Source organism: Spirosoma utsteinense, assembly GCF_014282275.1.
GTDB classification, from domain to species: domain Bacteria; phylum Bacteroidota; class Bacteroidia; order Cytophagales; family Spirosomataceae; genus Spirosoma; species Spirosoma utsteinense.
In genome coordinates, this window is sequence record NZ_VFIA01000040.1 from 1 (window position 1) to 46,495 (window position 46,495).

Consider the following 46,495-nt stretch of genomic DNA (forward strand, 5'->3'; position numbering starts at 1 on the left):
TTGGTGCTGAGCCCTTTGCGCCGAACGGCATCTTGGTTGCCACAGTAGCGGCATGAGACGACGAGTGTTACCATGCAATAAAGACGAAGAGTCCACGGTTACGTCACGACCGTTTTTTGTTTCGTTGACTAGGACAAAGGTCTGGCGAAAAACCAACGGTTTATAAAGACAATCAAACCGAAACGTATAATAATCAAATCAAGCCTAAATCATCGACCTAAGATTTGGGATACCATCAGGTTCACATTTTTTATACTACTAGCTTTGATTCTATTAACTTTGCGACATGAATGAAAAGGTAGCTGAATTGGCAGCCTATCCAATTGGTGATTTACAACTGAAGGGCTTTAAAGCCTACGAGGTAGAAACCCGGGTACATCCGATCCCCATCTATGGCCGCCGGGATTTTTACAAGGTTTGTCTGAGCAGCGGGCATACGTTGCTCCAGTATGCCGACCGCAGTATTGATATAGATGGCACGTTTCTATATTTTGGCAATCCCCATATTCCTTATTCTTCTCATATCCAATCGGAGGTTATGAGCGGGTATGCCTGCCTGTTTTCAGAAGAGTTTTTAAATCTCAGTGACCGTCCGGGCAGCCATCATGAATCCCCCTTGTTCAAACTGGCCAATTCGCCGGTGGTGGCGGTTAATGAGCAACAATCCGCGTTTTTGATCATGATCTTCCAAAAGATCATTGCCGAACAGGAATCAGACTATGCCCATAAGAACGATCTGGTTCGCAGTTATTTACATCTCCTTATTCAGGAGGCACTTAAAATGAACCCGCAGGATCATTTAGTGACCTACAAAAACGCGGCATCCCGAGTGGCCTTCCTGTTTCTGGAATTATTGGAACGGCAGTTCCCGGTTGAAAACATCAACGAACCGCTCAAAATCAGGACTGCCCAGGAATTTGCGCAGCAGTTAAATGTTCATGTCAACTACCTGAACAAATCCGTTAAAGAAGTTACCGGAAAACCCACTACCGTTCATATTGCCGAACGCATCACAACGGAAGCTAAGGCCTTGCTGCAACACACGGAATGGAGTATCGCTGAAATTGCGTACGCCCTTGGATTTCAATATCCGACCTACTTTAATAACCATTTTAAAAAGATGACTGGCGCCATTCCCAAGTCGTTCAGGGCCAAAGAAGGCCAAACGGTATAGTTTGATTCGTATACGTTTCGATTTGATTCCATTAAAAACCATGATTAATGGTGATCTACATTTTTGGTGGTAAACAGACACCTTAAAAAGCAGATTAGAACGAATCAAATGGAAACGCAAGTATTAACAGGATAAGTAGCCCTGGTTACGGGGGGATGTTACCGATCCTAAAGGACGGCAGCTCCATTAGTCTGAATACCTCCATCACGGCTTATATGGGGCTTGAAGGCTTTGGAATGTATGCGGCCACGAAGGGCGCTGTCCGTTCCTTTGCCAGAAGCTGGACCACGGATTTAAAAGACCGTAAAACTCAGGTGAATGCCCTGAGCCCCGGGGTAGTTCCTACCGAAGGGTACCGGACCGAGCAGGGAATGTCCGAGCGGCAGGTACAGGATTATGTTGATCGGGTGACCACCGAGATACCGGTTGGCCGTGTCGGTACGGCCGAAGACATGGGAAACGCGGTTGCCTTCCTCGCTACCGAAGCCAGCCGCTTTATCACGGGAATTGAATTGACCGTCGACGGTGGCCAAATAATGGTATACGCCGGTAAAAAATCAAGAACGTGTTTGGAAATTGTTAAGGCCGAGCGTCAAGTCATTTTTGCATCGACCGCTCCAGCGGCCTGGCAAGATGCAAAGCAATGACCAAACAGGGAAAGCCACTGACGACACCGGCCTTTGCAAAAAGTCTATGGTGATTAATCGTACAATGGCTTCTTCGCCCAAGAATTGGCTAAATGGAGTATTGAACGCTCCGGCCGCCCCGGTTTGAAAAAGCGTCTCGTCCTGAATCAACTCTGGGATGTGTCCCAGTGGCAAAGTAGTAGCAGCACCATAATGTCACATGAAGAAAGGTTTTGGGCGCTGTTAACTAACTTGGCTAAGGGAGACTATTATATAGGCAATGCAAGTTCTTTGCTTGTCTTTCGAGGTGTCTGTTCTGAACTAGGTTGTCAGATTTTCGCCAGAAATCGACAACCTAGTTCAGGATAGACACCTTCCCGCGAAAATCACTCGTTTGCAAAACAGGCTTGCGTAGGGTAGTATTACAGTTACAAACCGACAAGTCTGATCGGTTGACTGTAGTGTAGGTATAAAGCTGTACGATTAGCAGTCAAAATCGCCATTTAAATCGCTGGGGCTTTTAGTTTACGAACTGAAGAATGTAAGTTTGTTATAGTAGGTTGCCCCCGGTTTTGCGTCAGTCAACGAAACCTTTAACCAATAATTTTTACGCCTGATGCCTACTTTATCTCTCGTAAAACGCTCTCCGGTAATTCTTTATGGGCTTGTAGCTGGTCTGCTACTGGGCGCATTGGGCATTGCTGGTAATGTTGACAGTAGTTATTTCCAGCAGTATTATATACTAGTTCAGGTGCTGGCATTAGGCATGGGCTGCCTGCACCTCTGGCTTGGCAACCGATTTGCTCCTGATCTGTTCACTTCGTTTGGCCGGAGCGTACTGGCTACCTGCCTGATCCTGCTGTTAGCTGTAGTGGTTGTGTTAGTCATCTGCTGGCAAACCGGCTACCTGGCCGACCGATGGCCCTTCGCAACCAGCCTGATCCCGTTCGTGATACCACTCCTGGTCCAGCAGGCTTACCAATACTACCTGAACATTCCACCGGCCGATTACCGGAAATGGTACTACCCCGTCAATGGCGATATGCCCGACCTCGATTTGCTCGATCTGACTAAGATTCTGGTTATCCAGTTTGAGTTTCTGAAAACCCCTACCGATACCAACTTTACGAATTTTAAGGCGAAAGCACCAATTTCTATGACATTGGGCGACCTGTTCCTGATCTTCATCAACGACTACAACGAACGGACACCCGCCAGCCCTATTCAGTATACCGATGCCGCAGGCCGCCCGTTTGGCTGGGTGTTTTCCAGAAAAACCACCTGGTGGCAACGCCCCGTTTACTGCGACCCGGCGCTGGACTTTACCCTAAACCGGTTGAGCGATAACGATACGATCGTTGCCCGCCGAACCTAGCTGAAAGGGCCGGGTTCAGGGGCTCTCGCCACCCAGCCCAGCCCAGTCTACGCATGCTTGTACCTGCTTACCAAACGCTTTCGTGCGTGGCACTGCCCACCGTAATTTTTCGGGCGGAGATATTCAGACTCAGTGTCATAACACTGCTGTTGGTCGAGTTGAAACTCTCCGAATAGCCTACACAATACCCATCCTCGAATTGCACTTCCTTAAACGTCGAATCCTGGTCGATCCGTTTGAAGATGATTGTCCCGTTGGTTTTCTTGTAGGGGTCCACCATCCAGCCTAGCAATGAATCCTGATCGTTAGCGGCAATCTGCACAAAAATATTGCCGCCCTGCACGTTTGAGGCAGGCCGTCCTTTATCGTCGGTAGATTGACCAAAGGAATAGTTACAGCTCATTACATCGTACTCCTGATCATCAACTTTTAATGTGGCACCAAATGAAGACATGGCTTATTAAGTTTAAAGTGTGACATTAGATTTATAAGGGTGTTCGGTGTTAATTCAGCTTGATCAGCGCAGCCTGTACCTCCACCATTGCATCGCCGTTGAGCGACACCATAGCTCCTTTCAGCTTTAGTGATGCCGTCGATTTTAACTCCGCATCCACATCGGCGTTGATCTTTACCTCAGGGGCGTCTACTTCTACACTCGTGCCGCCTTTGAGGGTGGTTTTGGTCCTGGCTTTCAGCACTAATTCATTTCCAGCTTCCAGCGTTAGGTCACCCTGGGCTTTCAGGTGAATGGTGTCGCCTTCCACCTCGACCTTACCGGGTGTTTTCAGCGTGATCGTACCGTTGCCGGAAAAGTCCAGTATCATCACTGTATCAGCGTGATTGACGTTGGTGATCAGAATCTGCTCACTGCCGCCGTCTTCCATAAACAGGAGCTGATTGCCGCCCTTGGTCTGGATCATCTTCCGGTTATTGTTCTTATAGGTGTGGTCGACACCCGACAGGTTCGGGTACAGGCTACCGATCACGTAGGGGCTTTCGGGCCGGGTGGCTTCGTAGCCCACCATTACGTGGGCATCACGCTCGGGTACGAACAGACTACCCTCCCCGGCCCCCGTGTAGACCGAACTGACCCGCATCCAATCCGACTCTTTTTCGGAGCCCGCCCACATAAACTCTACCTTCACCCGTCCCAGCTTGTCTGGGTCATCATTATCGCAGACTTTGCCCAGTTCGGGTTGGGCAACCGGCGGGCGGTAGTTCGGATTGGGGGGCGGGTAGGTAGCCGATTCGGGCACGGCCCGAAACTGATTCTGGTAGTTACCGCTCCCGTCGACCTCGTGGCTGATGTCGACAATACGATACTTACCGAAACTTTCTTTCGAGGGCTTGTCGCGTTTCACCACCATGCCCTGCACGTCGATCACTGTGCCCACCAGCAGGTTAGGTACCTCGCCACTTCCGCTAAAGGTGAGCAGGCCCGTTGCACTGACCGATTTCTTTGTTTTGGCTACTTCATCCAGCTCGCTTTGCCCATAGAGGGGCCACGGCGACACCCGCTCACTCGCCTGAGCGTAGACCTCTTCCGACTTTTGCAGGGCGAAACTGGCCAGCTGTCCTAACCCACTCACCGACTGGCCCGATGACTGACTGATGTACTGAGTCGGTTGCCGGTAGTCATGAGCCGTCAGGGTCTGTTGCGTGGGTTGCAGGCCAATGGACAGGGAAAAAAGCTGAATGCCATCCACCGGAAAATCGACCGCGCTGCCCGAGTCAGGTGGACCCAGTCGCAACTCGCGCCCATCGTAATAAAACCACTCTCCGTGTTCGGCCGTCAGACGGTTGAGAAACTCGAAGTTCGTTTCATCGTACTGAACCGTGTAGCGGATGTCGGCCGAGCTGCGGGGCTTGAGTTGTCGGCGCAGCAGGTTGCTCGGATACGGATCAAGCACCGCTTCGGCGATTCGCTGCACTGATTTTTGCAGAAACGTTCGCCGTACCCGGCTGTCTTCCAATATAATGGTAGGGCTGTAGCCCTTTAGCCGGAATCCGTTCGACAGGTCGGACGTGTTCATAAGTGTAATTTCCGTGACGATACCTTTGAAGGCATAATCGAATGAATCATTATCATTGGCCGGGCTAAACGACAGCATGATCGTTTTGCCGCAAACGTCCTGGTGGGCCTGGTGAAAAAAGTGTTCCGACGCATCTTCCAGCACCGAGAATGGCACCCCTATTTCAAAGGAATGGTGCGTATTGAGGTGCTGATCGATCCGTAGATACGTGTAGTGTTTCAGTTCCCTGCCACCTTCGAGTTCGATCTGAACGGTTATCTGTCGTGCCATAATCGGTCTTTTTTACCGCCACTGGTTATCATGCTTCGTTTCCCCGATCTTAAGCACCGCCGGACTAATACCAATCTCAATGATGAAGGAGCCGGGCAGTACCTGACTGGTGGTGTCGGCAGGATCTACCCGCTCGGTATATTCCACGCAGTAAGCCTGCTCAAACGACAGTTCCTTGAATTTCGATTGCTCATCGATTCGGAAAAAGGTAATTTTTCCATCGAGTCGTTTCTGAGCGTCCACGGCCCAGCTGGTCAGTGTTTCGTCGTCACTGCCCGATAACCGCAGCTTGATCAGATACGTCCGTACCCCCGAACTGGGCTTGCCTGTGTCGTCGGTTATCTGATACAGGCCGTAGGAGACCGTCAGCACAGGGAATAGCTTTCCATCAATACTCAACTCCGCACTGAACGACGCCATCTTTTTGGTTTGCTAGTCGGCTACATTTTTCTCAGCCGGTGTCGGCTCACGGCCAGTTGTTTTCGATGGAAGCCTCACCGATCTTCAGTTTCCGGGCCGAAATCGTTAGGGTGGTGGTCATGGGCTGCGCCGACTGCGTGCCGTCGAACTGCTCGATGTATTCGACACAGTAGGCGTCCTCGAACTTGAGTTCTTTCAGCGTCGCGTCTCCGTCGGTACGATAATACCGGACACTTCCTCCCAGCGTTTTATGCGGGTCGGCCATCCACTCACTGAGCGTATCGTCTTCCACCACATCCAGTTCGAGCCTGATTTTGCCACCCCGCGTTGCCGAGGCTGGCCGCCCTACGGCATCGATGGCCTGGGTAATATCCAGCCACAGTTGCCGCACCGGGTAGGTGTTGCCATCGACAGTAAGTTCGGAACGAAACGAGGCCATTTACCAGGGTTGTAAATTGGTTGTGGCCGCAAAGCCCCAGGTGCCGGAAATGGTCTGTCCGCCAACGCCCCCGCCCGGTCCAAAACCAAGTCCCCCAATATTTTGGGAGTAGAAGTAGGCCTCCGACGATCCCCAGGGTGGTATGGCTGTGATATAGGTAACCCCATATGACACGCCAAAGCCCCCAACGCCCAGCGAGCTTATCCGGCCCATAGCGCCATTCAGATCGTTACCGCTGAAGGCACGCACACCACAGACGAGAAACGTGTCTGTCAGGGCGGTCCAGGGTGATGATACCGCCCCGTAATCGGCAGGATTTATAACGCCTGAAGCGTTTCCGCCAATGCCCGCGCCAATGCCGCTAAACAGATATAATCCTGACACGCTGGCCGTTGCACTGTAAAAGCAGCACAAATACGTGCCGGCAGCATAGCCTGCGCCATAGCCAACCTGTCCCAGTCCGCACACCTGCCAGTCGGTTGTTCTCGTGTTCCAGCCCATTTGGAATAGAAAATTAAAATGAGGTCAACGTATCACTTACTGCTGGGCGTAATCCGATTTCCACTCCGCCGAATCCGGATCGTCACCTTTCTGTCCGTCGAGCTTGATCAGGAACGACTTCGCCGGGAAGTAGGGCACCATATGGATGTCCAGGAAAATGCGGTCTTTCTGCTTGGGGTCCTGCTCGAAACGTAGAATCTTGAACTTCTCGATAAGCTTGCCCGGCCCCGTGATGTTGTCCAGAAAGCGCACAATCTGCTTCTGAATATCCATGCGCGTGTTGACGTTGAAGTTCTCGAACGCCCGACGGTTGAGGAAGTCGATCAGCACCTTGGTAATGTAGTCGAACACCCGAACGACGGAGTACGTTTGCAGGCCGATGTTGTCACCGTTGAAGAGCGTCTTGGCCGAAAAGGGCATCACCTTTCCGTATTCGGCTACCATCGGAATCAGCCCCAGTTTCTCCAGACTGGCTATCTCGCTTTTCTTAAGCGGGAACGCTACCCCGTCGACGTCGTTGAGCGCACCGTACTTCCGGCCCGCTGTCACCTGCGACATCAGCGTACTGTAGACCTTGCCCGCCAGCGCAGTGGACGCGGGTACGTGCAGGTCCTCTTCTTCGCCTACATCCTGGTATTTACCCCGCCCAACGAGCCAGTTGCAGGCCATCATCACGTTGGACAGATACGGGTCACTGCCGGTCATGTTGGCAGCCTCGAACAGGTCGAGTACATCGTCGGGCGCATCCAGGTGCTGGAAATCGGTCAGCATCATCACCTTATGCTTGTAGGCTACGCGCGCCCATTTGTCCACTACTTTGCGCGAGCCCAGGTAGCCCGGCAATACCAGAATCGAGTAGTTGTCCCGCAGGTCGAGCCGGTCGTAGTTGCTGGCAAACTCTTCGTTTACAGCATCCAGAAACAGCGTGTTGTCGAGATCGCTCAACTGGTCGGCGTCGGCATTCATGATGCTGATGTTGCGAATCTTGTCCTGACCGGTGTTCGCAAAAAAGTTGTTTACCGAGCGGTACGAACGTTCCAGATCACGGGTAGCCTCGAAGGTGCGCCGGAGGTTTTCGCTCAAGAGGGTCTGGGCACTTTCGGCCTTCGTCTGCGCCTGCTGCACCAGGTCGGCCACAGTATCGGTCCCTCTAATGAGGTCAAGGATCAGTTGCAGCCGTTTCTGTAGCTGATCGCGTTCGGCCTGCCGGGCTGTTTCGGTCAGAAAAATCTTTTTCCGGGCTTTCTTCTCCGGGTTAAGGTTCTGGGCACCTTCCAGCGTTGTTTCAACGATACCGAAGCCGCCGTAGCGGGCCAGTTTCGCGCTACTGGTTTCAAGCGAGAGGGGATGATTGATTTCGGCGGCTTTCTCAGCGGCTACCGCGGGTTTATCCTGTGTTTCCATGATTGATTCTGTTAATAGATGTCAAACTAGCTTTTGGCTGCTTCCAGCTCCTGCATCATGGCTTCGATAGACGCCACATAAGCCGCTTTTGCGTCCGGATTTTCGAGCACCGTTTTCAGGATTTTATTCGACTTCAATTGCTTGACATAGCGCTGAAGATCTTCGTAAGTCATGTCCAGTTCCTGGAGATAGGTACTCTGGGCGATGATGCCTTTCCGCCCAAAATCGCTCAACGCCCGAAAGCGTAGCGTTTCGCTGACTGAAGACCCCTCTTCGGTGTCAAACTCTACCTCCTGCTGCGGCTGGAAGTGCTCGAAGACGTCGCTAACCGTCTTCAGACCACCCACAATGTCGGGGCGCAGGGCGGGGTCGGCCGTTAGTTTTTCAACGAGTAGTGTTTTGTTCTGGGGGATATCAACGATGCTCTCGTTGACATCGAGCTTGCGCTCCTGCCCACCGATTCCGTAGTCGAACATAGTTTTGGTTGATTAAATAAAGGTTTGTAAATCAATAAATTAGGCGTGCTTGTGCTTATCCGATCAGTACCGTTGGGCAACCAGCCACAATGCTGCCACCGTGGGCGGTCATATCGCCCATACGGGCTGCCGGTTTACCGCCGATCAGCACCGTAACCGACCCCTGCGCAATCATGTCGGGCGGCCCTACGCACACGCACATATCCCCCACGGTTGCGGCCGGCTGGCCACCAATAAGTACGTTGGGCATACCCGGCCCCATGATTGGCCCGCCCACGTGTGGAATGGGTACAATGGCGGGTGTTTGCATTGGGCAAACGTGCATATCCATCAATCGGGCGGCTGGTTGCGGCATGGGTACAAAAATTTACAGGTAGGGTTTTCGCTACTTTTAGGACCGTGGCTGACTATCTACCATCTCCGATCTTATCGCCGGTAGTAGGCAATCATCCTTGTACCACCTATTTTGGCGATGGCCGTTGTCACAGCCGAGGTTGGTACGGGCCAGTCTTTGTTGCCCCATGGGTTATTTATCCAGCAGGTTCCGCTGTTGATTGCACTATCGATTCCCGCAATGACAATCGCATGGACGGCCTTCGGATCATTGGGTGGAACCCAGCCAGGTCCGTAAGGAAACCCCTGACACTAGTGGGTCAGGATGAAAGGGCCGTATTCCCTCAAAACATCCTCTACATCGCCGGCAACAGCATTTATCCTGATCGATGTGAATCCGCATTGATCGAGCCGGTTATAAAAATCACCCATGCCGTGAGCCGGGTTAGGAATACTCGAATTACTGGGGTCATATCCGTTAGTAAAATGACCCACGCCCAGTGAATAGCCTAACCGTTCGCTGGACACCATCGCCATGCACGGCACCCAGCAAATCGGATTATTGCCCTGAGTGACCAGAGGTACGTCATACGTAACGCGTCCCATATTTATAAGTCGTTATAGATGAGTTGATTAGTATGTTGTTGCGCTTCGTGATAAATCAGAGCCGTATCCTCGTTACCACTGACTATAAGTCCGGTTAAGTCGCTCCGTCAGGATATCCGTAAAGCCCGTTCGGTAAGCTTCAGGGGGCCAGGGAATGCTGGTTTTACCCGTCTGCTCGTATAAGCTATAATTCAGCCAGTCGATATGAATGTGGGTCCGGTGCAGGTCGCTCTCCGTATAAGGACTTCGGTTGCCATGGCGGTCGTACTGAAAATTCATATAGATGACACTGTACCACTGCATCTCCGGGCGACACTCCAGAAAAGCTTCGATGATTTCATTGGCCAGTTGCTGTTCACTAGCCCTGTCGGCAAACAGAATCAGGTCCAGAGCCAGCCCCGCATCGTGCCGATTGAGTGTGCCATCTTTTTTCCACTGGAGCCGGGGCAGTGGTTTCCCGTTCACCTCCACATACGTTTCAGTCAGCAGCGAGACGTTGTCAAGCAGTACCTGCGTCAGTGTCCGTACCGCCGGGCAGGGCTTGTTTCCTTCAACTGTCTGCAACCCTTTGCAGACCCCTAAACCTGTGCAGGCTCCCATAGTAATTCAGATTTGTTACGCTTCGAGTCGTTCGGTGATTGTGCCGCCAGGAGCGAGGATCAAGCCACGGGCGTCGCCCCACAAATGCACGACGTGGCCATTGAAGGGGCTGGAAAACCCCGCTGACGTCCAGGCCGTTACCTGACCGCCATTCAATTTCAGGAAGGCGCTGCCAAACGCTTCCAGGAATCGCCAGCCGTCGGGACCTTCCCCCACATTGCAGCCGTTAAACACAATGCGGGCACCACTCGGAAACAGTCGCTCGTAGCCCCGATTGCCGAACCAGGTATCTACCATGGTATAGTTGATAGCCTGGCAACCAATCCCAATTGTCCCAGGTGAGCCGTGGGTTTCGATCAATAGCCGATCGACCGACGTATTGGCCGCGAGCAGGTCGTCGAGGGCATGGCGCATCTCGCTGAACGTCTTCACGGGCTTCCTGATGCGGTCTTCGCTGCGGGCATCAGCCCCGTTAGCTACCGAATTATCGATGCCTAACCTGGTCGACGAATTACCGTCGTAGATGTGTACCATTGCCATAGCTATAGGACGTCTACGGGTTGCAGGCCGGCCTCCTGATGCTGATACTCCCACGTTAACTGCTGACCGTCAGGCGAATCCACCGATACCACCGACCCTTTGCTTACCTCGCCAGCTACGATCATCCGCGAGATGGGTCGCCGGAGCTGATTGCGGATGACACCCTTGAGCTGGCGGGCACCGTACTGGGGTGTAAAGCCAGACAGGGCCAGATGCCGCCGGGCCGCCGGGCTAAGTTCCAGGGAGATACCCTGTTTCTGAAGCTGGTCGGTCAGGCCGCGCAGGTGCAACTCGAAGATGCGCACGGCGTTTTCCTGCGAGATGGGCGCAAAGGGGACAATCTCGGTCAGACGGGCCAGAAACTCGGGCCTAAAGTGGCGGCTCATGGATTCCATCAGCTCCGCCGTAGTCGGGATCTGGCCTTCGCCAAAACGTTCGATCACCAGCTGACTACCGATGTTGGAGGTGAACAGCACCACCGCGTCCGAGAAGTCACCCTCCTTGCCCAGCCGGTCGTGCAGGCGGCCTTCGTCGAGAATTTGCAGGAAGATGTCGAACACGGAGGGGTGCGCTTTTTCGATCTCGTCGAAGAGCACTACTGAGTACGGCTTCTCGCGAATTTTATTCACCAGCAATCCGCCCTCTTCGTAGCCCACGTAGCCGGGAGGGGCACCATAAAGCAGGGCCGCCGAGTGTTCTTCCTTGAATTCCGACATATCGAACCTGATCAGAAATGACTCGTCGTTGAAGAGGAAGTCGGCCAGCGACTTGGCCAGTTCGGTTTTTCCGGTGCCGGTGGGACCGAGCAGAAAGAATGAACCGATGGGCTGACCGGCTTTGGTCAGGCCGGAGCGGGCCTCCAGAATGGCGTCGGCTACGGCTTTCACGGCATGGTCCTGACCAATGACGCGCTGCTTCAGTACATCCATGATGTTCAGTAATTTGTCGCGCTCCTGACGCTGGATCTTACCCAGCGGAATACCCGTTTTGTGGGAGATCACGGCAGCCACATCGTGGCGGTCTACGCCCGTTTTTTCGGTCGCATTCAGGTTGGTCAGGCGATTGAGCGTTTGACGAATGTGATCGGCCAGCGCGGGTGCCGAAGCAAAGGGGTCGGTTACCGGCTCCTCATCGGGCACTGAATCGGCCGCCAGACTGGCCAGCAGAATCGGACTAATCTTGTTCTCCAGTTCCTGATGCAGATACCGCAAATCGCGCAGCGTATCAGCCCGGTGGGTGTTGACGGTTAGCTGATCCAGTTGTTCCGACAGTTGGGCGACTTCGGCGGGTGTGCGTTCGCTGATCATGCGCACCGCCGACAGCGTCCGGTCAAGCAGGTCGATGGCCGCATCGGGTAGTCGGCGGTTGCGACTGTACCGTTTGGCCAGCCCTACGGCTTCTGCTACCGCATCGGCCCCCACGCTGAGCTGGTGGTGTTTTTCATAGAAAGGCACCAGCCGCTGAACCATTCGGATGGCCGTTTCCACGTCGGGTTCTTCGACGCGCAACACATCGAACCGGCGGCTGAACGCTTCGTCGGTCTCAATGTATTTGCGGTATTCGTCCAGGGTCGTGGCCCCGATCACGGTCAGATTCCCTTTGGCCAGTTCGGGTTTAAGCAGATTGGCGACGCCCGTGCCGAGTGGGCCCCGGCTGTCGAGCAGTTGGTGGATCTCGTCGATAAACAGGATGATTTTCGCGTCCTGCTTCAGCTCTTTTAGGATACTTTTCAGCCGGTCTTCCACCTCACCTTTATAGGAAGCCCCCGCCACCAATGCGCCTAAGTCCAGTTCGAGTAGCCGGGCATTTTGCAGGTGATTGGGCACCTGCCCGGCCACGATATTTAAGGCAAATCCATCGGCCAGGGCTGTTTTGCCAACGCCGGGTTCCCCCACCAGAATAACGTTGGGTTTGGTGCGCCGGCCCAGCGTTTCGGTCATCATCCGTACCTCGCGGTCGCGGCCCAGAATGGGATCCAGCCGTCCCTCGGCCGCCATAGCCGTTTTGTCTACACAATAGCGCAGCAGCGCCTGCCCGGCTACGCCCGCCTGACTGGCTGCTGGCTGACCAGCTGCTTTGCTATCGGGCGAAATGGCCGTTTCCACGTCGCTGTCGGCCAGGGCGGCATGCATGAGGTCAACCTGCGTCAGGGGTAGGCTCCGCAGTTGTTCGGCGCTGAATGCCACGCCGGGTTTAAGCAGGGCGATCAGCACACAAACGGGATCAGTCTGTGTTTTATTCAATTGCATAGCCACCAGATCGGCCAGTTCCATCGCCGATTTTACCTGCTCATCGCCCGGCGGGTTGGGCGACAGCCGACTGGCTTTGGGACTAGCTTCGAGCCGTACTTCGGCCCACTCGCGCAGGTAGGGCACATCCTGCCCGATCATAGCTAGCCACGAGCCCAGGCCGACCTCGTTGTGCAGCAGACCCATGAGCAGGTGCGCTGGGGTAAACAGCTCATTTTGGTATTCTTTGGAGAGCGCCTGAGCAATCTGGATCGCTCGTTTAACGGCTTCGGTGTAGGCCATTCGTTTTATGGGTTTACGGATCAGTCGGAACCTAACCGGCGCAGTTTATCATTGATGGTGGCAATACGCTGTCTGGCGTCGGGTCGTGTGTTTTTTTCGAGTGTTTCCATCGCAAATTCGTAGAGCGGACGTCGCCAGAGGGGCGGCCGGTTGGTGGCGTCGGCTTTCTTCTCGCAGCGGTCAACTACATCCATTTCCACATCGGCACGCGACACGCCAGCCGTCGCTGGCACCGATGCCGATGTGGCCGGGACGCTACCAGCCGCCTTAAGCTGATCCTGGAGTTGCGTAATACGGGTTTGGGCAGTCGTTAACTTCCCTGTACACTCCTGAAACTGGGCCAGGTAATTGGGTCCACCCCCAGTGGCCGGGGTAACAGTCGGTGCTGTCCCCGATCTGGCTGCGGCTCCGGCTGCCATAATCTTCAGCATTTCGTTCTCCTGCCGGGTCTGGACAAGAGCCGCCGTTAATTTGTCAACCTGACTGGCATCGATCCCTTTTTTGTCCAGCAGTTCACGCAGGTAGCTGATGCTGTTGCGGTACGTAAGCACGGCATCGTAGGCCCCAATAATGTCGTGCGATAGATTTTTGTTGAGCGGCTGTAGCTGGGCGGTATCTGCTTTAAGTCCATTTACCTGTCGTTGCAGACCACTTTCGAGACTTGAAAGCTGCGTTTTCAGGCTTCCTTTTTCAATGTCCGTCGCTTTCAGGTAAGCCTGGTCGGTGGTTTGGAGCGTGATAAGGTCGGACGTTACCCCGTCCATGGGCTTTTTCAGTTTCTGGGTCTGTTCGGCGAGCGTTTCGGTAAGCCGGGCGTTTTCCTGTTTCAGCACGTAATTAGGCGCGCTGAACAGCAGGTAAACCGCCAGCAAGGGGATGCTCAGCGAGAGGCAGTAGACGCCCATGAATCGGCCAATAGCCCGTTTTCGTTCGGGTTGGTTCAGCGGTTCCATTTCTTACAGGAAAAGGTTAAAACAAATAGTCATTGATTGCCACACGTTCGCCATTCGATCGTTCACTACTCATACTTATCCCAGCGGGCTCCAGCGCGAACGGGGCTTTTCGGGTGGGGTTTCCTTTACTTCGTGTTCGATGATAAATACGTTCTGTCCTTTGCGCTTGCCGATAAAATCCAGTTGCGCCAGTTTATAAAATACGTTCGACAGGGTACGGTAAAACGTGTCCAGTTCGGTGAGCAACAGGGTCAGTTCGGTATGTTGGTAAGGCAGTTGGAGCGTGGCATTCAGTTGGGCTTCCAGCGCACCCGGCGTCAGGTCGGCCCACTCGCTTATGTAGCCAATGAACTCTTCGCGCTCGCGGCCACTGAGCATGGTCATCACCACCCGAACAGCCTGTATAGGACGCAACAGCAGTTCGGCCATCTGAACGGGCGGCTCGTAGGGAATGATCCAGCTAAAGCGGGTGCTTACATCGCCCAGGATAAAGGCTATCCGTTCGGCCATCAGCAGGGTGCTGCTCTGGAGCGCATTCTTAGGGTCCCGTTCCCTGGTGCGCTGCATAATTTTATAGGCATTTGTTTCCAGCGATTCAAGGTGTTTGCCGAATTGCTGATGCCATTGCCGGAGCCGGGGCAGACTGTATACCGATGTGCAGGCAGGCAGGTAGTCGGCGTCGGCCTGCACCTCGCCGTTACCGTATTTAACCCGCCCAACGATCAACTGATAGCTGAGTTCACCGGGGCGTATCTGGGCCGATGGCACCACATCGAGCCGGTACTCGGCCCGGGTGCTGGGATGACGTGGTGGCGTTTCGGTCAGGATTGGTTCGCCAGTTGGTATCCGGGTAAACGGATCAACGGTCAACACCACGTCGAAGGTTTGGGGTTTGCCGGTTTGCAGCCCGTAGGTCTCAGCCAGCGCAGAAAACGAGGTGGTGCAGGTGAGCGAATCGGTGGTAGACGTATACTCGATCCGGGCACCGTGGGGGCTGATGGCCCGGCAACTCCGAAGCTGCACCCGGATCTGCTGGTTAAAGTCGCACTGAATCTGCACGTCGAGGGCATTGTCGGCAGGTAAGATGCCGTATCGATACCGCGATAAACCCAGCGCATTGCTATCGCGCAGCTGGTCGTGCATAAAGTTTTCCCACTCGGTAAAATGCCGACGGGCGATCTTCATGCCGTCGATCCAGTTGACGGGCTGGTAGGTGAGTTGAGGTAGGGTCATCGCAGTGAGGGCATCTGTCATAAACACGTTGTATAATCCAGTCGCCCAAAGGCGACGTCGGTAGTCAATAAGAATGTATTGTCCAGGGCCGATGTATCCAGGTCCAGGCGAATGCCAGCATCCAGGGGGATCAGATACCTCGCCAGCCATGTTATCAGTTGCTGCCCGTTGCCACCCGGCAGGTACTCCGTTAGTCGGTCGGCACGGTCGATGTACACAACGACCCTCAGCACCGGCTCCCCGTCGTACAGCCAGCCATCGAACACCGAATCGTCGCCCAGTTCCCACTGTCCCAGTCCTGGGGTATTGGTTTGAACATAGTCGCCCGTCGGCCCGTCGTCGTGTAGTGCTACGCGCTCATCGATCAGTTGTCCAAAGCAGGCTTCCATCGCCGTCGGGTTGCCGGCCATCTGGTGAATTACCGGCAGCAGATAAAGCAGGCGTTTGATCTGAGTCCGGGTCAGAAAATCGGGCAGGTTCCAGAACCAGTCCAACAGATTGTTGGGCTGGCCCGAATCTACCCCGAACAGAAAGGCACGCTGCTCCCGCTCAATCTGGATGCGCTGCCTGAAAAACTCCTGCTCGAAAGGCAGAAAAAACCGTCGCGCAGTCCCTTCGCGTTCGTGCTGAATAGCCATTTCGCGCAGCGTATCCTCTTTATCGGCCAACGCTTCATTCGTTGTTGGCTGATGAAAGACACCCTCCGGTAGCAGGTCATACAGGCCCGCGCGGTTGAGGTCGATCCGCAGCCACTGCTGCGACTTATGGGTGGCCTCTATCCAATCGACCCGGCTGATGTCGCGCCCGAAGGCCCGTTTGAAAGCCCCCACCGGATTCAGAATCAGGTCGTCGGGCAACAGACCATCGTCGAGCATATCAGCCACTACTACCTCGGCCCGCAGGTCGACCGGCAGGTGGTTCAGGCGTTCGATATAGCTGGCTAACTGGTTCAAAACTCTTCACTCAAGACTATCTCAAAAGGCAACGCGGCTACCGACTGAGCTTCGAGATTGATTTGCAGCAATCGGGCTTGTTGTTGCCAGTCGGCGGGGGTGTAGCTACTGGTTGGCGATGGCTGCAAACTCACCCGGATGCACCGCTGAAACCCATTGGTTGGTAGCGAGTCTACCCGAAACGTCCGTTCGACAAGCACCGACCGTAGGTGTCTTCCCAGTTCTGCCTCACACACGGCCCGCACATCTTCCAGGGTGACGATCCGGTTGCGGGTCAGCAATGCCCGTTTATACTGCGTTATCTTCTCCGACTCTTTTGGCCGTTCGCGGCCGCCGGTGGTGGTCATCATCAGAAAACCAGAGTCCTTGCGGAGCGTGTTATCGGAATAAGGACTAAGCCGGCCCCCAGCCGGTATTCGGTTAGCGGCTTCGCCATCGCATGTCCAGTACTCGATAAAAACCGTATCGCCTGGTTGTTTAGGCTTGATGATCAGGTAAGGAATGGTATCCCGCTTCCGGGTCTTTTGATCAACCTTCGCTTCGAGCCGTGCCAGCGCCTGGTTCAGTTCCCGAATTACTGATGTCAGAAAATCTTCGCCCAGGGCCGCAAACGAAGCGCTCTCGTCGCGCACCAGGTCCTGTAAATTGATGAGTGTCTGCCGGGCATCGCGGTCATCGAAACGGCTGACTCCGTATTGTACAGTATACGTGTCGGCACCCAGATCGGAAAGGTTCCCGAGCGGAATGGCTGTCAATTGGCGATTCTGACTTGTTCTTACGTCTCGCATGGCCAGAAAACAGCGTTCAGTTTCGAGTGGAATGATATTCAGGTTTTGCTGAAGCCGGTACGTGATCCGGTGCAGCCGCCGGTTTATGACTGGAAAACAGTTGATGTTTACGCTTACGCCTGCCAGCGCCTGCGCACTGACCGTGTGTGGCAAGTGCAGCTCGATCCACCATAGTGGCTCTTTCAGGGCACGCAGATCCCGTTCGTTGAACCACTGTCCTGCCGGGGCCGGGTATGGTTGCCGTTGCAGGCCGGGCGACTGGAAAGCGGGTGCCGTTTGAACTGTAACGAAATGCCGCTCATAGGCCATTAACGCCTGTTTTTCTACCTTGTTCATTACATTGAACGCACTATCCAACGGCGATTCGGCCCGGGTAGGTCTCGCTCCAGGGAACAAGCCTGACCGAACCTGTAGGGCCTGACCACCCAGCCACCAGGCGCTACGGGCGGGCAACAACTGATAATCAACCCGAACCACTTCGGCTGGCCAGTCGAAAAAGAACGATACCCCTTCCAGCGACGGCAGATCTTCGGCCAGTTCCAGACCCAGCCAAAGCGACTGATAGGGCTCAACCGCCGGGCCTCCCTGACGCTGCGCAATGGGTGTTTTCTGGGTAGCATCGTCGACCCGGTACAGCGTATCGGTGGTAGCAATATACCGGACGGCTCCGTCAACAACCGGATAGGCGTCGATGGGCGAAAAATACGTTTCTACGGTGCCCGCCTGGTCCGTACGGATGCTAACGGTCCTCTTATACGTTAGCTGTGTGGTGTCGGGTAGGGTAGCGAGCGTTTCTATGGGCCGCACCTGTGCAACACCAAAAGCCGGTCGGGCCACATCGGGTTCAGGATGCAACACCTGTGCCAGCCGGTCGAGTAGCCGGGCCTGGGTGTTGCCAATTTCAACCGACACCCGCTCGAACTCCACGGAGCAGGCTTCGATCAGCAGCGACACCAGCGGATCGAAGCTGTCCAGGTCGGCTTCGGCATAGCCCCACAGGTCGGCTGCCCGGCGCAGCATCCGGGTTTTGACGCGCTCGCGGGCGAAACCGTCCGAAACAAGATCAGGAGTAGCCATGGTTTATTCCGTTGATAGGGGAGCCAGAAACAGACTGCGCTGAAACGAAAACGGTTCGTTGGTACGCATCAATAAGCCATCGATCCAGACGCTCAATCGCCGTTTCACCCGTCTGTTGGTGCGGCTGAGCTGTATTTCCTGATCGACCAGATCGACGCGTACCCGCACCTGAACCAGTCGTTTTTCGTGGGCAGCAACCGAGGTTTCAATTGACTGCCGGATGTCTTCTTTCCAGCGGCTATTAGTCTGGTTGGAGAAATCCTCGTCCCACAAACTGCAGCCGAACGAGGCATCGAACCGCGACTCGGCGAAGTGCGTCGTCAGCATCAGGTACAAATTCTGGGCAATGGACTGGGGCAGTGAGCACGTTGGATGCTGACGATGCTGGAGCACTTCATCCAGGCGAAGTGGCAGGGCGTAGTAGGGGTGGGGCATAGCAGGCAGGGTTTAAAACCGGAATGATAAACCAACGCCCACCCCCACACTATTCATCGCTACGTTAAAACGCTGCAGTTGCCCCGTTTGGGTGCTGGTAGCGCTCACATTGCTACCCTGATCCGTAAGCTCTATGGTCGCGAAATTTGTCGTTATATCTTCTCCAAATGTGTTGGTGCTACTAACTTCAAGTCTTTTTGGTTTAAAGGATTGATTATAAGCCACTACTTCTGCAAAGCCCCGCAGACGTTGGCTCAACCGAAACTGAATTCCCAAAGCCGCCTGATAACCAAGCGCCAATGTGTTTTTTGTATAGTTAGTCGTGGCCATATCCGTTGCCGTTAAGCCAAAATCATACAACCCCAGTCCATTGTTGATGATCTTATAATCCAGTACGATTCCTCCCACCAGCCCCAGTCGATTATAAATGTAGTAGGCGGGTCGCGACAAGGCTTTAAAGGTGATGTTCGGTATGATTGAGAGGACTTTCAGCGTAGTGGTTGTGGAGTTGGTATAGGTATAAGAGTCACTTCCATAGTTATCGTCAACCTCTAGGGCTGTTCCAAAAAGGACGTCGGCATCGATACCCAGGTTAATAAAGTCACTGACGATGAAGCCAAGTCCGGCACCCGCCCGTGGACCAGCTCCTATACCTTTGTTGGCCGTTTTAAAAATAAACACGGTGCCATCCGGGCTTTGTAACTCGCTGTGGCTAATCTGCACCCCTGGTGTGAGCAAGCCATAAAGTCCATATAGCTTTATGTAGACTGGAGACTCAGTAGCTTTTGGCTGGCGCGGAGCGGTTTCCGACATTACGGGTCCGGTTGTCGACTGGCTGGCTGTGTTTACAGAGGTGGCTGGCTGAGCCAGAGCCACAACCTGTACCAGCAGGTTAATCAGTAGAATGAGGGATTGCTTCATAACAGGTTCATTGATTTATGGGAGTTAGCCATAAGTTGATTTTTTATAACCCGGGCCTGGGATTCGGAAGCCCATAACCTTACTGGGCAGTGGTTAAAACCGGAATGCCAGACCCGCTCCTACGCCTATACTATTGATGGCTACATTGAAACTTGGCTGTTCGTACGGATCAGATTTATTGAAGTCACCCTGCTCTTTGTACAAGGTGACTGAACGCTGCGTTGTAGCATCACCGCTCTTTGTGGTGGTATAGGTGCTTTTGATTTCCTGTGGTTTAAAGGATTGATTATAAGCCACTACTTCTGCAAAGCCCCGCAGACGTTGGCTCAACCGAAACTGAATACCGAAGGCTACCTGATAGCCCAATGCCAGGGAGTTTTTGGTATACTTATCATTGGAGACGGTCGTATTGACGGCTCCTCTGGCGGGAGTTTCCAACTCGTTTCCTGTTATCTCATAATCCAGTATAACACCTCCTACCAGCCCTAATCGGTTATAGAGGTAGTAAGCTGGCCGTGAAAGGGCTTTAAAGGTGATGTTAGGCGTTATCGACAGGACTTTTAGCGTAGTGGTTCTAGACGTGGTATATCTACTATTGCCGGAAAAAAAAGTATTGTCAATCGTCAGGGGTGTTCCAAAGAGAATGTCGGCATCGATACCCAGATTAATAAAGTCGCTGACGATGAAGCCAAGCCCGACACCCGCCCGTGGACCAGCACCCAGACTTTTGTCCGTTGCTTTATAGATAGTGGGTGTCGTGGATTGCGTTTGTGAATAGCTGTAGTTTAAATCTCCCCCCGGTGTCAGTAAGCTGTAGAATCCGTAAGCTTTGAAATAAACAGGCGATTGAGTGGCTTTTGGCTTGGATGGAGCGGCCTCCGTTGGTACTGGCCCGGCAGGGTTCTGTGTACTATTTACCGCAACAGCCGGTTGAGCTTGGCCTGTCGAAGCGCCCAGTAGTAGACTCAGGAGCAGAAGATGATACTGATTCATGGTGGTCCAGTTTGATAGTTGGGTAGGGGGCTAGTCGCGTTTATAGACAACCGTGTGCCGAACCGTTGTCTGCTTACTGGTTTCGTTAAAACCCCACTGCATTTCAGTGCCGCTCAGTTGCAGGTCGTATTCCCGGCGTTGGCCTTTTCCATCCTGCAGCACGATTTTGCCGGCGGTAGCTTCCCACGATGATTTGCCCGATGGCATGAATTTGGAAGCCATTTTCATGATTAAGTTGCCCAATGGGTTCTGGCAACCCTTTACAGGGGTCATTTTCAGCGACCCATCTGCGTTGAGTAGTAGGCCCATATCGTCACTGCACCCGCCATACAGGTCTTTGAAATGGGTATAGATATCCGTAATACCATCTTGTGCGGGCGCTACCCGGTGGGCAACCATACGCCAGGACCCTACGACATCGGTCGGGCCGGCCGGGGCCAGACTAAGGCTGAACAGGGCCAGCAGGCTGAATAGCAGGTGCGCGTATCGGTTGTTATTTTTCATCACGATGTTAACCGGTTAATTCGTTTACTGTTGCTGTTATACTATTGATGGTCAGATAATTAGCTTGTGAGTTGATGTATCAACGTCTATCTATAAATTCACCTGAGTTATACGTATGGGTGCTGATTTGACACCTCAAAGTTCTTCACACGCTGGATCTATGTCCATAACCCTTTTCACCCATTGAGCAACCGGTAACCGAATGAAGGGCCTCTATTTGCACACCCGATTGTTGACCAGAAAAGGTGCCCGGACTGCCGTTTTTTGAATGCTGGCTGCGTTGGTCAGGGCCACGTCCTTACCCCAGCCTTTGAGGGTGTTTAGCTTACTATTGGTAGTCATGTCCATCACAACACAGAGTGAATCGCCCCCGCCCACGTTGCCCGGTCCCCACTCCCAGGCCAGCCAGCCAATGTCGAGTCGCTGGGCTTCAGAAACGATGGTCTGGTAATCGACCCGGCCTTGGTCGCTGCACATACTGGCGCCACCAGCATAGGCTCCGTATCCCGCGAACTCGCCTATAATGAAAGGTAAACCGGTATTCACGGCCTTACTGAACTGGTCTTTTATAAACTCAGGAGTGGCTCCGTATTCAATTGGCCAATAGGTATGTACCGAAAAAAGCAGGTTCTTATCCGGGTCAGCTTGCATCAGGCCCGGTCCCACCCGCACCAGTTGTTCCAGGTTCTTGCCATAATCGGTGCCATCGATAACCAGGGGTGTATGGATACCCGCCTGTCGCAACTGCTGCACGGCATCGCTGTAGCCATCCGTAAACTGAAGGTCGGTCACCTGGTCGTCGCCACACTCGTTGGCAATATTGAGGAGCAGGTATTTTTGGTGCTTTTTAATGACGGTTACAATGTCGGCCCGTTTCCAGAAGTTAACCATCTGGCCCAGCATACTCCAGTTGCCGGTGGCATCGTGGGCTTCGACCATTGGAATCATTTGCTGGGCGACACAAGCCGTAATCAGGGCGTCAAGGTCAGCGGCTTTGGTTGGCTGACCATTATCTTCCAGTGCTTTCCAGACAATACGGACGCAGTTGGCCCCGGTTTGGGCAATCTCAGGAAACGAACTACCCGTTCGGTCGGTCCAGATGTTCATCTTGTTGACACCCCGTAAGGTGACTTTATTATTACAGGGATCATATAAAAACCGCCCTTTTACACAAAACCCTACCGCAGACTCTACCGTAGTACTGGGCGTAGGGGTGGTACTGGCCGAAGCATCGGTTTTATTCCGGCAGTTTTGCTGGGCAATGCCGATCATAAGAAGGAAGCCCGTTAACAGCGTTTTCATGATAAATAAAAGGTTGGTTTCTAGTGTCAGAACCGGGGTGTTTGAGGCCAGCGAAGCCATCGTCCTTCGCTAAATGATCTGTCAAAAGTCATAATTGACGGTCTTCGATACAATAACCCTTTTCACCCATATATAAAGTGGTAATAAAGAGTAGTGAGCATTACTGAAAACGCTTAACTTTCTAACGGCCAACCTCTGTGGTTGAGGTTGACATGCTCATGAACAAAAAAATACGAATTAACAGGCTCCGCTGGTTTATCCTGTTTTCCGTGTTACCCGTCGGACTTTACGCACAGCCGCCTACTATGATCTTCGACCACCTGTCGGTTAAAGACGGTCTGCCTGGTAGTGCGGTCTACAGTATTGCCAAAGACAAGCAGGGGTTTATGTGGTTTGGTACGCGCCGGTGTCCAACCCGTTACGACGGCTTTACATTCCGCTCGTTCCTATTCCCGGAAACGTACCTGATCACTGGTATGACCACCGACTCGGCGAACCGGATGTGGGTAGCAAGCGACCGGCAGGGAATCTGCCGTATTGACCCCAAAACCCTTCAATTGGCACCCGTTCCGAATACGCCCCAAACGACGGGCTATCTGTATGCCGACTCCCGGGGAAATGGCTGGTTCAGTACTCTGAATGGTATCGGGAAAATTGACTTGCACACGGGTGCTGTTCAGCTTTATCCGCTCCCACGAACTACGTTCCTGGGGGTTAAGACGCACGGATTTCTGGAAGATAAACAGCATACGATCTGGGCGTTTGGGAGTGATAACGGGTTACTTCGCCTTGATCCCCGCACTAACCGATTCGTTTGTGTGCTGGGCCGGGACTGTCCCGACCCTGAGCGCCGTTTTCAACTCTACCTGAGCCGGGGGTGTCTGGATTCTGACGGGGTTTTATGGATCGGTACCTATGGTAAAGGTCTTCTGCGCGTTGACCCCCAAACTGGTCAGTTCAAGTTCTTCAAAACACCCGAGGCACAAAACTGGGTTACCTGTGTTCAGGAGGGCCAGGATGAAAACGGTCGGCGACTGTTTTGGATCGGCGACGAGCGGGGTTTACTTGTGTTTCGCCCCGAGCAGCAACGATTTTTCCGGCTGACGGGGAGTAAGCCCGACCCGTTTTATGTTCATGTCCTGTACCGGGATGCCGGTAGTGGGTTGGTGTGGGTCGGCACATCGGACGGCCTGTTGAAATATAACCCGCAGGATAACCTGATCCGGACCGTGAGTTTGCCCCCTGGTTTAGTTCACCAGCCGGTTCAGGTCAATGTCATCACCGCCGACCGGCAGGATACGACCGGGCAAACCTTCTGGCTGGGGTTGTCTCATACGGGGCTGGTGCGCTGGCACCGCCCCACCAATCAGTTCACGCTGATTCGCTACCCGAGCAACAGGCCGGAGACCATGTGGATTGAGCAACCGGGCGACGGGCAGCTCTGGATTGGCCTTCGGCGGTGGGATTATAAAGGTGACGGGGTGTTCGTGTATAACACCCGGCGCAATCGATTCGTAACAAACCCTGGTGCTAAACGGGCCGGTACGCTGTTTTCAGTCCCCTTTGTCGACCACGGCTTGATCGACAAACAACACCGGCTTTGGGTGGGCAACAACGACGAAGGCCTGCGGGTACTGGATATCCGTACGGGGAAGAATATTACCTATTGGTCTGATCCGGTTATCAGGAAACTGCATCAGAATAACAACTTTCTGACGGATTTGAAAATGGATCGGAACGGCCGTATCTACGTAGGTACTTACAAGGGCCCTTACTACATCCACGAATCAACGCATGAGTTTATCCGGATGAACGACCCGATTCAACCAAACAAATTTCCCGATGACCTGGCCACAAATAGCTTACTCATCAGCCGAAACGGGCACCTATGGGCAGCCCGGTGGGGGAGTGTTACCGAGAGCCGTCCCGACGGTAAACTCCTTACCCTGCTGACCGCCCGCAACGGCCTGTTCGACCGGGAGAACCGTCGCCTGGCCGAGGACAAAAACGGGACGATCTGGATTGGTAACTTCGAGGGACTTCATGCCTATAAGCCAGCTTCGGATCGACTTCTACGCCTAACCACCAGTGATGGACTGAGTCAGAACAATACGACGTATTCGCTCTACATTCATCGGGGTACAGACTTATTTATTGGTCAGCAAAACGGGCTGAACTACGTGAATGTACAGGCTTTGAACCATCGTTTCCCGGTGCCTAAAGTAGTTGTCAGTTCGTTTCAGGTCCATGAACAGGAACGAACTGTCGATCTGACACGCCCTATCCAACTGCTTCGCTCCGACAACGCCTTTAGTGTCGACTTTGCTGCGCTGACATACAGCCATCTGCCCAATGTTCGGTACGCCTACTTTCTGGACGGGTTAGACAGCCGCTGGAATTACAGTGGCCTGAACCACCGGGCTTATTATACCAATCTGGGTCCCGGTAGCTATACGCTCAACCTGAAAGCAGCTGATTCTTTTGGCAACTGGAGCCAGCAGCCGCTTCGGCTGTCCATCAGCGTATTACCGGCTTATTATGAAACCTGGTGGTTCCGGGTGTTCGTTTCTTTGCTGACCGTCGGTTTGCTTTACGGGTTATACCGCTACCGGGTCAATCAACTGCTGGGTGTTCAGCGGATTCGTAACCGGATCTCGGCAGATCTGCATGATGAAATTGGCTCATCGCTGAGCGGCATTGGTATTCTGGGTACGATGATTAAGCAAAACCTCCCGCTCGACCATCCCTCCGGATCGATGGTCGAGCGTATCGTGACCGAAGCCCGCCAGGTGAGCAGTTCCCTGGACGACATCGTATGGAGCATAAATCCGCACAACGATGAACTGAGCAGCCTGATTGCCCGCATGAATCGCTACACGGCTGAGTTATTCGAAGCGTCGGGAATTGCCTATGAAATTACGATTCCCGACGGCATTGAACGGCTGACGCTACCCATGGAAAAGCGGCAGGATTTTTACCTTATTGCTAAAGAAGCCGTCAACAACCTGGTGAAGCACGCCCATGCTACCCAGGCGCAGGTAACCATTAGCCGCGATCACCAGTGTCTGCACTTAGTCGTAGAGGACAATGGCATTGGTTTTGATCCTGCCGCCGAAACGTCCCGGAATGGGGTGCGTAACATGCAAAGCCGGGCAACAAAACTGCGTGGAGAACTAACGATTGACTCCATACCGGGGCAGGGCACCAGGCTCCGACTTTCGTTTCCGCTATCGTCCTGACCTGAAAGGGTTATTGACAATCGAAAACCAAAGAGATTCCTTTGTTACCACATAAGTCGTGTATCAATCATTCATCCCCCGGCGGATTATGACAACGGTCTCTATCTACGAAGACAATGACGAGCTTCGTTCTCTGCTTCAGTTGCTCATAGGCGGGGCGGAGGGCTTCTCGGTAGTAGGGGCCTACGGTAACGGACAGCAGGTAGAAGAGCAGGTTCGCCGTGACCATCCCGACGTGGTGCTGATGGACATTGATATGCCGGGCCGGGATGGTATCGAATGCGTTCGCTTATTGAAAGAAGCGAATGTGGACATCCGGGTACTGATGCACACCGTCTTCGACGACGACGACCGCCTGTTTAACTGCCTTAGCAACGGAGCTAATGGGTATCTGCTCAAAAAAGACACGTCTGTCCGCCTGCTGAGTGCGTTGAGTGAAGTGGCAGAAGGGGGTGGGCCGATGTCGCCCGGGATTGCTCGGCGCGTTCTGAAAACATTCATGCAGGCCCCTCCTTCCAAACGGGAAACCTACGGCATCACCGACCGGGAACGTCAAATTCTGCAACTACTGACACAAGGATATACCTACCGAATGATTGGGCTTCGGTGTACTATTTCGGTAGAAACCGTTCGTCGACACCTGAAAAATATATACCAAAAACTGCATGTGCAATGCGGTACCGAGGCCGTTGCCAAGGCACTCCGGGAGCGGATTATTTGATGAAGCAGTTACAAATCGGATGATTTTACCGGCCCAGTAGCCGAGACGAAAAACGCTTGTATAGGCGCATCTGGTGAGGCTTTTCAGTGGTATGTTTCTTTCGGACCGTGGGCGCGATGAGTCGGCTGGTCGAAGCCGGTAAGGTTCGCTACATCGGTTTGTCGGAGGTGTCGGCTGATGTGTTGCGCCGGGCGCATGGGGTGCATCCATTTACGGCCTTGGAAACGGAATATTCGCTCTTCGACCGGCGGGCCGAAGAAGAAGATATCCTCCAGACGACACGGGAATTGGGCATCGGTTTTGTGGCTTACTCGCCCTTGGGGCGGGGATTTTTGTCGGGCGACATCAAAAGGCAGAGATCCAGCCGTTTAATGCCAGAGAGTTTTTCCTTAGAGTAAATCAACAACTCAGCCTGTATGGAATAACTACGTTGGCGATTTCCTCAAATTCATATGTATTAGTAGAGAAATTTACTTTAACTTTGAATTACAAAGTACTTTTAACTTAAAGGGTTTTTACAGCTTACAAATGATGAGTATCTCTTCCAGCCTTGATCGAGTGCATTTGCAGGTGAAGAACAACCGTTGGCTTCGGTATTTTGCCATTTTTAATCGAGTAGCTCTGGCAGCCGGATTTTTGCCTGCGGGCTTGGTCAAAATTATGGGCGAGCGGTTTGCCAGCGGTTTAACGGTGAATCATCCAATGGGCCATTATCTGGAGGCTCTACACCATACAAGTTACTATTATACATCGATTGGGGTTGCGCAAGTCATAGCCGCCGTGCTCCTGCTACTACCTGGCACGGTAACATTGGGTGCCTTTCTTTATTTTCCTATTATTCTCAATATTTGCGTTCTGACCTATGCGACGCGTTTTGATGGTTCGCTTTTTACGGCGCCTTTAATGGTGCTGGCCAATTTATATTTGCTTGGCTGGAATTACGATAAGTGGAAATACATTCTTCCCTTTAATCAGCCGACCCTTGCCGATAGCTCAACCGGGACCAAAACGCTTAGTAACAAATTTCCGATCTCGTTTTTTGCCGGTGTGCTTGCTGCTGTTGTCGTTTGTGTAGTGGGCATTCCAAGCCTTTACAGCATCAAACCCCGAAACACATTAGCACAGTGTAAAAAGCAATTCGGTGGGAGTAACCGAACCCAGGCCGGTTACGACTTCTGTGATTGTATACATGTACAGGGTCAACCACTCGATAACTGCTTGAACGCCTACAATCAAGCTCCGGACGATGCTGCCCGGCCACCGGCCGGCAGTCATTAATTGGCTTAGAACCGGTTTAGGCTTACTGGCAGGACGTAGTGGGTTGTAGCCTGGACGGCCACGTCCGGGTAAGCGTATTCGCATGTCACACCCGTTGCGGGTGTATCACTTATAACTCCGTCACTAACGTCCGGGTAAGCGTATTCCCAGTTAACTCCCGGACGTAGCCGTCCAGGCTATAACCGACCGCCTGGCTGAAACACGGGCCAAGGTGAAATCCTAAACAGGTTCTTAACCTGGACCAGGCTGAACGGACTCTTACGCCAACACGGAAACCGAGAAAAGGTCTTTGTTGCTTTGTAGCGGAGGGCAAAGCCCTTCTTTTAATCAATAGTAGTAGTAGACAACAAGCTTTTCCACTTGTCGTCTACTACTACTATTCGTTACTTCTTACCGTGATCCTGTCGCACTAAACGCCCCATTTTAGAAGTACATCCATGATCTTTCGTCTTATAAAGAAGCGTTTTCATGAAACCCTGGTTTAGTTGCATCGAGGGAGCTCTCTAAGGTTGGGATAACTTGGTAAGCCTATCCAGGTCAGGCCTTTACACGCATCAGGCCATAAAAAAGCTACTTCGGCAAGAAAACGTATCACTGGACTGATAGCCGCCAGCACGATACAAAAAAGCCTTTGCCCATATACTGATTGCCAAAGGCTTTTGTACAATGGCTATCCCCATGGGGGCTTACCGGCGGACTATACCTGGGGGCGATCCCAGAAAGCAGGCGGTTCTACGCCCAGGGTGCGTAGGTAGACATACGCCTGACCCCGGTGATGAATTTCATTATCGATCAGGTAGAAAAGAAACCAGTAGATAGGCCCTTCATACAAACCAAAAGCCTTGTCGACCTCCTGGAAACGAGCGAGTGGAATCTGCCGCCAATAGGCATCAATTTTTTCGGTCACCCGATCCCACTGTACCAGTACCTGCTCCTTTGTCGTCGCTTTGGGTGGTGCGGAGGCATCATCGCCAAATGAAGGCCACTCGCCCGAAATAACGCCCTGCATGCTTTGGTCGGCCATCTGCAGTACTTCATCAATCAGCGCCGAACAAGGTCGCATGCCTCCCAGGGTATACGAAAAGAAGTGCTCGTCGGGGTAGGCTTCGATCAGCCGGCGGGTGAGTCCTCGGTGTCCCTGCCAATGGGCAAGAAGTTGCTCGGGTGAAATGATGATCTGATCCATCGTTTGGCTAAGCTGCGCTGTGTTTTCCATGGCCTGCTATTGGTTGACGTTGTCAATTGGTTAACAACACAAAGAAAAGCCAGGGGAGTGACAGCGGTATGTCAGTAGTGAACCCAGTCGACTGTAAATAATCAAGCTCAGCAACACTATTGATGGGGCTAGCTAGTCGAAGCGATTCCAGACCACGAACGCAGCCGCTACAAAGACGACGTACCCGCTTTTTTGCCCACCAATCAACCAAATATCTCCGCATTACAAATTTTCACCTTAAGTAAGCTTCCCACTACTAACGATGAAAACAAACCCTGCCTCGTGGTACCAAACCAGATGGGCGAGTAGCAGATGTTAAAATTGATTACGGCCTCAATAAACGCCCTATTTTTGAAGTAGATACATGAAAAACTCCTTCATCTCTGGTTGAGGAGCGTTCTGTGAAATCAAGTGGCCAGCAATTAAAAGTCTATCATGTGGATAGATAGGTATCCAGCGAAGTCGCGTTCCGCGTGAAATTCAATTGTTAAATAAACTTAACGGGCTCCAACTGATTGATTTGTGATCGTGTCTTGGTGACAAACAGACATGCCATGAACTACATCTTCCTTTTTTGTTTAGTCCTCCATTCAACAGGCTTTCGGCAGACGCTTTCTGATAAAAAACGGCCAGCCTCAGGTGAAGCAAATTATATTGACTATCACAAAACTATCGCTCAGGCTCAAAAACGGATTGCTCACCAAGACTACCAGGAAGCGCTCAATCTCTATGAGCAGGTGTTCAACTCATACCGTTTTGTATTCCTGAAAGACTACAAAGTAGCCACTCAATTGGCTCTACAGGTTGGAAAACAAGAAAAAGCATTCATTTACTTGAGAAAAGCAATGGCGGCCGGATGGAAGTTGAAAGAGGTAAAGAAAGTTGAATTTCTTAAGAAGCTTCAGTCTACCCCCCAATGGGGTAGGCTTGAAAAACAGCAGGATTCGCTCCAATCAGTTTATCAAAAGAGCGGGAGCCGTGAACTACGTAGCATAGTCAAAAGAATGTTCAACAAGGATCAGCGAAAAGCATTCTTAGCCTTGTTCACCTTCAGTTCGAAAAGACAGGACCGATATGCCGAAAAAAGGTTTGCTCCTCATAGCGAGAAGCAACTAGGTGAACTTGGTAGGATTATCAATACCTATGGCTACCCGGGAGAAAAGCTAATCCACAATGGGTACTGGGCTTCCGTTATCTTGAGTCACCATAACTCGATCAGTACGGTTTATAACTTAAAAGACACATTGTATCCAGCTATCAGACCTAAGCTGCTAAAAGCACTCGAGTCAGGAGAAATATCCGCCGATGAATTTGTCCGGATTGATGATTGGTATGTAGCTTCGACGGGTAATAGCCAGGAAAAGCAATTCGGCCACCTGAGCCGTTCTATGACTCACAAGGAGTTAGAAAAGGTAAATCAGTTAAGAGATGAAATCGGGATAAGCAGCGTAGAAACAGTCAATAGCCTGATTGATTTACAGTCTCAAACGGGGATGAACTTTTACTTCCCTTCCGATTTAGGCAAGAAGCAACTTATCGTTGATTAACCCCTGGGTTCATCCACAAAAGGTACGGCATTGACCACCGTCTCGAGCGTCTGGGGTAGTGGTTGGAACTCAGTTGTAGCTATACGACTTCAGCTCTACTCGTGCATATTCATACCAGATTGGGAGCCTTATGCGAGCACTCCCCAATCTGTGCTTACAAACTCACTTTGAGTAGGGGTAGATGTTAGGCAATGACCGACTTCATTCGCTTCACCCATCTACTTTAGCAGTGCCGCTAAGTCATTCTTGTCCTTTATCGCTAACAGCCAGGTGATGACTCCTGGCTTATAGACCCCCTTTTGATCGATGAAGGCATACCCTGGGTAACCACTGAACGAGAACAACTGTCCCAGTTTCGCATCTAGTGCTTCATCAACAAAAAAGTGAATACCAGGCAGCTCTAGCTCAGCTATTTTTCGTTTCCACCTGCCTTCGTCCGATCCCTGGGCCGTACAGACGTAGACAAACACTATTGGCAGCTCTTTGGCATCCTGCTGCAATTTTTTACTGTGTGGCATTTCTTGTAAGCAAGGCGCACACCAGGTAGCCCACCGGTCAAGTACGATGGCTTTACCTACGAAACTCTGCTTAAGCTTGGCTAAAAAATCGGCTCCGCTCATGCTCGATAGCTTGTACAGCGTGGCCCCAAAATCCGTTTGCTGTAAGGGGCTGCCGAAACCGGCTGCGGTGGGTGAATCTCCCGAAGCGGCCAACGCCCTGTTCACCGAGGCTACCTGCTCAACAGAACGAGCGTACTCTTTCTGGGCTATCACCTTACACCATCCAGTGGAGATACTGGGCAGGATCTGTTCTAAGGCCGCTTTCTGTTCGGCAATATCCTTACTGTCATTCAGCTGCAACTTCATGATGTCGGCCCTTGCCGGTGAGTAGAGACTATCCAGCCAACGAATACCCTGGGCAATCCTCCGATTCTGATACATTTTCCCCATTCTTGGCCCCAACTGGTTGGTCCACTGGGCACGATGGGCAGGAGCGGGCGAAAGCGTTTCGGTACTCCGCAAGGAATCAAGGACTGCCTTTTCCTCCGCTGTAAGATCAGACAAACGGGCCACGTCCTGCCAACTGACCCTAACTCGATTGGCGGTAAGATGGCGAAAATAATAGCCTAGGTATAGGTAAAAGACCATACTGCTATTGGATCGTAGGTAGCTCTTATGCGCCTTAATCTGATCGAAAAGAGCCGGTTCCATCGGATGCTCCCTGTAATGAAGACAAACCTGGCTATAAAACTCGGACAGGCGCTCATTCTCCAGTAGCCAGCCGTAGGGAGACGGATGAGTAGCTACAAACTCAGCCTGAATCGTTTTCAGGGAATCCTGCTGCATGCGAGAAGAAAGGGCTAGTCGTTCCGCCCGTTTGAAGAGCATATACTCATTCATGTACTCGTTTAGTGGCCCATCTTCGCCTAGATACCGAACGCCATCTGTCCTAAAAAGAACTTGCTTTCCGGCTGCTTTTAGTTTGAGGACGTCTAACTCGACATAGAGCTGTTTATTGGCGTAGAGACCCGTATAAAACAGCTCGCCGAAATGTACCCAGATCTGCTGGTAAGGCAGCGGATAGTCTAGTTCCAATTGAAAGCTTCCGTCCGCTGCCAGGTGAGCGGTTTTGGTTTTCTGTCCTAAAAGTGTAACGAGCGTATAGGTGATGGTCGTTTCCCTTATTTCCTGTGGGTTTACGTGGAGGAGTTTACCGGTGACTTGGGGTATTGTCCGTTGGGCAAACTGGGCATCAAATTGCGGGTCTTCGATAGCGACAACGCCAACCGGTTGTGCAAGGCCAACGCTAATGGTAGTGAGTAAAAACCAAACTGTGCTGTAGGCTTTCATACCTTTAGTAGTTAAACTAATGAGCTTAAGACTGTTGAATATAGGAAAGATTGCTAAAGGATAATTATAAACCTGCGATCCGTCCCACGAAACGCCCCATTTAAGAAGCAGATACATGAACGTCTCTTCGTCTCATGTGGGAGCGTTTTAAGATACACTGCTCTTTTACTATCTATCACATTCAACTGATCGCATGTGAACATACTAGTTATTTAAACGTTAGACAGTTGGCTGAAATAAGTGGTGACTCCTTCGATTACAAGTCAAACTTGCCAAGCCCCTCACACCGCTTGGAGTAACTAGTGCGAGAAGTCAATTATTGAAAATAAAAGGCTTGACAATAGTCCAAGGTGTGCGGTTCTTTAAATGAACTTTGGTTAGTATGGTAGCCCCTTTATCAACTCAGCTTTATGAATGGCTCTCAACAGCAGGATGAGGCCTCAACGCCACACACCCGCCGATTTGATACCGATGTCGTCTTACAAGCCGCCGGGCTGGGCCTCTGGCAGATCGACCCACTGACAAACCTGGTCTACTGGGACGATTATTGCGGCCAGCTGCTAGGGCTAGGCCAGGCCAACCAACTTTCCTACCCGGCTTTCCTACGCCATATCCATCCCCAGGATGTGGACCGGGTGGACCAAGCACTCCGCGGGGCGATGACGCTCCCCCCGGGCGGGGCCTGCGAGGTAAGCTACCGCACTCGGGGGGCTGATGAAGGGCGGGGACAGTGGGTGCGACTTATCGGCCGAAGCGCTCTCAATCTCGCCGGTCTGGTAGATGGCCTGGCCGGCGTCGCCCAGGCGGTTACCCCGCCTAAAGAGACCGCGCCAGAGCCCGTCCGCCAGTTCGGCCCCTTGCAGACAATGCTGGCCCACCTGCAGGAGCACGTTTATGTTCTGGATCGGGAAGGCCGCTTCCGGTACGTCAACCAGCCCTTGCTAGCCCTGTGGGAACTACCCTATGAGCAGGCCATCGGTAAAAATTTTGAGGAGTTGGGCTATCCTTCCCATCTGGTTAGCCTGCACGGGGCCCAGATTCAACAGGTTATTCAAACGGCCCAGCCGGTGGACGGCGAGTCGGACTATGTCAGCCCCCAGGGCGTAGCAGGCTTCTATGAGTACACCTTCGTTCCCCTGCTGGCCCCTGACGGTTCGGTGGAGGCCATCGGCGGTCACACGCGGGTGGTGACCCAACGTCGGCAACTGGAAAAAATCCTGAACGAGAGCGAAACCAAGTTTCGCACCATCATTGAGCAGGCACCCGTAGCGTTCAACTTATTGGTGGGCCGTGACTTGGTCGTTGAAGTAGCCAATGAGGTGGTGCTTGGTTACTGGGGTAAAGACCGATCGGTGCTGGGCCAGCCCGTTCGGCAGGCTGTGCCCGAGCTGGCAGGCCAGGGTTTCTTTGAGCTTTTGGACGAGGTTTTTACCAGTGGTCAGGCCTACGAAGCCAAAGCGGCCCCGGCTACAGTAGCCGTCAACGGCGTTTACGGGGCGTACTACTTTGACTTTTCCTTAAAACCCCTGCGCAACGCGGCCGGTCAGGTGTACGCCATCATGAGCATGGCCGTGGATGTAACCCAGCAGGTGCTGGCCCGCCGGGAAGCCGAAGCCGGAAACCGACAGTTTCGGACCTTGCTCGAAGCCATTCCCCATATGACCTGGACCAACACGCCCACCGGCGGGGTAGGCTTCTTCAACGAGCGCTGGTACGCCTATACCGGTTTGAGTTTTGAGCAGACCCGCGACTGGGGCTGGCAGGCCGTCGTGCATCCCGACGATTTGGCCCGGACGCTGAGCGCCTACCAGCGCACGCTGACGACGGGGGAAGAATTCATGCTTGAAAACCGGTATCGCCGGGCCGATGGTGTATACCGCTGGCACCTGAATCGGGCTCTGCCCTTGTACGGCGATGACGGTCAAATTGTCCAATGGGTGGGCACGGCTACGGATATCGATGAACAAAAGCAGTTGGAAGCCCAACTCGACCAGCAGGTACAGACCCGAACCAGTCAGCTACAGACATCGGTGGCCGACCTGCGCCGGTCCAACGACAACCTCCAGCAGTTTGCCTACATCGCCAGCCACGACTTGCAGGAGCCGCTGCGTAAAATCCAGTCGTTCGGCGATATACTCAGAAATCAATACGCCAGCCAACTGGGCGAGGGTATGGGCTACCTGGAGCGGATGCAGTCGGCCGCGAGTCGGATGTCCACGCTCATCAAAGACCTGCTGACCTTCTCAAGAATTTCGACTCAGCAAGAGGCAACCCTGCCGGTGTCGCTGACGGATGTCGTGCACCTAACCCTGAGCGATCTGGAACTTACCGTTCAGGAAACCGGTGCTCACATCCGTGTCGATCCTCTACCGACGGTGCACGGCGATGCCTCGCAGTTAGGTCAGTTATTCCAGAACCTACTGAGTAACGCCCTTAAGTTCCAGCGACCCGATGCGTCGCCGGTCCTTGACGTTCGGGCACGGTTGGTCAGGGCGGCTGAGCTGCCGGCTGGAGTGGAACCCACTCGGCCAGCCATGGTCTATCACCTGATTGAGGTGGCCGACAACGGCATCGGCTTCGACGACAAATACGTTGACCGCATCTTTCAAGTCTTCCAACGGCTACATGGTAAGAGCGGGAGTCACTACAACGGTACCGGCATCGGGCTTGCTATCTGCCAGAAAGTGGTAGCCAATCATGGGGGAGCCATTACGGCGACCAGCCAGCCCGGGCAGGGGGCCACATTCAGTGTCTACTTACCGGTCTAGACCCAAGCCGTCGCACTACTTAAATAAGCTAGTTACCTTTGTTGAACGAATAGTTTTCTGAGTCAAGAAGATAAGTGTTTATACGTCAAAAGTTAACAAAGTCGCCTATTAGGATAGGTGGCTTTGTTTTTAAGACTGTGTTATCTGCCTAATAAAATGCCTAATTAATAAGTCTGTCGAACAACCTCTTGTCTCATTCAGGAGCGTTTTTGTAAGACCTTTGTTCAATGATTACTCGTTTCCTGCTTGGGAGAGCTCGTATACATTTTGGATCGTTCATCCCGTTAACAAGTCCTTAACTAAAGATCAGCCCTAAATCCATTAGGTTTGTCGAAATCAGTAGAACCTAAAAGAGAGTAGTAACGAAATACGCTCACTCAAGATATCTTGTAATATGAATAGCTTCTTGATACACTGGCTAAAGACTACCTCTGTAATCCTATTTTTTTCGCTCTCTTGTTTTGGACAAATCTCAGCTATTGACGGCCAAAGAACCAACACTGCCAATCAGGATAGTCACGTCTCAAAGACCGAGTATGATTCCCTAACGACCGTGTTGCTGCGCATTGGTCAAGCCGATCAACACGATCGCAACCAGTTGGAGGCAGCCCGATTTGGGGGCGATTCGCTTCAAATGAAAGCCCTGGTTGGGCACATGAAGCAGACGGATTCGTTAAACTTAACCGAGGTTGATCAGATTTTGACTCGCTATGGTTGGTTAAGCAGTTCGAACGTTGGCCTGGATGCCAACAACACGTTGTTTTTAGTAATTCAGCATGCCGACCTGGCCGCTCAAGAAAAATACTTACCCATGATGACCGAAGCGGTAAAACATGGCGCTCTAAAAGCGTCCAGTTTTGCCCTTCTCCAAGACCGAATGGCGCTTAGGGAAGGCCAAAAACAAATCTATGGTAGCCAACTAGCCTGGAACATGAAGACCAATCACTACTACGTCATGGCGATTGAAAACCCGGATCAGGTTGATCAACGACGGGCAAAAGTAGGCCTTGTCCCCATCGCTATCTATATCTTAGATTGCTGTAACTTAGTATGGGATCTACCCGCTTTCAAGAAAAATATTTTTTCCTTGAAAGCGAGAAAATGACAAGTTTCGATCAACGGTTCCCACTCACTCCGCACTAAGCTACCCATAGCGATCCAGTGTACTACCAACGTCTATCAAGTTCAACTAGTCGCCCTGTTTTGTAGCCTGGAGTACGTGTTTCATCGGGGGCCAATCCCCGCCGGAGCAGGTCACGGTTTTATCAAGTTGGCTGTGGTATCTTTAGTCTTACTGGCCAATACCGCTCAACTAGTGGCTCAAACTGTCATGGTTCACCGACGAGCTGGAAGAAACTGGAGTAGCTCGTAGGACTGGGGAAGAATGTTGCCCCCAACTAGTGCCCCAGTCATGTAGATAGACCTCTATCAATAAGATGATTTTCGCCTACAATCGGTTAACAAACTAAACCCCTACTGCTGGGTGACCAACAGCGCTTGTTGCTGGCCCTCCTCATTGCGGAATACGAGTTGGTTACTTACCCGCTGGCAAGATCAACGCTTTGCGGTCCGCCCATCGGGTTACCTCGATGACATCGACGGGAATTGCCCGGCGCGTGCCGAGCAATGAATCCGCTACTTCATCCAGCCGGTAGGCCTGCACTAAACAAGGTAGTTTGAGCCGACATTGGGCGGATTTGAGTAAACAAGGCTTTCGCTGCCCGCCCAATAACAGCCAGCTCGGGCGACTATAGCGATAGCGGGTTCGGGGATGGGCTACTTGAATATCGGTTCGGCCTAAGCCCAGACCGGGATACACCTGGCCAGTAGCATCGACAAACACGGACGCTTCCTGGATATTTATTGCTCGATACAGGGGGTGTTTCTTAGCCACTTGGCCCTGCTCGGTCCACTGTTGTTGGTCAATGGTCAGGGGGTCAATGCCGGTGAACTCCTTGAGTCGGCCCGCCATCGCTTTTTGCCAACTGTTGGTTAGGGGTACTTCCACTACGTGGTCATAACCACAGTGAACCAGAATTTTGGCTGCCGGGTCTTTTTTAGAATGGCTTCGATCCGGTGGGCCTGCGCAATTTCCCGGTTTTTGCCACTGGCGAACTCGTCTTTGTTCCTGGCTTCATAGGCGACCAGCTGATAGCCCAGTTGTAGTGCTTCCCGAATCAGGTTGCCATACTGAGGTTCGCGGGTGTAGTAGCCCGACCGAATGAGGGGATAGCGTCGCTGATTTAAGGTGGAGTCGCGAGAATTAAGCGTTTCGGCCCCCAGATAGCGAAATCCGCCTTGATAGAGGTCTTTTAAGGGCGAGGTAGTAAATGCCCGGTGCAAGGGATTGTGATGGGCTTCATTGATAATGATGATCTGCTCATTTTTAGCTCGTTGGAGAATATAGTCTTTAGCCGGAATAGGCCTGCTATGCTGGATAAATTAGCTATCAGTTGATTTAACGAAACCCTTCAACGTCCACTGGGGACTATTGTGTTTATCGTTAAAGCGTGAGGCAAGTCCGTATTCGCCAATGCAGGAAAAGGCAAAAGCAGCCTCATCGGCCTTACTAGGGGACGAGTCTTGCTGAAAGGACGTGAGAATTTGTGCGCTCAGCGGATAGGGCCAGGGTTTGTCAAAGGGCACAACTACACTAGTAGTCAACAAAGCGATCAGGGGAAAGACCCAGATAGATGAACGTCTCATTCGATCCATTAGCCTCTAGGCTTTTAACTTTTCCAAGTAAGTTAGCCAATAGCTACACATACGCTAAAGATCACACAATTATTAGGGAAATTCTCACCGCTATGGCGTCTTGGCGTAAGCGTTGACCGTGAATAGTTGAATAACTCTAATAAACTTTTGTGTCCTATATCATCGCACGAAACGCCCCATTCAAGAAGCAGATACACGAACGTCTTTTCGTCTGATTTGGGAGCATTATCTGAGAATTTTCGTTTTATAATGAGTGTCTAGTATTTTACTATCTGTCCAGTGGTCCCGCACCAGCACGGCCCGCCGTCGCGAGACCGGCCACCGCAGCTCAATCATAGAGCATACGCCAGGCAGGATATATACGATTACGGTTCATAATACGGTCAATGGTCAAGTAGTTATACCCCTTTAACCTTGATTGCCAAGACAAATCTGGCCCATTTCGGTGGGGGCAACCAACGAAAACCAACCAGAAGATTACGAAAATCAAACCGTGTCTCTGGTGCTTTGCCAGCCTATTTCCAGCGCGATTTGTTCCGTTTGTCTGCGAGTACTTTTGTGTCAGAGTACCCTCCTTTTGTGTTAAGCTACGCGCTGAGAACACCCCTACCTTTGCGATACATTAAGTCATAATCGCATACGTACCTGACCTCACCGAAAGCAGACAGATAATGTACCACTTTACAACCCTTCATGAACTGGCTCGTGCCAGCGGTGTCGAGCCACCCGAACATCCCCTGATCGGCTTGTTGCGCATCACGGACAAACTTGTAATCAACAAGTCCGCGTTTACGTCGGACTTGTATATGATCGGGCTCAAAAAAGTGAAAGCCGGTTATATGTTGTATGGCCGGACCCGGTTCGATCATGAAACCGGGTCGATGGTCTTTATGAAGCCCCGCCAGGTGGTAGAAATGAGCAACCTTGAATTCGAAGAGGACGGCTATATCCTGTTCTTTCACGAGGATTTCCTGCACGCTCATCCCCTGCATAACCAGATCCAGCGGTATTCCTTTTTTGAGTACGAAACCAATGAGGCTCTGCACCTGGCACCAAAGGAAGAAAAAATCATCTGGAACATCTTCAACACCATTGAGCAGGAGTACAACAACAATGAAGATGAATTTAGCCGTGATATTATCCTGGCGGGCGTCAATTCGATGTTGACCTATGCCGAGCGGTTCTACAAACGGCAGTTCATCAACCGCAAGCAACTGTCGGGCAAAACGGTCACCGAATTCAACCGGATTTTACACCTGTTTCTCCATGACGGCTCGCTGGAAAACGGATTACCCAGCGTGACCGAACTAGTCAGTCAACTGCATATTTCCCGGCGTTACCTCACCGATCTGTTGAAGATCGAGACCGGCAAAACAGCCCAGGACCTGATCCATATAGCCCTGATCGGGGAGGCCAAAAACCGGTTACGAACAGAGGATAAAACTGTTTCCGAAGTAGCCTATGCCCTTGGATTTGTGAACATGTCTTATTTCTCCCGGCTGTTCAAAAAAGAAACGGGCCTGTCGCCTACCGCCTACAGAAACCACCATTTAAACTAACGGAATCATGAAAAAAGTATTGATAACGGGTGCCAGTGGAGGCATCGGTCTGGAAGTAGCTAAACGCCTGGCAGCCCAAAATTATCAGGTTACCCTCGTTGCCCGACGCGAGGATACGCTAAAGAAGGTAAAAGCCAGCCTTCCCGGAAGTGGCCATTCAATCATGGTCAGTGATTTGACAAAGTCAGTGGATGTTGAAAAATTAGCGGCTCATCTTCAGGCCAATCCGTATGATGTGCTGATCAATAACGCGGGCGTAGGCATGTACGGCCAGTTCGTTGCCATGCCGCTCGACAAACAGCTGGCCAGTATGCAGTTGAATATGAATGCCGTGGTGACGCTTTCGTATGCTTTTTTGCAACAGGCAAAAGCGGGCGACGCACTGGTGAACATTGCCTCTACGCTGGCCCACTCCTCGTTTCCGGGGGCATCGGTCTACGCCGGGACAAAGGGCTTTGTAGCTAATTTTTCAGAGTCTCTCTGGTTCGAGTTCAGGAAGAAAAACATCTATATCCTGGGATTTAATCCGGGGGCTACCAAATCGGATTTTCATACCAATGCCGGAGGGCAGACGTCTGCTTTTTCGGAGGCTTTTCTTTCCACCTCCGAAGACGTTGCCAGCGACCTCGTTGCGGCACTCGAAAAACGGAAAAAGCCCAGGGTCATATCCGGCTGGAAAAACCGCCTGTTGTTGTTCGGTTTCAAATTTATGAGCCGTGCCACGGTGGTCAACATGATGGGGGGATTAAGTCCAGGGATGAAAAACTAGCACAAGCCCCGAATGACTACTCGCTCCAGGGAATGGTTTTACAAACTAGAGGCACGTGTCCCAAATACGCTAACACCAACCTGGCCACGGGATAAATAAATTGGTGGAAAGCTGAAGGCAAAATGCAGGCCTTTTTATTTGTTGAATTCAAGAAACATCATACTGTGGGCGGGCAATGCAACGGTCCCCTTTTTCACTTTTTTACCACCAAGAGCGGGAACCTTGTCATCCATTGTCATTTTCAGTTCCTTATTATTGAGTTTAACTTTCTTGGTGATCAATTCATCGGCGGTGAGTACATACTGCACCGCTTCATCAGGGATGGTTATCGTGGTGGCCTTTTCATTCGTATTGATGATCAGGACACTTTTGCCTGACGGCTGTTTTTTTGAACTGTGAACAAACAGATCAACACCGGCCTCCAGGCTTCCCCCCTCAAAAACCTGGCTTCCCATCAGCTTACTCCAGAGTAAAGCCGCCCAATAGTTCGGGCGTGGGTTGTGGGTATCATCATCCAGTAACGCATATTCACTTCGTGCCAGGGTATTGTGCATCACCACCTGCACGCCTTTTTTTGCCAGGCGACCCAGTTGCTCCAGGTAACGAAAACTATCGATAAACGTAGCCGCCCAAGGGTTGCCGCCACAGGCGCTTTCGGCCGTTTCGGTGAGCCAGATTGGTGCCCCTGGAACATACGTATCGCGGGCGTTTTGGTAAAATTCGAGTCCTTTCTCCGTTTTACTCAGCCAGTCCGCCGACAGCGCTAATTCAGGTTTCTGAACACCCCCACACCGTTTCGATACCGTGCCATAGTAGTGATAGGTGAATACATCAAACGTGGCCTTGGGTGACGGTGATAATAAGGCATTGACCGACAGGTCAAGGCCTGATGGAAGTATGCCGCCTTCCCCGGTAGAACCCGGACCGAGGATCGTCATGCTGGGAGCAGCCGTGGTTATAAACGATTTGAAAAGCGCAAATTCCCGGGCATAATTGACGCCATTGTACCCCTTGGGGGCATCGCCATGGGAGGCATGGGAAGGCTCATTGAAAAATTCGGACGCACTGATTTCTCCCCCAATTGTTTTGGTATAATCCAAAATAGCCTTTACCTGCTGGGGCTGCCAGGTGCCCTTTTCATCTCTCATGCCATCGCTTATGGGAAACGAACTGACTAATTTGCCATCTATGGCTTTGCAAAAATCGACGACACCTTTCCATTGCTGCCGGGTAAGAATGTTTTTAAACCCACTCGGTGGGCTGGTTAAGGCAGGTTCATCGTTGTCTTGAAAATAGATTCCGTTTGCCCAGGTGCCGCTCACCCGTACATAAATGGGCCCCAGGGCGGAGGCCAGGTTGCGTAATTTTTTATTGTAGAGGTCAATGGGTCTAATGCCCCATTTTAGGGCCGAAATGCCTGTTTTATTGGTGTGCTTTCTGACGGAATCGATCAACGGATAAGGTATCCAGAAATCGCCACCAATCACCTCACACATTTCAACATTGACTGATTGATAGCGCTCATCGACTTTGCCAATGAATTTCATATCGTTCAGATTAATCGTATTTTGGGTTGAACCAGTGTGCTTGGTAATACCCTCATGCTGAGCTTTGCTGACCAAACTGACCCCGGTCAATAAACAAACGACGACTAATTTCTTCATAAAATTTAACGGGTTATACGGTTTTCGTTGGCTACTGTATCGTCTCTTTAGGCAACCGGTAGAGGTAAGGTGCTTTGTTGGCCGCCCCGGTATACTTCTTCTCCAGCCGTTCTAACACATTCATATCCAGAATCTTTTTCTGAAAATTATTACGGGCAAACGATTTGGCTAACAGGGTTTCATAAAGCTCCTGCACCTCTTTCATCGTAAACGTCTCGGGCAATAGATTGAAGGCATCCCCCTTTTGGTCGAGCGTAAGCCGAAGCGTTTCAAAGGCTTTGGCCACAATTGCGGTGTGATCCATAATCAGCGGTGGCAACGCCTTAATATCATACCACTCCATCGATTGATCCAGCTCATTTTTTCGGGGAACGACCCGGTTTATATCCACCAGCGCATAGTAGCCGATGGAGACGAAGCGACGGGTAAACCAATCATAATCGCTCAGTCCAGGTTGCTGGTTCTGAAAAACCGCCGGATTGCCATCCCCAAACTCGGGGTTCGACCTAATCAGTTCATCCAGGAAGGCTTTACCATTACGGCTCGCTTTACCCGTTACATGAAACTGGGCCAGATAATTGTCGTCAATCCCGGTTCGCTCCCGAAGTATGCGCTGGGCGGCTACATCAATATCTTCATCCTGGTCGATAAATCCACTCGGTAACGCCCAGAAATCACTCTTAAAGCGAAGTTTGGGAACCAGGACGCTTAGTTGTCTGGCTCGATACCCAAAAATGACACAGTCAATGGAAAGTTGCTGAATATAATTCTGCTCACTGAGCCGTTGCGTTAGCATATTAGTCATAAACTGATAAGAGTCAGTCTGTTGCGGGAAGCGGGAAATTCGGGCCGGATCAGATACGCGGACGGATTGAGCCAGGCAGGGCAAATCGCACAAAGCAAAAAATAGCGTACAGACGTATTGGTATTCATATGCTGAAAAGCTAGTGATAATACCGCTTGATAAGCGATGGCAGGACAAAAGTAGGGATAAAAAATTTATTGTCTATTTAAATAGACAATAAGAAAATTTCTTCTCTACCTTTGTTCACCAACCCCCTACTGCCTTGCCCGGCGGTGAGTAGCCAGCACGAAGGTTACTTCAGCCGTAGGGTGATCGGCGTCATGGTACTGTAGTCGACAATAAAGCAGTTTAATCCCTGTATAATCCAAGCGTGTGAAATGAAAAAAAACCTTTGTGTGCCAGGAATATGGTTTGCAGTGATTACCCTTTTTTGCAGCACTACCAGTATGGGTCAGAAAGCACCCGTTCAGGAAAAAAACTATGCCCTTCTTCCTACACTTCCACCGCCACCCAAGCCCGAGCCATTTGTGGTATCGACCATACCACTTCCTCCAACGGTGATTTATGCTGACCTGGTCAATTATCTACCGGATGCCAAACACCTGATCATGGAGGTGCACATGGCCGGTAGCAAGAAGACCGACCTCGCCGTGATGAACGATGATGGCAGCGGTTTCAAGTGTCTGACCTGCGGCTTAACCGAAGAAATCGGCGGTGAAATGCCGGTACCGCTCCCCGATGGAAAGCGGGTGTATACCCCAAGCGGCATCCTCGAATGCAGCCCCTCCATTGTAGACTGCCAGGAAGCCCGGATTTTGCCCCTGGTTTATCCGCCCATACCGGGTTCATCGATTCTCATGCGCATTGCCTCCAATATGTCGCCCGATGGGATTCACGTGGCCTGCACCGTTATTACGACAAAAGGGGGTCTTGTGCTCGTAAGCGAGTTAACGAGAGTTTCTGACCCAAAAGGAGACCGGTATGAGCTGCAGCATGCAAAAGTAGTGGCTGGTCAGACCATGGCAGGGCCAACTACGTTCAGGCTGAACCTGGGCGGGGCCGGTGAAGTGAAAAGCTTTACCGACCGGGGGCGGTCGCTCACCACCAGCTCGCTGTTTGAAGGGAATAACTTCGATCTGGCTAAAATTGACCTGACAACGGGCGAAGTAACCCGTCTCACCAAACATTTCAGTTATGATGAAGGTACGTATCCATCTCCCGATGGGAAATGGGTAATTTTTCAGACCCACCGGCAAACCACCCGAATGGACGCTTTTGGCTTGATTCCGCGCCCGCTGATTGCCAGTCTGCCCCAGGTGGCTGGCGTAGCCTATCACCGGAATGCAGAATTTGCCGGGTATGCCCCGCCCGTACGACGGTTTTATGGCCTCAGTATGGTTGACCAATACGGTGACCGGGCCAGACTGCCCGAGGATGGGTACACCGGCCAGGCCCTGACAACGGCCAGTGATAACTTTACGATGTATAATCATCTGGGAAATTTTACCTGGCATCCATCCAGTACCTATGGTATATTCTGGGAGCAGAAAGACCCCATGAAAGAGAAACCGGGTGAACAGCGGGGCCGCCTGCGGATGATCCGGTTTACAGCCAGAAAGCCTACTAAACCCTTAGTGCCGTTTAGTCCGGCTATGACTTGGGCCACTAATCTGGCCGATATTCAGTGGAAGGATGAGACCCTGCCTGAAACAGGAACGCTCAAGGGGGCTGTTTCAGGCTTCGCCCAAATAAGTACCCAGAAAGTAGCCGCCGAACCAGGCCAGGAGCCTCGCCGAATGATTACCTACACGAATTATTCCGATGATGGGTCAATTATTCTGAACGGAAGTGAATCATCAACGATAGGCGGTTCGTTTGGCCGCGAGGTATCGTGGGACGCCGATATTAAGGTGACCGGCACGAGAACCGGTTTTTTGAAAGCACAGCACGTCATTTTCCGTATCACCAAGATGTCATCAGGCACGATACAGGCCGAACTGGGGAACCATAAAATTGAGGTAGATCTTTCTAAGGGGCTTCCGATAGGGGTTCCCGGCGAACTTCGGTAGGTTTCGTTCGCGTCACGAAGATACCCTGTATCGCCTTCACCGGTAAGTAGTTCTTAATTCGACACGTATGCAAATCGCTCATAAAACAATACTAGTAACGGGGGCAGGCAGCGGCATCGGTCGGGAATTGTGCTTTCAGCTGCTTAAAAAGGGGGCCCGGGTAGCGGGCGTTGACATTAACCCGGGCAGCCTGCTGGAAACCCAGACAATAGCCGGTGTCAGTGAGGAACGATTTAAGGGGTTTGCCCTTGATATCACCGACAAAGAAAAAACAGACCGTTTACCCCAAGAGGTGATTCGCCATTTTGGCACGGCCGACGGGCTTATCAATAACGCCGGTATTATTCAGCCCTTCAAACCCGTCAACGACTTGACCATGGAGGAGATCCATCGGGTCATGAACGTCAATTTTTACGGCATGGTGTATCTGACGAAAGCTTTTCTGCCCTTGTTTTTACAGCGCCCACAGGCCCATATCGTTAACATTTCGAGTATGGGCGGTTTTATTCCGTTTCCGGGGCAAACCATTTATGGAGCCGCCAAAGCGGCCGTAAAACTTTTTACCGAAGGCCTATACGCCGAATTGCGCGATACGTCCGTACAAGTAACCGTTGTTCACCCGGGTGCAATCGCTACCAACATCACCGAAAATTCGGGGCTGGGAAAGCCTAAACTGGGTGACAAGGCTTCCTCAAGCTCAATGGCTCTTTCTGCCCCGAGAGCGGCAGCCCTGATCATTCAGGCAATGGAGAAAAACAAATTTCGCGTAACGGTCGGTAAAGATGCCGCCCTGCTGGATGTCTTCTACCGCGTCAATCCAAAATGGGCTACCCATTTCATCGGAAAAATGATGAAAAAGGTTTTACAGCAACAAACCTTGTCGGAGTGACCGGCATCAACCGGTTAAAAAAACAGTGGACTAAGCGCTTTACGGAATGGCGGGTTATTCTTACTGAACTTTCAGCCGCATCGCTGGTCAGTAGCCTAAGGTGGCCAGTTAGGAAACGTTGGAGAAAATCTACAGTGATCAGCATTCCCAAAACTTCTTCGCTCAAGAGTTGGCTACATGAGGTCTTGAACGCCCCAATTTCCAGGGTTCAATCAAGCGTATGCTACGAATAGAAGTTGACAATTATTAATACAAGCCGTCCAATTAAACGCTCGTTCTATGAAACGAATCAGTGAATTGTGAAACCAATCATGTGTTCACCCCGGTATGTCTCAGATTGTTATCTCATAAACCTATGTGCCCTTTTATTGGCACTGCCTAAGTTTATGAGATGAAATTGTCACTATGGCTCCACTATGATCAGCTGAACCTGATTTCATTTCGTTTCTCCCCCGATGGCCACCTGTAAGCCAATGGATCTTATTTGTAGCTCTAAATAAAAGAAAGAATGAATCAAGCGATTGGCCTTTTACTTTTTGTGGTCTTTCTTTTCTTATCAGGCCTTCATTTCTACTGGGGGTTTGGTGGGCGCTGGGCCAGTCAAGCCGTTTTCCCCACCAAGGATGAGAAGACGAAAGCAATTAGACCTGGTGTTGGACCCACTTTTGTGGTGGCCGTTGGGTTATTGGCAATTGGCTTGTTTATCCTGCTCAAAACAGTCCTGATTAAATGGTCGCTTCCGGTGTGGCTTGACCATTATGGGTTATGGTTCATTGCTGCGCTTTTTTTACTGCGGTCAATTGGTGACTTTAGAGTATGTTTTGGATAGTCTAAAAATGAGAGTCCGTCTTATCTTGTAGTTACCAAGCTCCAAGATCATGAACGAATCGTTTCAAGCACTAACGGACTCTCAATGGCA

Annotated in this window: 41 protein-coding genes and 1 pseudogene; 15 read left to right on the forward strand and 27 right to left on the reverse strand. The window is 51.8% G+C overall.

Features of this window, described 5'->3' with window-relative positions:
• Nucleotides 1-286: 286 nt before the first annotated feature.
• From FH603_RS22815 to FH603_RS22825, 3 genes are all read left to right on the forward strand, one after another.
• Entirely contained in the window at nucleotides 287-1,174 is an 888-nt protein-coding gene (locus FH603_RS22815) for a helix-turn-helix domain-containing protein (protein WP_186740437.1), read from the forward strand.
• Nucleotides 1,175-1,329: 155 nt separating this feature from the next.
• Nucleotides 1,330-1,821: an SDR family oxidoreductase gene (locus tag FH603_RS22820; RefSeq protein ID WP_186740439.1), complete on the forward strand. Its 492-nt coding sequence runs from the start codon at nucleotides 1,330-1,332 to the stop codon at nucleotides 1,819-1,821.
• Nucleotides 1,822-2,416: 595 nt separating this feature from the next.
• Nucleotides 2,417-3,175 (forward strand): TssN family type VI secretion system protein, encoded by a 759-nt coding sequence (locus FH603_RS22825; protein ID WP_186740441.1) that lies wholly within the window; start codon nucleotides 2,417-2,419, stop codon nucleotides 3,173-3,175.
• A gap of 67 nt (nucleotides 3,176-3,242) precedes the next feature.
• On the opposite strand, the gene tssD (FH603_RS22830) is transcribed toward FH603_RS22825, so the two are convergent.
• The 21 genes from tssD (FH603_RS22830) to FH603_RS22930 form a co-directional block, all read right to left on the reverse strand.
• On the reverse strand, nucleotides 3,243-3,629 hold the full coding sequence (tssD, locus tag FH603_RS22830; RefSeq protein ID WP_186740443.1) for a type VI secretion system tube protein TssD: 387 nt from the start codon (nucleotides 3,627-3,629) through the stop codon (nucleotides 3,243-3,245).
• A gap of 49 nt (nucleotides 3,630-3,678) precedes the next feature.
• On the reverse strand, nucleotides 3,679-5,478 hold the full coding sequence (locus FH603_RS22835) for a type VI secretion system Vgr family protein (protein ID WP_186740445.1): 1,800 nt from the start codon (nucleotides 5,476-5,478) through the stop codon (nucleotides 3,679-3,681).
• Nucleotides 5,479-5,490: 12 nt separating this feature from the next.
• On the reverse strand, nucleotides 5,491-5,898 hold the full coding sequence (tssD, locus tag FH603_RS22840) for a type VI secretion system tube protein TssD (protein ID WP_186740448.1): 408 nt from the start codon (nucleotides 5,896-5,898) through the stop codon (nucleotides 5,491-5,493).
• Between the two features lie 46 nt (nucleotides 5,899-5,944).
• Nucleotides 5,945-6,337, reverse strand: a complete 393-nt coding sequence (gene tssD / locus FH603_RS22845) for a type VI secretion system tube protein TssD (protein WP_186740450.1) — start codon at nucleotides 6,335-6,337, stop codon at nucleotides 5,945-5,947.
• Nucleotides 6,338-6,838, reverse strand: coding sequence for a hypothetical protein (locus FH603_RS22850; protein WP_186740453.1), 501 nt, complete (start codon nucleotides 6,836-6,838; stop codon nucleotides 6,338-6,340).
• 36 nt (nucleotides 6,839-6,874) lie between these two features.
• Complete coding sequence (locus FH603_RS22855; protein WP_186740455.1) at nucleotides 6,875-8,242, reverse strand: DUF5458 family protein; 1,368 nt, start codon at nucleotides 8,240-8,242, stop codon at nucleotides 6,875-6,877.
• Between the two features lie 26 nt (nucleotides 8,243-8,268).
• Nucleotides 8,269-8,718, reverse strand: coding sequence for a hypothetical protein (locus FH603_RS22860; RefSeq protein WP_186740457.1), 450 nt, complete (start codon nucleotides 8,716-8,718; stop codon nucleotides 8,269-8,271).
• A gap of 55 nt (nucleotides 8,719-8,773) precedes the next feature.
• Nucleotides 8,774-9,073, reverse strand: coding sequence for a PAAR domain-containing protein (locus FH603_RS22865; protein ID WP_186740468.1), 300 nt, complete (start codon nucleotides 9,071-9,073; stop codon nucleotides 8,774-8,776).
• A 290-nt stretch (nucleotides 9,074-9,363) separates the two neighbouring features.
• Nucleotides 9,364-9,657, reverse strand: a complete 294-nt coding sequence (locus tag FH603_RS22870; protein WP_186740470.1) for a hypothetical protein — start codon at nucleotides 9,655-9,657, stop codon at nucleotides 9,364-9,366.
• Between the two features lie 72 nt (nucleotides 9,658-9,729).
• The gene (locus FH603_RS22875; protein WP_186740473.1) at nucleotides 9,730-10,257 is read right to left on the reverse strand and encodes a hypothetical protein; all 528 of its coding nucleotides are present in this window, start codon (nucleotides 10,255-10,257) and stop codon (nucleotides 9,730-9,732) included.
• Between the two features lie 15 nt (nucleotides 10,258-10,272).
• Entirely contained in the window at nucleotides 10,273-10,797 is a 525-nt protein-coding gene (locus FH603_RS22880; protein ID WP_186740475.1) for a DUF4347 domain-containing protein, read from the reverse strand.
• Between the two features lie 2 nt (nucleotides 10,798-10,799).
• Nucleotides 10,800-13,328 carry an ATP-dependent Clp protease ATP-binding subunit gene (locus FH603_RS22885; protein WP_186740477.1) on the reverse strand — a complete coding sequence of 843 codons (2,529 nt, stop codon included), beginning with the start codon at nucleotides 13,326-13,328 and terminating at the stop codon, nucleotides 10,800-10,802.
• A gap of 20 nt (nucleotides 13,329-13,348) precedes the next feature.
• Nucleotides 13,349-14,281 carry a hypothetical protein gene (locus tag FH603_RS22890; protein ID WP_186740479.1) on the reverse strand — a complete coding sequence of 311 codons (933 nt, stop codon included), beginning with the start codon at nucleotides 14,279-14,281 and terminating at the stop codon, nucleotides 13,349-13,351.
• Between the two features lie 75 nt (nucleotides 14,282-14,356).
• Entirely contained in the window at nucleotides 14,357-15,514 is a 1,158-nt protein-coding gene (locus FH603_RS22895; protein WP_186740481.1) for a hypothetical protein, read from the reverse strand.
• A gap of 17 nt (nucleotides 15,515-15,531) precedes the next feature.
• Nucleotides 15,532-16,467 carry a hypothetical protein gene (locus FH603_RS22900; protein WP_186740483.1) on the reverse strand — a complete coding sequence of 312 codons (936 nt, stop codon included), beginning with the start codon at nucleotides 16,465-16,467 and terminating at the stop codon, nucleotides 15,532-15,534.
• Nucleotides 16,464-18,332: a type VI secretion system baseplate subunit TssF gene (locus FH603_RS22905; RefSeq protein ID WP_186740494.1), complete on the reverse strand. Its 1,869-nt coding sequence runs from the start codon at nucleotides 18,330-18,332 to the stop codon at nucleotides 16,464-16,466. Before FH603_RS22905 ends, FH603_RS22900 begins: the two co-directional genes overlap by 4 nt.
• Nucleotides 18,333-18,335: 3 nt before the next feature.
• Nucleotides 18,336-18,767, reverse strand: a complete 432-nt coding sequence (locus tag FH603_RS22910; protein WP_186740504.1) for a GPW/gp25 family protein — start codon at nucleotides 18,765-18,767, stop codon at nucleotides 18,336-18,338.
• Nucleotides 18,768-18,779: 12 nt separating this feature from the next.
• Entirely contained in the window at nucleotides 18,780-19,688 is a 909-nt protein-coding gene (locus FH603_RS22915) for a hypothetical protein (protein ID WP_186740506.1), read from the reverse strand.
• Between the two features lie 93 nt (nucleotides 19,689-19,781).
• Nucleotides 19,782-20,681 (reverse strand): hypothetical protein, encoded by a 900-nt coding sequence (locus tag FH603_RS22920; protein ID WP_186740508.1) that lies wholly within the window; start codon nucleotides 20,679-20,681, stop codon nucleotides 19,782-19,784.
• A gap of 30 nt (nucleotides 20,682-20,711) precedes the next feature.
• Nucleotides 20,712-21,185 carry a hypothetical protein gene (locus FH603_RS22925; RefSeq protein ID WP_186740510.1) on the reverse strand — a complete coding sequence of 158 codons (474 nt, stop codon included), beginning with the start codon at nucleotides 21,183-21,185 and terminating at the stop codon, nucleotides 20,712-20,714.
• Nucleotides 21,186-21,398: 213 nt separating this feature from the next.
• Nucleotides 21,399-22,487 (reverse strand): glycoside hydrolase family 5 protein, encoded by a 1,089-nt coding sequence (locus FH603_RS22930; RefSeq protein WP_186740512.1) that lies wholly within the window; start codon nucleotides 22,485-22,487, stop codon nucleotides 21,399-21,401.
• A gap of 305 nt (nucleotides 22,488-22,792) precedes the next feature.
• On the opposite strand from FH603_RS22930, the gene FH603_RS22935 reads away from it, so the two are divergent.
• From FH603_RS22935 to FH603_RS22950, 4 genes and pseudogenes are all read left to right on the forward strand, one after another.
• The gene (locus FH603_RS22935) at nucleotides 22,793-25,726 is read left to right on the forward strand and encodes a ligand-binding sensor domain-containing protein (protein ID WP_186740514.1); all 2,934 of its coding nucleotides are present in this window, start codon (nucleotides 22,793-22,795) and stop codon (nucleotides 25,724-25,726) included.
• 88 nt (nucleotides 25,727-25,814) lie between these two features.
• Nucleotides 25,815-26,447, forward strand: coding sequence for a response regulator (locus FH603_RS22940; protein ID WP_186740516.1), 633 nt, complete (start codon nucleotides 25,815-25,817; stop codon nucleotides 26,445-26,447).
• A gap of 104 nt (nucleotides 26,448-26,551) precedes the next feature.
• Nucleotides 26,552-26,797, forward strand: a pseudogene (locus FH603_RS22945) (aldo/keto reductase); the annotation flags it as partial.
• Between the two features lie 178 nt (nucleotides 26,798-26,975).
• Nucleotides 26,976-27,725 (forward strand): DoxX family protein, encoded by a 750-nt coding sequence (locus FH603_RS22950; protein WP_317171315.1) that lies wholly within the window; start codon nucleotides 26,976-26,978, stop codon nucleotides 27,723-27,725.
• A 697-nt stretch (nucleotides 27,726-28,422) separates the two neighbouring features.
• Here FH603_RS22950 and FH603_RS22955 read toward each other — a convergent pair.
• A complete protein-coding gene (locus FH603_RS22955) occupies nucleotides 28,423-28,941 on the reverse strand; it encodes a DinB family protein (RefSeq protein WP_186740520.1) in 519 nt (172 codons plus the stop codon).
• A 554-nt stretch (nucleotides 28,942-29,495) separates the two neighbouring features.
• On the opposite strand from FH603_RS22955, the gene FH603_RS22960 reads away from it, so the two are divergent.
• Entirely contained in the window at nucleotides 29,496-30,488 is a 993-nt protein-coding gene (locus tag FH603_RS22960) for a hypothetical protein (protein ID WP_186740522.1), read from the forward strand.
• 218 nt (nucleotides 30,489-30,706) lie between these two features.
• On the opposite strand, the gene FH603_RS22965 is transcribed toward FH603_RS22960, so the two are convergent.
• Nucleotides 30,707-32,338 carry a TlpA family protein disulfide reductase gene (locus FH603_RS22965; RefSeq protein WP_186740524.1) on the reverse strand — a complete coding sequence of 544 codons (1,632 nt, stop codon included), beginning with the start codon at nucleotides 32,336-32,338 and terminating at the stop codon, nucleotides 30,707-30,709.
• 410 nt (nucleotides 32,339-32,748) lie between these two features.
• Here FH603_RS22965 and FH603_RS22970 point away from each other — a divergent pair, with 410 nt between their 5' ends.
• Both FH603_RS22970 and FH603_RS22975 read left to right on the forward strand, forming a co-directional pair.
• Nucleotides 32,749-35,106: a PAS domain-containing protein gene (locus FH603_RS22970; protein ID WP_244968024.1), complete on the forward strand. Its 2,358-nt coding sequence runs from the start codon at nucleotides 32,749-32,751 to the stop codon at nucleotides 35,104-35,106.
• A 394-nt stretch (nucleotides 35,107-35,500) separates the two neighbouring features.
• A complete protein-coding gene (locus tag FH603_RS22975; protein ID WP_186740526.1) occupies nucleotides 35,501-36,211 on the forward strand; it encodes a DUF6624 domain-containing protein in 711 nt (236 codons plus the stop codon).
• Nucleotides 36,212-36,640: 429 nt separating this feature from the next.
• On the opposite strand, the gene FH603_RS22980 is transcribed toward FH603_RS22975, so the two are convergent.
• Complete coding sequence (locus tag FH603_RS22980) at nucleotides 36,641-37,114, reverse strand: hypothetical protein (RefSeq protein ID WP_186740528.1); 474 nt, start codon at nucleotides 37,112-37,114, stop codon at nucleotides 36,641-36,643.
• Nucleotides 37,114-37,449 carry a hypothetical protein gene (locus tag FH603_RS22985; RefSeq protein WP_186740530.1) on the reverse strand — a complete coding sequence of 112 codons (336 nt, stop codon included), beginning with the start codon at nucleotides 37,447-37,449 and terminating at the stop codon, nucleotides 37,114-37,116. Before FH603_RS22985 ends, FH603_RS22980 begins: the two co-directional genes overlap by 1 nt.
• A 1,043-nt stretch (nucleotides 37,450-38,492) precedes the next feature.
• On the opposite strand from FH603_RS22985, the gene FH603_RS22990 reads away from it, so the two are divergent.
• On the forward strand, nucleotides 38,493-39,380 hold the full coding sequence (locus tag FH603_RS22990) for a helix-turn-helix domain-containing protein (RefSeq protein ID WP_186740532.1): 888 nt from the start codon (nucleotides 38,493-38,495) through the stop codon (nucleotides 39,378-39,380).
• Between the two features lie 7 nt (nucleotides 39,381-39,387).
• Complete coding sequence (locus tag FH603_RS22995; RefSeq protein ID WP_186740534.1) at nucleotides 39,388-40,149, forward strand: SDR family NAD(P)-dependent oxidoreductase; 762 nt, start codon at nucleotides 39,388-39,390, stop codon at nucleotides 40,147-40,149.
• Nucleotides 40,150-40,283: 134 nt separating this feature from the next.
• On the opposite strand, the gene FH603_RS23000 is transcribed toward FH603_RS22995, so the two are convergent.
• Together FH603_RS23000 and FH603_RS23005 are read right to left on the reverse strand one after the other, a co-directional pair.
• Nucleotides 40,284-41,813, reverse strand: a complete 1,530-nt coding sequence (locus FH603_RS23000; RefSeq protein ID WP_186740536.1) for a hypothetical protein — start codon at nucleotides 41,811-41,813, stop codon at nucleotides 40,284-40,286.
• 31 nt (nucleotides 41,814-41,844) lie between these two features.
• Nucleotides 41,845-42,618 carry an NUDIX hydrolase gene (locus tag FH603_RS23005; RefSeq protein WP_235985264.1) on the reverse strand — a complete coding sequence of 258 codons (774 nt, stop codon included), beginning with the start codon at nucleotides 42,616-42,618 and terminating at the stop codon, nucleotides 41,845-41,847.
• A 377-nt stretch (nucleotides 42,619-42,995) separates the two neighbouring features.
• Here FH603_RS23005 and FH603_RS23010 point away from each other — a divergent pair, with 377 nt between their 5' ends.
• The 3 genes from FH603_RS23010 to FH603_RS23020 all read left to right on the forward strand — a co-directional run bounded on the left by FH603_RS23010 (nucleotide 42,996) and on the right by FH603_RS23020 (nucleotide 46,405).
• Nucleotides 42,996-44,687: a TolB family protein gene (locus tag FH603_RS23010; RefSeq protein WP_186740538.1), complete on the forward strand. Its 1,692-nt coding sequence runs from the start codon at nucleotides 42,996-42,998 to the stop codon at nucleotides 44,685-44,687.
• Nucleotides 44,688-44,754: 67 nt separating this feature from the next.
• On the forward strand, nucleotides 44,755-45,576 hold the full coding sequence (locus FH603_RS23015) for an SDR family NAD(P)-dependent oxidoreductase (RefSeq protein WP_186740540.1): 822 nt from the start codon (nucleotides 44,755-44,757) through the stop codon (nucleotides 45,574-45,576).
• Nucleotides 45,577-46,084: 508 nt separating this feature from the next.
• Nucleotides 46,085-46,405 carry a DUF3995 domain-containing protein gene (locus FH603_RS23020; protein WP_186740542.1) on the forward strand — a complete coding sequence of 107 codons (321 nt, stop codon included), beginning with the start codon at nucleotides 46,085-46,087 and terminating at the stop codon, nucleotides 46,403-46,405.
• Nucleotides 46,406-46,495: the final 90 nt, after the last annotated feature.

Coding starts and splice junctions, on each gene's coding strand:
- FH603_RS23010 (WP_186740538.1), top strand. CDS start 42,996: ATGAAAAAAAACCTTTGTGTGCCAGGAATATGGTTTGCAGTGATTACC.
- FH603_RS22920 (WP_186740508.1), bottom strand. CDS start 20,681: ATGAATCAGTATCATCTTCTGCTCCTGAGTCTACTACTGGGCGCTTCG.
- FH603_RS22935 (WP_186740514.1), top strand. CDS start 22,793: ATGATCTTCGACCACCTGTCGGTTAAAGACGGTCTGCCTGGTAGTGCG.
- FH603_RS22965 (WP_186740524.1), bottom strand. CDS start 32,338: ATGAAAGCCTACAGCACAGTTTGGTTTTTACTCACTACCATTAGCGTT.
- FH603_RS23015 (WP_186740540.1), top strand. CDS start 44,755: ATGCAAATCGCTCATAAAACAATACTAGTAACGGGGGCAGGCAGCGGC.
- FH603_RS22905 (WP_186740494.1), bottom strand. CDS start 18,332: ATGGCTACTCCTGATCTTGTTTCGGACGGTTTCGCCCGCGAGCGCGTC.
- FH603_RS23005 (WP_235985264.1), bottom strand. CDS start 42,618: ATGACTAATATGCTAACGCAACGGCTCAGTGAGCAGAATTATATTCAG.
- FH603_RS22895 (WP_186740481.1), bottom strand. CDS start 15,514: ATGACCCTACCTCAACTCACCTACCAGCCCGTCAACTGGATCGACGGC.
- FH603_RS22870 (WP_186740470.1), bottom strand. CDS start 9,657: ATGGGACGCGTTACGTATGACGTACCTCTGGTCACTCAGGGCAATAAT.
- tssD (WP_186740448.1), bottom strand. CDS start 5,898: ATGGCGTCGTTCAGTGCGGAGTTGAGTATTGATGGAAAGCTATTCCCT.
- FH603_RS22995 (WP_186740534.1), top strand. CDS start 39,388: ATGAAAAAAGTATTGATAACGGGTGCCAGTGGAGGCATCGGTCTGGAA.
- FH603_RS22940 (WP_186740516.1), top strand. CDS start 25,815: ATGACAACGGTCTCTATCTACGAAGACAATGACGAGCTTCGTTCTCTG.
- tssD (WP_186740443.1), bottom strand. CDS start 3,629: ATGTCTTCATTTGGTGCCACATTAAAAGTTGATGATCAGGAGTACGAT.
- FH603_RS22970 (WP_244968024.1), top strand. CDS start 32,749: ATGAATGGCTCTCAACAGCAGGATGAGGCCTCAACGCCACACACCCGC.
- FH603_RS22910 (WP_186740504.1), bottom strand. CDS start 18,767: ATGCCCCACCCCTACTACGCCCTGCCACTTCGCCTGGATGAAGTGCTC.
- FH603_RS22835 (WP_186740445.1), bottom strand. CDS start 5,478: ATGGCACGACAGATAACCGTTCAGATCGAACTCGAAGGTGGCAGGGAA.
- FH603_RS22860 (WP_186740457.1), bottom strand. CDS start 8,718: ATGTTCGACTACGGAATCGGTGGGCAGGAGCGCAAGCTCGATGTCAAC.
- FH603_RS22825 (WP_186740441.1), top strand. CDS start 2,417: ATGCCTACTTTATCTCTCGTAAAACGCTCTCCGGTAATTCTTTATGGG.
- tssD (WP_186740450.1), bottom strand. CDS start 6,337: ATGGCCTCGTTTCGTTCCGAACTTACTGTCGATGGCAACACCTACCCG.
- FH603_RS22915 (WP_186740506.1), bottom strand. CDS start 19,688: ATGAAGCAATCCCTCATTCTACTGATTAACCTGCTGGTACAGGTTGTG.
- FH603_RS22960 (WP_186740522.1), top strand. CDS start 29,496: ATGAACTACATCTTCCTTTTTTGTTTAGTCCTCCATTCAACAGGCTTT.
- FH603_RS22990 (WP_186740532.1), top strand. CDS start 38,493: ATGTACCACTTTACAACCCTTCATGAACTGGCTCGTGCCAGCGGTGTC.
- FH603_RS22955 (WP_186740520.1), bottom strand. CDS start 28,941: ATGGAAAACACAGCGCAGCTTAGCCAAACGATGGATCAGATCATCATT.
- FH603_RS22880 (WP_186740475.1), bottom strand. CDS start 10,797: ATGGCAATGGTACACATCTACGACGGTAATTCGTCGACCAGGTTAGGC.
- FH603_RS22890 (WP_186740479.1), bottom strand. CDS start 14,281: ATGGAACCGCTGAACCAACCCGAACGAAAACGGGCTATTGGCCGATTC.
- FH603_RS22885 (WP_186740477.1), bottom strand. CDS start 13,328: ATGGCCTACACCGAAGCCGTTAAACGAGCGATCCAGATTGCTCAGGCG.
- FH603_RS22865 (WP_186740468.1), bottom strand. CDS start 9,073: ATGCCGCAACCAGCCGCCCGATTGATGGATATGCACGTTTGCCCAATG.
- FH603_RS23000 (WP_186740536.1), bottom strand. CDS start 41,813: ATGAAGAAATTAGTCGTCGTTTGTTTATTGACCGGGGTCAGTTTGGTC.
- FH603_RS23020 (WP_186740542.1), top strand. CDS start 46,085: ATGAATCAAGCGATTGGCCTTTTACTTTTTGTGGTCTTTCTTTTCTTA.
- FH603_RS22930 (WP_186740512.1), bottom strand. CDS start 22,487: ATGAAAACGCTGTTAACGGGCTTCCTTCTTATGATCGGCATTGCCCAG.
- FH603_RS22820 (WP_186740439.1), top strand. CDS start 1,330: ATGTTACCGATCCTAAAGGACGGCAGCTCCATTAGTCTGAATACCTCC.
- FH603_RS22815 (WP_186740437.1), top strand. CDS start 287: ATGAATGAAAAGGTAGCTGAATTGGCAGCCTATCCAATTGGTGATTTA.
- FH603_RS22950 (WP_317171315.1), top strand. CDS start 26,976: ATGATGAGTATCTCTTCCAGCCTTGATCGAGTGCATTTGCAGGTGAAG.
- FH603_RS22855 (WP_186740455.1), bottom strand. CDS start 8,242: ATGGAAACACAGGATAAACCCGCGGTAGCCGCTGAGAAAGCCGCCGAA.
- FH603_RS22875 (WP_186740473.1), bottom strand. CDS start 10,257: ATGGGAGCCTGCACAGGTTTAGGGGTCTGCAAAGGGTTGCAGACAGTT.
- FH603_RS22925 (WP_186740510.1), bottom strand. CDS start 21,185: ATGAAAAATAACAACCGATACGCGCACCTGCTATTCAGCCTGCTGGCC.
- FH603_RS22975 (WP_186740526.1), top strand. CDS start 35,501: ATGAATAGCTTCTTGATACACTGGCTAAAGACTACCTCTGTAATCCTA.
- FH603_RS22850 (WP_186740453.1), bottom strand. CDS start 6,838: ATGGGCTGGAACACGAGAACAACCGACTGGCAGGTGTGCGGACTGGGA.